Source organism: Phyllobacterium calauticae (assembly GCF_019991125.1).
GTDB lineage: Bacteria > Pseudomonadota > Alphaproteobacteria > Rhizobiales > Rhizobiaceae > Phyllobacterium > Phyllobacterium calauticae.
In genome coordinates this window covers 560334-617616 of the sequence record NZ_JAGENB010000003.1, presented here as the reverse complement: position 1 = coordinate 617616, position 57283 = coordinate 560334, and the positions used below count along the sequence as shown (strand labels likewise).

Below are 57283 nucleotides of genomic sequence, written 5' to 3'. Positions count from 1 at the left end.
CGTACTTCTTCATCAGGTCGACATAGGTCGCAATGGCTTCTTTCCACGGCGCCGAGTTGATCTGCGGTTTCCAGTCCATGTCGAACCAGCGCCCGCCATAGGTGTTGATCATGGTTCCGAGGAACGCCATGTTCTCGCCCCACCCGGCCTTGCCGCGCAGGCAGATGCCATACTGCTCTTTCGACGTGTCGGTCAGCTTGGCGGCAAACTGCTTGATCTGGTCATAGGTGGGCTGATCCGGCATGGTCAGGCCCGCCGCATCGAAGAGATCCTTGCGGTAGAGCGTGAACGAGCTTTCCGTATAGAACGGGACCGCATAGAGCTTGCCGTCGACCGTCAGGCCCTTTTTGATCGGATCGAGCAGATCGGCGTAATCATAATCGTCGCCGAGGTCATCCACCGATGCCAGCCATCCGGACTTGCCCCAGATCGGCTCCTCGTAGCCGCCGATGGTCAGGATATCGAACTGGCCGCTTTTGGTGGCAATATCGGTGGTCACACGCTGACGCAGCACGTTTTCTTCCAGGACCACCCAGTTGAGCTTGTTGCCGGTCGCCTTCTCCCATTCGGGCGACAATTTCTGCATCACGATCATATCGGCATTGTTGACGGTCACGATGGTCAATTCTTCTGCAGACGCAGTGCTGGCAAGAGCGCCGGTGGCGGCGGTCATGAGCAGCAGGTGCGTTGCCCTCCTCAAGGTAACGCTCATTCTCTCCTCCTCCAAGGTTAAGTCCACGAACTTTACGCACGTAAACTTAAAATAAGTCATACCAAAATATTTGCAGGTCTGTATACAAGAATCTGCAGGGCGGATTTCTGCCGAAGCAGTGACCTTCCCCATGGCCGGCGTGCTTCCACGATCGCCGGCAGGGAACATTGCCGGGTACCGGACGTTACAGGAGCGAAAGTTTGACATGATCCAGAATTGTTGTGGCTCAATCAAAAACTTGACGCATGTGATCGGCTCTGTAAATTTTTGATTGGCCTCGCGGATTGCGGGTGCCAGGCATGCAAACGGAAAGACCGATGAAATTGTCTCAGGACATTTTCTTCACAAGCACGGCGATGTCTCCTAAAACAGGCGAATCGGTCGTGAAAAGGGAATGCACGCGGTGAAAAAGACGATCAGAACAATGGAAGACTTTTCCGCGTTTGTCGGCCTGTCGCGGCCCACCGTGTCGAAATACTTCAACGACCCCAACTCCGTGCGCAAGAAGACCCGCGACATCATCGAGGCCGCCGTCAAGCAATCCGGCTTCCGCCCGAATATTTTCGCGGTCAATCTCAATCGCCGCCGCACCAATATTCTCGGCATCATCATCCCGAATTCAACCGATCCGTTCTACACGGCCCTGACCCGCCGGATCGAAGGCATCGCCGAACAGGCGGGTTATCTCGCCTTCGTTCTCAGCTCCGACGGCAAACCCGAACTGGAAGAGCGCGCCATCGAAACCTTCAAGTCGATGAATGTCGCTGGGTCGATCATCGCGCCGCTCGGCGTGCAGTCGCACCAGGAAAAACTGCTGAAACTGGGCGAGTCCATTCCCATGATCTATGTGGACTCACCCCTGGATACGGTTTCGCCCTTCGTCGGCACCAACAACCGGCAGAGCTTCCAGCTTATTGTCGATTATCTCACCCGTTCCGGCGATGCGCCGTGCTATTTCGGCATGCCGCCGGTCAACAGCAACGCATTTGAACGGCGCGAGGCCTATTGCGAGGCGATGGACAGCCTGAAGCTTGAGCCGCGCGTCATCGAAGTGGAGCAGGCCGCCGACTGGGATTTCGAGAAATCCGCGTTCGACGCCACGACGCAGATCCTGCGCGATGGCGGCTTTCCCACCAGAACCGTGCTCTGCGCCAATGACCGTGTGGCTTTCGGCGTGATTGCCGCCGCCTTCCAGGCCGGCGTGAAGGTGGGGCGCGGGGAGGACTGCGATCTGCGTGTTGCCGGCCATGACGATCAGCCCCTGTCGCGCTACATGTGCCCACCCCTAACGACGGTCGCCCAGAACTACAACGAGATCGGCAGGCTGGCGGCGGCCCTGCTGTTCCACAAGCTCGGCGAGCATCAGGACTCGAAATTCGAACTGCCTGCCAATGAACGGATATTGCTGAACGCCGAGATCATGCTGCGCATGTCAGCCTGATGCAAAACTTGTCGCGCGTAAAGATTTATTTGTTGACATGGAAATAATAGGGCTTATCTGTTTGTGCCGAGCGCAATGACGATTCAAGCGCGAGACAACAGGCAGACAGCGACATGACGGTTGACGTGACCCCTTCCTCCCTGGCCCCGGAGAGCCTTGGCCCGACCATTACCGTTGGCGAAATCCTCGTCGAGATCATGGCCACGACGATCGGCAAGGGATTCCTCGACGCTCAGCCGCTGATCGGACCTTTTCCAAGTGGTGCGCCGGCTATCTTTATCGACCAGGTGGCCAAACTCGGCGGACAGGCCGGTATCGTTGCCACGGTCGGCAATGACGATTTCGGGCGCCTGAACGTTGAACGGCTGCGCCGGGACGGTGCCGATGTCTCGGCCATCGCCGTCAGCCCCGATTATCCCACGGGCAGCGCCTTTGTCCGTTATGCCGATGATGGCACGCGCGATTTCGTCTACAACATCGCCCGCAGTGCCGCAGGCAATATCGCCTTGAACGACAGCGCCAGGGCCCTGATTGCGCGGGCCGGTCATTTGCATGTCATGGGATCCGCCCTGTCGATTCCGGCGGTTTGGCCGGTCATCGACTATGCCCTCCGGGAGATCAAGCAGCGCGGCGGCACGCTCTCGCTCGATCCCAATATGCGCAAGGAACTGGCCGCCGGTGACGAGACCGGACGCCAGTTCAAGACCCTCGTGGCGGCGAGCGACCTGCTCCTGCCATCGGGCGACGAGCTTTTCGTGGCCTGCCCGGCGGCCACCGAAGACGAAGCGATCAAAGAGCTCCTCGCCTCCGGCATTGCGGAAATCGTGGTGAAGCGCGGCCAGCATGGCTCGGCGCTGTACACCGAGGCGGGCAGTGTCAGCCGCCCGGCATTCCTCGTTGATGAAATCGACCCGACCGGCGCCGGCGACTGCTTCGGCGCCACCTATCTCACCTGCCGCCGTCTCGGTCATGCAGCGGCGCAGGCGCTCGATTATGCCAATGCGGCAGGCGCCCGCAATGTGACCCATCGGGGTCCGATGGAAGGCACCTCGACCTTCCCGGAACTCGACCAGTTCATCGCCGCGACACCAAGGAAGTAAGATGTTCAAGTCCCTCGCCCAATTGGCCACGGCGCACCGCAATGGTGACAATGCCGGTATCACATCCGTCTGCTCTGCCCATCCCCTTGTCATCAGGGCGGCCCTGCGGCGCGGCAAAAAGCACGGACAGATCGTCCTCATCGAGGCGACATGCAATCAGGTCAACCAATATGGCGGCTATACCGGCATGACGCCCGTTGATTTCGTCGTCTTCGTCGAAGCGATTGCCCGCGAAGAAGGCTTTGACCGCAACAATCTCATCTTCGGCGGCGATCATCTCGGCCCCAATCCATGGCGCAAGCTGCCGGCGGAAGAGGCCATGGCCAAGGCGGAAGCCATGGTCATCGACTATATCCAGGCCGGCTTCACCAAGATCCATCTGGACGCCAGCATGGGCTGCGCCGGGGAGCCGCCGGCGCTCGATGACGAGGTTACGGCCCAGCGCGCCGCGCGGCTCGCCAAGGCCGCTGAGCAGGCGGCAGCGGCAAGCGGCTTTGCTCTGCCCAATTACATCATCGGCACGGAAGTACCGGTTCCGGGCGGCGCGGACCATGAACTCACCGAGGTCACGCCCACCAGCCCGGATGCGGCACGCCACACCATTGCAGTTCACCGCGCACGCTTTGCCAGCGAAGGACTTCAGGCTGCCTTTGACCGCGTCATCGGTATTGTCGTGCAGCCCGGCGTCGAGTTCGGCAATGAGAATGTCGTCGAATACAGGCCGGATCAGGCTGTGGCACTGACGAAACTGCTGGCGCATGAACCGCAATTCGTGTTCGAAGCCCATTCCACCGACTACCAGACCGTGCAGTCGCTTTCCGCGCTCGTGCGCGACGGATTCCCGATTCTCAAAGTCGGCCCCGGCCTGACCTTTGCACTGCGCGAAGCGCTCTACGGGCTCGACCTCATCGCGTCGGAACTGGACACATCCTATGGCGAACGCTCTCTCGCCCGCGCCATGGAACGCTTGATGCTGGAAAAGCCGGGGCATTGGGCGTCGCACTACCACGGAGCGGACGATGCCCTGCATGTTCAGCGCCACTACAGCTACAGCGACCGCATCCGCTATTACTGGACCGAGCCGGAAGCCATGCAGGCCGTCAGCACGCTCATGGCTGCTCTGGCCGGGCGTGACATTCCCGAAACGCTGCTGCGGCAGTTTTTGCCCGATCTTGCCGTTCATCCCGCGGATCGCAGCAATCCGGAAGCCATCCTGATTGCCGCCGTCGACCGCGTGCTTGCGGATTATTCCGCTGCCTGCGGCTGGTAACGGCGCCCGGCACTATCCCGTCCGGCCAAGCGCGGCAACGCGCCGCGAGACCTGCTGTCGATCCACCCTTTGCCTTCGCGGCAAAAGGCTTTAAACAGCAGGGGAATATTGGACGATTTCCATAGGAGTGCCAGATGACAATCACGAAGCCAAAACTTGTCACGATTTTCGGGGGTTCGGGTTTTGTCGGTCGTCACGTCGTGCGGGCCCTGACCAAGCGCGGCTATCGTGTTCGCGTCGCCGTGCGCCGGCCCGACCTTGCTTTCCATCTGCAACCCCTCGGCGGCGTTGGCCAGATCCAGGCCGTTCAGGCCAATCTGCGTTACCGCTGGTCGATCGACCGCGCCGTTGCCGGGTCCGATCACGTCATCAATCTCGTCGGGATTGCCTATGAAAGCGGCGCCCAGCGCTTCAGCACCGTGCATGAATTCGGCGCCCGTGCCGTGGCCGAGGCTGCGCGCGCTGCCGGCGTTCCGCTGACCCACATGTCCGCGCTCGGTGCGGATAAGCACTCGTCCTCGCTTTATGCCAGCACCAAGGGCCGCGCCGAAGCGGCCGTGCACGAGACATTGCCCGATGCGGTGATCATCCGCCCGTCGATCGTGTTCGGACCGGAAGATGATTTCTTCAACCGCTTTGCCGGCATGGCGCGCATCTCGCCCTTCCTGCCGCTGATCGGCGGCGGCAAGACCCGGTTCCAGCCGGTTTATGTCGGCGATCTCGCGGAGGTGTTTGCCCGCTCCGTCGATGGCTCGCTCAATGCCGGACAGGTCTATGAACTCGGCGGTGCCGAAGTGCTGACGTTCCGCCAGTGCCTGCAGGAAACCCTGCGCATCATCGGACGCAAGCGCATCCTGGTCTCCATTCCATGGTGGGTTGCCAAGCTTCAGGGCTCTGTTCTCGGCCTTCTGCCGAAACCGCTTCTAACCAAGGATCAGGTGGTGCTGCTGCAGAAGGACTCCGTTGTGTCCGAAGCGGCAAAGAGAGAAAATCGCACGTTGGAAGGCCTCGGCATCCAGCCGCAGACAATCGAGACGATCCTGCCGTCCTATCTCTGGCGCTTCCGTGCGCAGGGGCAGTATTCGAGCCAGAAACCCGCCTGATTCCGGCGGTACAGTTCCAAACAAAACCCCGGCTTCGACCGGGGTTTTTTGTCTTCCTACTTCGCCAGGATGAGCGCGATCAGGCCGACCGTACCGACGATCACCCGCCAGTAGGCAAACAATGCAAAGCCGTGCCGCGAGACATAGTCCAGAAGATACCGCACGACGAAGACGCCCGATATGAAGGCTGCGACAAAGCCGATGGCGATCAGCGATGCATCGTTGAGCGTCAGCACATCGCGGTTCTTGAAGAGGTCGTAGGCAAAGGCGCCCGCCATGGTCGGCATCGCCAGGAAGAACGAGAACTCGGCCGCCGAGCGCTTGTCCGCGCCGAGCAGGAGCGCACCGACGATGGTCGAGCCGGACCGCGAGGTTCCGGGGATCATGGCGAGGCACTGGATGAATCCGATCTTCAGGCACAGCGACAACGGATAGTCCATCACATTGGTGTAGCGCGGCTTCAGGTCCAGCCGGTCCACCCAGAGCAGAATGATTCCGCCGACAATCAGCATGATGCAGATCAGCATCGGCGATTCAAACAGCACCGCCTTAATGAACCCATGCGCCAGCACGCCGATGACGACGGCCGGCAGGAACGCGACGAGAATGCCGGCGACGAAACGCCGGGTGCCCGCATCGCCGGGAAGGTCCCGGGCAATTTTCAGCAGGCGGCCGAAATAGACGGTGAGAATGGCCAGGATCGCGCCAAGCTGGATCAAAACCTCGAATGTCTTGCCGTTTGATTCAAAGCCGAGGAAGCGTCCGGCCAGCAGCAGATGCCCTGTGGAGGAGACCGGTATAAACTCTGTTAACCCTTCCAGCAATCCGAGAAAAAGGGCTTCGACAATTGTCTGCGATTCCATGATTATGACTTCCGATGGTGATCCCGGTCAGGATGATCACATGCTGTTTGCTTGTCTCACGCCGCAGTTGCGCCTATAGGTTCGCATAGACTCAAGGGCGGCCGAGCAATACGCTGCCCCCCGATAAAATGCCAGTTCGAAAGATTTATGAAACACCTGCCATGTTGACGCTTTTCCATCATCCGATGTCCACCGGTTCGCGCTATGCCCGGCTTATCCTCAACGAATATGATATTGAAGTTGAGCTGATCGAGGAAAACAGCTGGTCGAGACGCAAGGAGTTTCTGGCGCTCAACCCTGCCGGGACGCTGCCTGTGCTGCTGGCGGAAGGCGATGTTCCGGTTGCCGGCGCCACGGTGATTTCCGAATATATCGATGAGACGCGCGGCGCCCTGAAGCGCAGCCGCCGCCTGTTTCCCGAGGATTCGCTCAACCGCGCCGAAGTGCGCCGTCTCGTCGACTGGTTTCTGATCAAGTTCGAAAACGAAGTGACGCGGCACATGGCGCGCGAGCGCATTTTCAAACTGCACATGACCGCCGAACAGGGCGGCGGCGCACCGGATTCCACCGCCATCCGGGCTGCCCGTGCCAATATCACCCAGCACATGAAATATATCGACTGGCTGACCGCGACGCGCAACTGGCTGGCCGGCCCGACGCCAAGCTATGCCGACATGGCCGCGGCCGCATCGATTTCCATTCTCGACTATCTCGGCGAGATCAAGTGGTCGGAATACAAGGCCGCCCGGGACTGGTACACGCGCATGAAATCGCGCCCGTCCTTCCGCCCGTTGCTGTCGGACCGCGTGCGCGGCCTGCCGCCATCATCGCATTACGGCGATCTGGATTTCTGATGCTGCCCGCGGATGCAAAAGCCGCGACACGTTCAGGGCCAAAGGCGCAGCCGCAGCGGCTGAAACAATTCATCATTGAGGAGGCGCGGGCCGCAGGCTTCGACCTTGTCGCGATTACACGGCCGGATGCCATTCCGCTCGCCGAGGAGCGCTTGCGCCACTATCTGGAAAAAGGCCGCCACGCCAGCATGGCGTGGATGGCGGAAACCGCCGAGCGCCGCGCCGACCCCCGGACGCTGTGGCCCGATGTGCGCTCGATCATCGTGCTGGCGATGAACTACGGCCCGGACAGCAATCCCCTGGACATCCTCGCCCGGAAGGACAAGGCAGCCATCTCCGTCTATGCGCAGAACCGTGACTATCACGATATCATCAAGGGCAAGCTGAAGGGCGTCGCCAGCCGGTTTGCTTCGCGGGCCGCCGGCGAAAACGTCAAGGTGTTCGTCGACACGGCACCGGTTATGGAAAAGCCGCTTGCCGAGGCGGCCGGTCTGGGCTGGCAGGGCAAACACACCAATCTCGTCAGCCGCAGCCATGGTTCCTGGCTGTTCCTGGGCACGATCTTCACCACGGCGGAACTCGAGCCGGATGGACGCGAAACGGATCATTGCGGCACCTGCCATGCCTGTCTCGACATCTGCCCGACCAATGCCTTCCCGGCGCCCTATCAGTTGGATGCCCGGCGCTGCATTTCGTATCTGACTATCGAACACAAGGAGCCCATTGCACCGGAATTCCGCAAGGCCATGGGCAACCGCATCTACGGGTGCGACGATTGCCTCGCGGTCTGCCCCTGGAACAAATTTGCCGGGATGGCGCGGGAAGCCAGGCTGCAGGCGCGCGACGATCTGAAAGCCCCGGACCTGGCAACCTTCCTCGCGCTTGATGACGCCGCCTTCCGCACGCTCTTCTCCGGCTCGCCGGTCAAGCGCATCGGCCGGGATCGCTTCCTGCGCAACGTGCTCATCGCCAGCGGCAACTCCGGACAACCCGATCTGGTTGCGCTGGTCGAGCGGCATCTCGACGATCCCGCGCCCATCGTGCGCGGTGCCGCCGTCTGGGCGCTCGGGGAGCTTGTCGATGCGGCGCATTTTGCTACGCTGCAAATACGCTATGCTGCGCAGGAAGGCGATGCCAGCGTACTGACCGAATGGCGCAATGCAGGAAAGAAACAATGATGCGGATTTTTCTCTTCGGGGCCGGTTATTCCGCCCGGGCTTTTGCCCGGATCATGGCCGACACAACGGATTTCATCGGCGGGACGACACGCGACAACGACAAATTCGCGGCACTCAAACAGGACGGCATCACGCCGTTCCTGTTTCAAGGCACCCATGCATCGCAGGAAATCGTCGGCGCCCTGGAACAGGTGACCCACATCGTCATTTCGACGTCGCCGGGGCAGACCGGCGATCCCGTTCATGCGCAGTTCGGCGAGACGATCCGCTCCGGCATGCCGAAACTCCAATGGATCGGCTATCTCTCCACCGTCGGCGTCTATGGTGATTATGGCGGTGCCTGGGTCGATGAAACCACGCCGTGCCATCCGGTGTCGGCGCGCTCCGTCGAACGGGTCGATGCGGAAAATGACTGGCAGAAACTGGCCGATGAACACAAGGTGCCGCTGGCGATCCTGCGGCTCGGCGGCATTTACGGGCCGGGACGCAATGCGTTCGTCAATCTTGCCAATGGCACGGCGCGCCGCCTCAACAAGACGGGACAGGTGTTCAACCGCATTCATGTGGACGATATCGCCAGAGCTTTGCGCTTTCTTGCCGAGCGCAACGAGGGCGGCCTGTTCAACATCACCGACGACGAACCCGCACCGCCACAGGAGGTGGTCGCCTATGCCGCCGAGCTGATGGGCATCGAACCGCCGGCCGAAACCCATTTCGAGACCGCGGAACTGACCCCCATGGCGCGCTCCTTCTACGGCGAGAACAAGCGCGTCTCCAATGCGCGCATCAAGAAACTGGGTTTTGCCTTCCGCTATCCCGACTATGGAACGGCTTTTTCGATGATGTGGCGCGACGGAAGCTGGCGCTAGCCACGCTCTAAAACTTTGTGACCACGCTGATGCCGGTTCCCTCGAACCGGTCCATCGCCATCAGGGCCGCCGGCGCTTCATCGAGGGCGATCCGCTTGCCGATCAGCTTTTGCGGGGCAAGTTTTCCCTGCTCCAGCATGTCCATCAGCGCCTTGTAGCGAAAGGCCTGCATGCCATGGCTGCCAAGGATTTCCAGCTCATAGGCGATGACCTTGTCCATCGGGATCGGCGCGCGGGCGTGATCGCCCAGCATCAGGCCGACCTGTACGTGGCGGCCGCGACGGCGCAGATTGGCGATGGAATTGAAACAGGTCGAGGGATGGCCAAGCGCATCGATGGAGACGTGAGCCCCGCCCTTGGTGATCTCCTTGACGGCCCCGACGATATCCCGCTGCTGCGACCCGTTCACCGTGGCGACGGCGCCCAGTTCCCGGGCGAAGGCAAGCTTTTCCTCGGTCAGGTCGACCGCGATCACATTGGCGCCCATGGCCGTCGCGATCATGATCGCCGACAGGCCGACACCGCCGCAACCGTGGACAGCCACCCATTCGCCGGGCTTCACCCTGGCCTGATCGACCACCGCCCGGAATGAGGTCACGAACCGGCAGCCGAGGCTCGCCGCCGTGGCGAAATCCAGCGTATCGGGCAGGCTGACCAGATTGGTATCGGCAAAATCCACCGCGACATATTCGGCAAAGGAACCCCAGGCGGTGAAACCGGGCTGGAACTGATGTTCGCACACCTGATGATTGCCGGAGTTGCACTCGAAACAATGGCCGCATCCGCCGACAAACGGTACGGTGACCCGGTCGCCGATCTTCCACTGGGTGACATGGCTGCCGAGAGCCTGAACCGTTCCGGCAAGTTCATGGCCGGGCACGTGCGGCAACTGGATATCGGGATCATGACCCATCCAGCCATGCCAGTCGCTGCGGCACAGTCCCGTTGCTTCGACCTTGATGACAACGCCCGTCGAGGCCGGGACCGGATCGGCCACCGTGCGGATCGACGGGGCTTGGCCGAATTGCTCGAAGACGACTGCTTTCATGACATGGCTTCCATTCGAATCGGGATGAGGCGGATGCCTCGGTAGCATATTGCGACTTTCGCGCGAATCTGGCCATCATAAAGCCCGGATTCCCGCCGCAAATTTGCGGGAATTGCCTCTCGTTTGGTGGACAGTGGTCATGAAATCAAGAACCCTGATGCGTCTTGCACTAACGGCGCTCCTGTCTTTTTCCGCAGCGACGACCGTTTTTGCCGAGGACGGTCCGGCCAAACAGCTCTTCGGCGCGGTCAAGCTGCCGACGCTCGGTACGGCGCAGTCGACGGGATTTTATGCCAAGGGCTGCCTTGCCGGCGGCGTGGCGCTGCCGGTCAACGGCCCGACCTGGCAGGTCATGCGCCTGTCGCGCAACCGCAATTGGGGGCATCCCCGCATGATCGCCCTGCTGGAGCGGCTGTCGCATGACGCCGCCGCCAAGGACGGCTGGCCGGGTCTGCTGGTCGGCGACATCTCGCAGCCGCGCGGCGGCCCGATGCTGACAGGCCACGCCTCGCATCAGGTCGGTCTCGATGCGGATATCTGGCTCACACCCATGCCCAATTACCGCTTCACCAACGACCAGCGCGAAAAGGTGGAAGCCAGGTCCATGCTGAAGGGCGACACGCTCTATGTCGACCCGGACAGATGGACGCCCGCCCATGCGGCGCTTTTGAAACGGGCCGCGAGCTATGACGAGGTCGAGCGCATCTTCGTTCATCCGGGGATCAAGAAAAAACTCTGCGAGACCGTGCAGGGCGATCGCAGCTGGATGGCCAAGATCCGCCCCTATTGGGGACACTTCTATCACTTCCATGTCCGCATCAAATGTCAGCCCGGCTCACCCAACTGCAAGCCGCAGGAGCCCATCGGCACATCCGACGGTTGTGACAAATCGCTGGCCTGGTGGTTCACCGACGAACCGTGGCGCAAGGCGCCCGAACCGGAGAAGCCGGTCAAGCCCAAGATCATGATGCTGTCGGACCTGCCGAAGGCCTGCGCGCAGATCCTGGATGCGCCGGGACCGCAATCGGTGGATCAGGTCACCTATGGGCTCGGGGCAAAGGCCGCAGCGGGCAGCGATGTCCCGGCAGTCGTGCCGGACCAGCCATCGGCCGCACCCCTGCCCAAGCAGCGGACAAAGACGAAATAGGCGTCCGGACCGCCACCAGCCGGCATGCAAGGCCGGCGGCGATAGTGGCAAGGCGGCACCGGTTCAGGTCTTTTTTGTCTGCGGTCTTTTCAGGCGGGCACGAATTGAGTATAGGGTTTCAATCGATTTAGGTTCAGGACCAGAGCACTCTTTGATGCAGCAGCCTTTTCGCCTCGCGCTGATCGCCCATGACCAGAAAAAGGATGACATGGTGGCTTTCGCGCGCGCCTATGAGAGCCTGCTCGCGCCCTGCACCATCGTCGCCACCGGAACCACCGGCGGACTGATCATGGAGGCCTGCCCGTCATTGCAGATCACGCGGGTCAAAAGCGGCCCGCTCGGCGGTGACCAGCAGATCGGTGCGCTCATTGCCGAAGGCCTGATCGATGGTCTGATTTTCTTTGTCGACCCGTTGTCGCCCATGCCGCACGACGTGGACGTGAAGGCGCTGATGCGGCTCGGCATCGTCTATGACATTCCTATGGCCTTGAACCGGGCAACCGCCGAGGTTCTCGTGCAAAAGAAGGGTTTGCTGCGCGCCGATTGACGGTTAAGCATGGCGCAGCACGATTGAGATTGGGGACGGAATTTATGGTTACTTCTGCAGACACCGATTGCATCATGAAATTTCCAATCCTGGTTGGAGATATCGGTGGCACCAATGCGCGTTTCGCCATTCTTGTCGATGCCTATGCGGAACCGAAAGAGTTCCCCATCATCCAGACGGCTGATTTCGAGACCATCGACGAGGCCATCCAGAACGCCATCCTCGACCATACATCGATCCAGCCGCGCTCGGCGGTCCTGGCCATTGCCGGGCCGGTGGAAGGCGACGAGATTGACCTGACCAACTGCGCCTGGGTGGTCAAGCCGCGCCAGATGATGGAAACGCTCGGTCTTTCCGACATCACCGTGCTCAACGATTTCGAGGCGCAGGCGCTGGCCGTCGTCTCGCTGGAACCCAAGCATCTGGAAAAACTGGGCGGCGGCGCCGGAGACCCGCATGGCAGCCGCGCGGTCCTCGGACCCGGCACCGGCCTTGGCGTTGCCGGCATGGTGCGCTCGCGCAACAGCTGGGTTCCCGTACCGGGTGAAGGCGGCCATGTGGACATCGGCCCGCGCACGGCGCGCGATCTCGAGCTCTTCCCGCACATCGAACACATCGAGGGACGCATTTCCGGCGAACAGCTGCTCTGCGGCCGCGGCCTGCAGAACATTTACCGCGCGATCTGCAAGGTTGCGGGGACGCCGGCCACGCTGCAGAGCCCTGCCGACATCACCGCGGCCGGCCTTTCCGGCGAATCCGCCGAGGCAAAGGAAACCCTGTCGCTGTTCGTCACCTATCTCGGCCGTCTTGCCGGTGACTTTGCGCTGACCTTCATGGCGCGCGGCGGTGTCTATCTCGCCGGCGGCATCGTCCAGAAAATCGTGGAGCCGCTGAAACACCCGTCTTTCCGTGAAGCCTTCGAAGACAAGGCACCGCATCGCCAGATCCTGACCGAGACGCCGGTCTATATCATCACGCATCCGCTTGCGGCACTCAGCGGGCTGTCTGCCTTCTCGCGCACGCCGACCCGCTTCGGCGTGGCAACCGAGGGCCGCCGCTGGCGCAAGGATTAGACTTTTCGCGGAGACAGAAGGGCAACACCCGCCCTGTCCGTTCACGACGATGGCCAAAACCGATAGGCAAGGCGGATCAATAAGGTTATAGGGTCAGCTTGAAGAAGGGCGCGACCACTCGAAACCGTTGCCTGAACGCTTGATACGAACGAGTTGCCGTCCGTCATGAATGATCAGACCAAGAAGAAGAAAATCGATCCGAACGAAGCGCGCCGAGTCATCGGGCGTGTTTTGAGCGAAAATCTTCGGGACCACAGATCATCCTATGCCATCGCCCTTGCCGCGATGCTGGCCGTTGCACTCACCACGGCGTTCGTGGCCTATATCTTCAAGGACGTGATCAACAAGATCTACTACGAGCGGCGCGAGGATCTGATCCTCCCGATCAGCTTCGGCATTCTGGCCGCCTTCGTCATCCGCGGTATTGCGACCTACACCCAGTCGGTCGTCATGGCGAAGATCGGCAACAATATCATCGCGCGCTACCAGCATCGCATTTTCGATCACCTGATGAAGCTCGGCCTCGATTTCTATCACGATACGCGGTCGGCCCAGCTTGCCGCGCGGATCAACCAGAACGTCGCCGGGGTTCGCGAGCTCATGGACATCACCGTGACGACGGTCGGCAAGGACATTCCAACGCTGATCGCCCTGGTGAGCACCATGGTCATCCTCGATCCGCTCCTATCGCTGTTTGCGCTGCTGATCGGACCGCCGGTGATTTTGACCGTGCGCTATCTGGCCAAGCGCCTGCGCAGCATCCATCGTGAATCCGTGCAGGTGAATTCGCATCTCCTTGGCGCCATGCAGGAGGCGACACAGGGCATCGCCATCGTGAAGGCATTCACGATGGAAGACCAGTTGCGCAACAAGATCAGCCACCTGATCACCCGTGCCGAAGAGCGGGCCAACAAGATTGCGCGGGTTTCCGAGCGCACGACGCCGATCACCGAGCTGATTGCCGGCATCGCCATCGGATCGATGATCATCTACACCGGCTACCGCGCCGTCATCAACATGGAGCCGCCCGGTGCCATGTTCGGTTTCATGACCGCCGTGCTATTGGCCTATGACCCGGTTCGGCGCCTGGCGCGGGTCCAGGTAGGCCTTGAGCGATCCCTGGTCAATGCGCGCATGTTCTTCGAGATTCTCGATGTGGAACCGCGTCAGGCGGACAGCATCGGCGCGGTGCCCATTACCGTCCCGACGGGCGAAGTCCAGTTCGACAATGTGCGCTTCAGCTACGGCAACGACGTGCCCGTGCTGCACGGCATCAGCTTTACCGCCGAAGCCGGCAAGACCACGGCCATCATCGGCGCTTCCGGGGCGGGCAAATCGACCCTGATCGGCCTCATCCAGCGCTTCTACGATATCGACAGCGGCCGCATTCTCATCGACGGGCAGGACATTGCCTATGTCAGCAAGAAATCCCTGCGCCAGTCGATCGCCTATGTCTCGCAGCAGCCCTACCTGTTCGAGGGCACCATTGCCGACAACATCCGCTATGGCCGTCCCGATGCCACGGATGAAGAGGTGATCGAGGCGGCAAAGCTGGCCAATGCCGACGAATTCATCCGCCTGCAGCCGCAGAGCTACGGCACCGAGGTCGGCGAAAACGGCGCGACCCTTTCCGGCGGCCAGCGCCAGCGCCTGTCCATTGCCCGCGCCCTTGTCCGTAATGCGTCCATTCTCCTGCTCGACGAGGCCACCTCGGCCCTCGACAATGAATCGGAAAAGCGCGTGCAGCAGGCGCTGGAACACGTGATGCAGGGCCGCACGACCATCGTCATCGCCCATCGCCTGTCGACCATCGTCAATGCCGACCATATCGTCGTCATGGAAGCGGGGCGCATCGTCGAGGAAGGCGTGCACGAAACCCTGCTCGGGGTGCCGAACGGCATCTATGCGCGTTTCTATCAGTTGCAGGGCAAGGAAGAGTCGACCATCATCGACGGCAATGACATGCAGCCAGCACCAGTGACAGGAACAGCCGAATGAGCGGGACATCGGAAATGAAGCTTGCAGTTGTCGGCGCCGGCGGCCGCATGGGCCAGACGCTGATCCGCGCGATCCAGGCCATCGACGGGGCCGTGCTTGCCGGTGCGATCGAGCGCCCCGGTTCACCGCATATCGGTCTCGATGCGGGCGAACTCGCCGGGGTCGGCCATCTCGGCATCCCCGTCACCGACGACGCCCTGTCGGTCTTTGTCGGGGTTGAAGGCGTGCTTGATTTCACCGCTCCGGCCGCGACGGTCGCCTTTGCCGAACTCGCCGCCCAGGCGCGCATCGTCCACGTGATCGGCACAACAGGCTGTTCGCCGGAGGACGATGCCAAGATCCGTGCGGCGGCGCGGCATGCGGCCGTGATCAAATCGGGCAATATGAGCCTCGGCGTCAATCTCCTCGGCGTGCTGGTCAAGCAGGCCGCCAGGGCGCTGGGCGCGGATGATTTCGACATCGAAATTCTGGAAATGCACCACAAGCACAAGGTCGATGCCCCGTCCGGCACGGCATTGCTTTTGGGCGAGGCGGCCGTCGCAGGCCGCAATGTTTCGCTCGCCGATCACAGCGTGCGCGTGCGGGACGGGCATACCGGACCGCGCGAAGACGGCACGATCGGCTTTGCCTCGCTGCGCGGCGGTTCCGTCGTCGGCGATCATTCGGTCATCCTGGCCGGACCGGGCGAGCGCATCACCCTGTCCCACCACGCGGAAGACCGCACGATTTTTGCCCGCGGCGCCGTCAAGGCGGCGCTCTGGGGCAAGGGCCGCAAGCCGGGCCTCTATTCCATGCTCGACGTGCTTGGCCTCAACACCTGACTTTTCCCGTTCAACAGGAGTATTGCAATGTCCGGAACCCTCGTCCTTGTCCGTCATGGCCAGAGCGAATGGAATTTGAAGAATCTGTTTACCGGCTGGCGCGATCCGGGCCTGACCGAGCTTGGCCACAGCGAAGCCAAGGCCGCAGGCCAGCGGCTGAAGGCGAAGGGCCTGCATTTCGACATCGCGTACACATCGGTGCTGTCGCGCGCCCAGGTGACCCTGCAGCACATCCTTGACGAGGTTGGCCAGCCGGCGCTCGAGACGATCCGCGATCAGGCGCTGAACGAACGCGACTATGGCGACCTTTCCGGCCTCAACAAGGACGATGCGCGCGCCAAGTGGGGCGAGGATCAGGTGCATATCTGGCGCCGCTCCTACGACGTGCCGCCGCCCGGCGGCGAGAGCCTGCGCGATACGGGCGCCCGTGTCTGGCCCTACTACCTGCATGACGTGCAGCCGCATGTGCTGCGCGGCGAGACGGTTCTGGTGGCAGCGCACGGCAATTCGCTGCGCGCCCTCATCATGGCGCTGGAAGGCCTGACCAGCGAAGAGATCATCGCGCAGGAGTTGGCGACGGGCGTTCCGATCATCTACAAGCTCAACGCTGATTCGACGGTCGCATCCAAGGAAATCCTGACCGCCTGATCGGCCGCTGTTTCCCTGTGATTCGCATGAACCCGCGCCGGAACACCGGTGCGGGTTTGTTGTTTGTGCTGGTCTTTTCACCCTTATTTGCCGGTCTTTGCCGCAACAAGCGCAACGGAATGAGAATAGGTCGATAAATACCCGACAAATGGATTGACAGAGTTCCGCCCGCCCCTTACATGAGACCCCGCTGCCCAGATGGCGGAATTGGTAGACGCGCACGGTTCAGGTCCGTGTGCCGCAAGGCGTGGAGGTTCGAGTCCTCTTCTGGGCACCATTTCCCATTCGTCCGACGTATACCAACGTCCTTGGATGATCAGAAAAGCCCCGGTTTTCCGGGGTTTTTTCTTGTCTATCGTTCACCCGCGTTCATGATGCTTCGGCAACCGCCCTCATCCGCACCACCAAAAGGCCACACATGGCTCCGATAGACGCGGTCTGACAGTGTGAATGGAACCGAAGGGGATAAACATGGCAGTCCGTCGCAACCTATTGAAGGCGGCCGTCGCTATCGGATTCACCGGAATGATCGGCAGGGGCGCAACCATGGCATTTGCCGCCGACAGCACCTGGCACATGCCCGACGAGGGCGATCCGCATAGGGCGACGTGGATGGCGTTTGGGCCCAGTGAAGACGTATGGGGCAAGAAACTCCAGCGCGGCGCGCAGAACAACCTTGCGGCGATCGCCAAGGCCATCTCCGCGCACGAACCGGTGAACATGCTTGTGCGGGCGGAAGACCGGGAGACGGCCGAGCGCCTGTGCGGCGACGCGGTGACATTGTTCGTGCACGAAATCGACGATCTGTGGATGCGCGACACCGGACCGGTGTTCGTCAAGAACAGCGCCGGCCAGCTGGCCGGGGTTGACTTCAACTTCAACGGCTGGGGCAACAAGCAGGAACACGGCGGGGACGCGGAAGTTGCGGAATTTGTCACCGGCAAGACGAAGGTGGAGACACTGCGCACCAGGCTGATACTGGAAGGCGGCGGCATCGAGGTCGATGGCAAGGGCACGGCAATCATCACCGAAAGCTGCGTTTTGAACAAGAACCGCAATCCCGGCGTGAGCAGGGAACAGTGTGAAGAGGAGCTGGGACGCCTTCTCGGACTGAAGAAGATCATCTGGCTGCCGGGTATCAAGGGCAAGGACATCACCGATGGCCATACGGATTTTTACGCCCGCTTCGTCAGTCCGGGCGTTGTCGTTGCCGGCCTCGACACTGATCCGACGTCCTATGATCACGCGGTGACCAAGCGGCACCTTGAACTGCTCAAGGAAGCGACTGACAGCTCCGGGCAGAAATTGCAGGTGGTCGTCATTCCCGGCCCCGGCAGCGTGCGGCCGCAGTTCGAGAACAAGGAATTCGCAGCGGGCTATATCAACTTCTACCTGTGCAACGGCGCTGTCATCGCTCCTGAATTCGGCGATGCGAAGGCTGACCGTTTCTGCCGTGACGCGTTGCGGGATGTCCTGCCGGGGCGCCAGATCGTGCAGCTCAACATCGATGCGATCGCCGCCGGCGGCGGCGGCATCCACTGCACGACCCAGCAGCAGCCTGCGTGACGGCATTCCGGCGTCCGCAGGCGCACGCTGCATTCCCTGCAAATCTGTTTTCGCAAGATCGCCGGCATGCGGTACACTGGCCTCAAAGGTTTCAGCGGAGTATCAACGCATGATCCGGCTTGTCATCATTCTCGCACTGCTCATTCTCGTCCTGTTCCTGATCTACAGCATCGTCAACAGCATCCGCACGAAGCACATCGACTGGACCGGCATCGGCGTCACGCTCGCCTTGATCATGCTTGTCCTCTATCTGCGCGGCGTGACGGGTATCGGCGGCGTCGGTTTCTGAAAATCGCGTGCTTTGTGGTCACCTTGACACATTGCAACCTCTCGTCCGGCGAATTAATATATCAGTCCACTCAGGAGACTTTTATGGACACGCTTACATCTCCACGCCATCTGCGCCTGCACACCTCCGACAATGTGGTGGTGGCGGTGGATGCCTTTCAGGCCGGACAGCACGTGGAGGACGTGACCGTCAAAGACCGCGTGCCACGCGGCCACAAGCTGGCGTCAAAACCCATCGCGCTTGGGGAGCCGGTGCGCAAATTCGGCCAGATCATCGGCTCGGCATCGAAACCCATTGCCCCGGGCGAATGGGTGCACGAACACAATCTCGATTTCAGCAGCTTTGCCCGCCAGCCGGACAGCAGCCACGAAACCCATGCGGGCGGCATTCTGCCGGTTGAACAGCAGGCGACATTCCAGGGATTCCGCCGGGCCAATGGACGCGCGGGCACCCGCAACTACATCGGCGTGCTGACCTCGGTCAATTGCTCGGCATCGGTCGCCCGTTTCATTGCCGAAGCGGTGCAGCGCTCCGGGCTGCTTGACGACTATCCGATGATCGACGGCATCATTCCGCTGGTGCATGGCGGCGGCTGCGCGCTCGACGTCAAGGGTGAAGGCTACGAGGTGCTCAAGCGCACCCAGTGGGGCTATGCCACCAACCCGAACATCGCCGCCGTGCTGATGGTCGGCCTTGGCTGCGAAGGATTCCAGATCGGCCGCTGGAAGGAAGCCTACAACATCGTCGAAAGCGATACGTTCCGCAGCCTGACCATTCAGGAAGTGGGCGGCACGCGCAAGACCATGGAAGCGGGCATTGCCGCCGTGCGCGACATGCTGCCGACCGCGGCCAATGTGAAGCGCGAGACCATCCCGGCATCGGAACTGATGCTGGCGCTGCAGTGCGGCGGGTCGGACGGCTATTCCGGCATCACCGCCAATCCGGCGCTGGGCGCGGCGGTCGACCTTCTGGTCAAGCAGGGCGGCACCGCCATCCTGTCGGAAACGCCGGAGATTTACGGGGCCGAGCATCTTTTGATCGAACGCGCCTCCAACCCGGAAGCGGTGACGCGGCTGCAATCCATCATTGCCTGGTGGGAGGATTACACCGCCCGCAACAGGATGGAGATGAACAACAATCCCTCCCCCGGCAACAAGGCGGGCGGATTGACCACCATTCTGGAAAAATCGCTGGGCGCCGTCGCCAAGTCGGGCACCACCCCGCTGGAAGCGGTCTATGGCTATGCCGAACCGGTGACGGCGCGCGGCCTCGTGTTCATGGATACGCCCGGCTACGATCCCGTCTCCGCCACGGGACAGGTGGCGGGCGGCGCCAACATCCTCTGCTTCACCACCGGGCGCGGTTCGGCCTATGGCTGCAAGCCGACGCCGTCGATCAAGCTTGCCACCAACACCCCCATGTACACCCAGATGATCGAGGACATGGACATCAATTGCGGCGATGTGCTCGACGGCGTGTCGATCGAGGACAAGGGCCGCGAAATCTTCGAGCAGGTGCTGCGGGTGGCCTCGGGCGAGCGCAGCAAGTCCGAACTGCTTGGCTATGGCGATGCGGAATTCGTGCCTTGGCAGATCGGCGCGACGATGTAATCCGAAACGGGAGCCAATGGCTCCCGTTTTCATATTCAGACCATGATCAGGCCGCCGATTGCTGCTGCTTGGCCCGGGCAACGATCTGCGTCGGATTGACGAAGCGCAGCGCGATGAGCAGCCAGACCAGCGTCGTCACCATATAGACCACCGCCATGGCATCGATCGACTGCACGGCGCGCACGCCGGATGCGAAGACCGAATAGTACAGCGCAACCACCAGCGTCTGGCTTGTCGGGCCCGCCGTGAGGAAGGTCAGCTCGAACATCGCCACCGTGCGCACCAGAACCAGCAGCAGCGCGGCGAGAATACCCGGCAGCAGCATCGGCATGAGCACGTGCAGGAACAGACGGAACGTGCCGGCACCGAAGACACGGGCCGCCGCCTCCACCTTGGGATCGATCTGCTCGATGAACGGAATCATCACCAGGATGACGAAGGGAACCGTCGGCACGAGATTGGCGAGAACCACGCCCCAGAACGTACCGCCGACCCCCGCCTGATAGAGAACCGTGGCCAGCGGAATGCCGAAGGTGATCGGCGGCACCAGCAGCGGCAGGAGGAACAGCAGCATGATGAGCTTCTTGCCCGGAAATTCGCGCCGCGCCAGCGCATAGGCCGCCGTGACCCCGAGCAGGCCGGAGAGGGCGACGACCGTGAAGACGATCTGGAACGTCACGATCAGGACGTCGCTGAGCTGGAATTCGGCCCAGGCGGTAAAATACCATTTCGTCGTCCAGCCGGCCGGCAGCCAGGTGCCGAGCCAGCGGGTTCCGAAGGAGGAGATGATCACGGTTGCGATCATCGCCAGCAGGTTGACGATGAAGAAGCCGACCACCACCCAGACAGCGGTGATCCAAAGCTTGGCGCCAATGGTTGTATCGCGGATCATGGTCAGCCCTTTCCGCCGGCGGTCGAGCCGCGATAGAAGAGATTGCGAATGGCAAGGATCGCCACGACGATGGTGAGCTGTACGGTTGCCATGATCATGGCGATGGCCGAAGCCATGGAATAATCATACTGCTCGAAGGCCGCCTGATAGGCGGCGATGGAGATGACGCGAGTCGGGCCAGCCGGAGCGCCGAGCAGAACCGCAGACGGGAACACGGCAAAGGCCTGCACGAAGGACAGGCAGAAGGCGATGGCCAATCCCGGTATGAGCAGCGGCAGCAGGACAAAACGGAAGCGCTGCCAGCTCTTTGCGCCGTGCGTCGCGGCCGCCTGTTCCAGCGCCGGATCGATGCCGGTGACGTAGGACAGGGTCAGGAGAAAGGTGAAGGGAAAGCCGGTGATGATCAGCGAGGAAAACACACCCCAGTAATTGTTGGTGAGCTTCAAGGGCCGGTCGATCATCCCCAGCAGCATCAGCGTCCGGCTGAACCAGCCCTGCGGCCCCAGATAGTTGAGAAGCCCCTCGGCAACGAGCACCGTGCCAAGCGTCACGGGAAGAACCAGAATGGTCGTCAGCAGCCGCTGGCGGGTCATCAGGCGCACGCGGAAGGCTATGGGCAGCGCCAGGGCGATACTGATGACCGTCACGGGAACGGCGAGCCAGAGCGTGGTCAGGATGGTGTCGTAGAGGAAGGGATCGGAGAAGAACTTCTGGTAGTTGGCAAAGATCCCGCCTTCCTTCGGCGTGAAGGACAGGACCAGCCCGTAAATGAAGGGATAGACAAACACGGCCAGCAGGAACAGCACGGCCGGGAGAACGAGGATCGTCACGCCGTCAATGCCGCGCAGGGCGAGGCGCTGGCGCAGCGACAACCGGTTATAGACGGGGGGAGCGGAGACAGCCATGCCGGGCCTCACGCGGCGAAGGCCAGCGCGCGCGCCGGATCGATTGCGAGCCAGATGGAACTGCCGAGCGCTGCCGTTTGCGGCGCATGGAACACCAGTTCCAGCCCTTCGGCGGTGCGGGCCGTGCCGACGAATTCGCGGCCGCGATATTCGATGGTCTCGACCACAGCTTCCACCGTGTGTTCCGAGCGCTGGCCTGCTTCCACATCGTCGGCGCGGGCAGCGACCACAGCCGCGTCGCCGATTTTCAGACTGTCGCGCGCAGTGCCGCTGAGCGTGGCTTTGCCCACGGAAACGCTGACGCGCGCGCCGTCGACAGAGACAACCTTTCCGGTCAGCCGGTTGCGGTAGCCCATGAACTCGGCGACATCGAGATGATCCGGCCGTTCATAGAGATCGCTCGGCGCCCCCACCTGCCGGATTTCGCCATCGCGCAGGACAACGATACGGTCGGCCAGCGACAGGGCCTCGTCCTGATCGTGGGTGACGTAGATCGTCGTTGCCCCGAGCTGGTTGTGGATGCGGCGGATTTCGGCACGCATCTCCAGCCGCAGTTTGGCATCCAGATTGGACAGGGGCTCATCCATCAGCACCAGCGGCGGCTCGATGACGATGGCGCGGGCGATGGCCACGCGCTGTTGCTGGCCGCCGGAGAGCTGGCCCGGCAGTTTATGCCCCTGACCCTGCAGGCGCACCAGATTGAGCGCTTCCTCGACCCGCTTGTCGGCTTCAGCCTTGGCGACATTGCGCATCTTCAGGCCGAAGCCGATGTTCTGGCGCACCGTCATGTGCGGAAACAGCGCATAGTTCTGGAACACCATGCCGAAACCGCGATCCTCGGGCTTCAGCGTGTCGATGCGCTTGTCATCGATGAATATGCCGCCGCCCGTCGTGGCGAGCAGACCGGCGATGCAATTGAGCGCGGTGGATTTGCCACAGCCGGAAGGGCCGAGCAAAGCGATGAACTCGCCCTTGCGGATGGAAAGCGACACGTCCTTCAACGCATTGTGCGAACCGAAGGCGCGGCTCATGCGGTCAAGACGGATTTCCTGGAATGGCGATGACGCCAGCAGCATTGGATACCTCATAATTGCGCGCCATCCGGGTTCCCCCGGATGGCGCTATTGTATGGATCGATCAGGACTTCTTGCCGGCGACTTCTTCGTCCCAGCGGCGGAAGGCGACAACCATGGCGGCGGGATCGAGCGGAACCTCGATCGGGTTGTTGGCAATCCAGTCGGCATATTCCTTGCGGCCGAATTCGGCCAAGGCATCCTGGCTTTCCTTCGGCGCCATGGAAAGCGGCACATCCTTGACTGCGGGACCCGGGTAGAAATAACCCTGATCGTAGGTATAGGCCTGCTGTTCCGGCGTGAGCAGGAAGCTCATGAGGTCGAGCAGCACGGCAAGCTTTTCCTCGGCAATGCCCTTCGGCACGCACATGTAATGCGCATCGGCAACCCAATGGAAACCCTTCAGCGGTGCGACGGCAGCTTCCTTCGGCACCACGCCGAGCACGCGTGGATTGATGTCCCAGCCGGTGGTGGAGACCGTCATGTCGCGCGTGCCTTCGCCGAGTTCCTTCATCAGCGCGCCGGTGCCGGTCGGGTAATACTCGATATATTTGTGCAGCTCCTTCAGATAGGCCCAGGTCTTGTCCCAGCCCTTGACCGGATCATGCGGATTGCTGTCACCGAGCAGATAGGGCAGCCCCATCAGGAAAGTTCGTCCCGGACCGGAATTGGCCGGACGGGCATAGAGGAACTTGTTCGGATTTTCCTTGGCCCAGGCCAGAAGCTCCTCGACGGTCGTTGGGACCTTCTTCACCCGGTCCGGCATGTATTCAAGCAGCGGCCCGGAGGGATAATAGGTCACGACGACGCCGTGATCCTTGCCCAGCGCCAGCATGCGGTGTGCGGGCTCCTGATAGATAGCCTTCAGATCGGGCAGCGATGCGGAATGATCCGGCAGCAGCTTGACCCACAGATCCTGCTCCAGTCCGGCGGACAGGGCGTCGGTTCCGGTCAGCACAAGATCGATATCGAGCCGGTTGGCCGCCTGCTGCGCCTTCAGCTTCCCCGGAAGTTCCGGCGCAGGCGCCTTGGTGAAGGTGATCTTGGAAACGAGGTTGGGCTTGGCAGCCGCATAGTTCTCGATGGCCTTCTGCGTCAGGGCGAGATTGCCCGCGACGTCGGCAACATTGAGCGTCACCGGGGATGTCGGCAATGCCAGTTTCCCCTGTGCAAAGAGACGTGTTGCCGGTAGCGTTGCCAGAACGGCCAAACCGCCAATGGCTTGCCTGCGCGTGATGCGGATCATTGTCTTCCTCCCAATTGTTCCCGGTTTAGCGATCGGTGGCCATCCTCCAGCCACTCATTTTGTCACTTGATATATTAATCTATCAGTTTCAGATAGCAAGCGCTTTCGCCCCGCCGCAAAACCCGGCCACCGTCCGGGCCGCGCCCTCATCCATCAATTCCGTCAAAGCCCTGCCGACGGCTTGGCAAAACGCCGTGCTTTCGGGCAGATCGCTGCCGAAAATCTGCTCCATGCCGAGATAGGCCTGCAAAAGAGCCGGTGCCGATGTCTTGCCGGCAGTGCGGGCCTTGAATTCGCCGGCCAGCGGGTCGCGCACATCGATCGGATTGCCCCGCTCATCGGTTCCGGTCGCATAGCGCATCCAGCCGGCAACACCCAGCGCCAGCCGGTCAAAGGGGGCATTCTCCCGCAGCCGCACGCGAATGGTGTTGAGCAGCCGCTGCGGCAGCTTTTGCGACCCGTCCATGGCGATCTGCCATGTCCGGTGCCGCAGCGCCGGATTGCGGAAGCGCTCGCGCAGCTGCTTCTTGTAGGCGTCAAGGTCGAAGCCGGGCAGCCCCGGCAGCGTCGGGGTGATCTCCTCATCCATCATTTGTTCGATCAGCGCGGCAAAACCTTCCCCCGCCATGGCGTCGGATACGGTTTCATGGCCGGCGAGATAGCCGAGATAGGCCAGCGTCGAATGGCTGCCATTGAGCAGGCGCAGTTTCATCAGTTCGAACGCGTCGACATCGGTAACGAAGGTGACACCCGCCTTTTCCCAGGCCGGGCGCCCGGATGGAAAATGATCCTCCACCACCCATTGGCTGAACGGTTCCGTCATGATCGGCCAGCGGTCGGCAAGCCCGGTGTCCCGGGCGACAGCATCGCGGTCCGCATCGGTCGTGGCGGGCACGATCCGGTCGACCATCGTCGAGGGAAAGGCCACGCTATCCCCAATGAAGGCGCCGAGCTCCGCATCCCGCAATGCAGCTAAGCGCGTGACCACCCGCTTCAGCGTCTGCCCGTTGGCCGGAAGGTTGTCGCAGGACAGAAGCGTGAAGGGTGCGGTGCCGCTGGCGCGGCGCCGGGCCAGGGCCTCGACGATAAAGCCGATGGCCGAGCGCGGCGTCGCGGGATGGGCAAGGTCATGGACGATATCTGGATGATTCTCATCGAGCGAGGCGGAGGCGGGGGAGTAGCAATAGCCCTTTTCCGTGATCGTCAGCGAGACGATCCGCACCGCCGGACTGCTCATGGCTTCCAGCAGGGCTTGCGGATTTTCCGGCGCGACCAGCACATCCCCGATGCTGCCGATCACACGATAGCTGCTGCCGCCGCCATCGCGCACGGCCACCGTATAGAGCCCGCCCTGGGGCTGCAGTGCGTCGCGCGTATCGGCGCTGCGCAGCGACGCTCCCAGAATGCCCCACCGGGTATCCCCCGATGCAAGCACACTGTCCGTATAGACGGCCTGATGGGCGCGGTGAAAGGCACCGATGCCCAGATGCACAATGCCGGTTTCAACCGCGCTGCGATCATAGGCCGGAGTTGCAACGCCGCTGGCAAGCTGCGGCAGGCTGGCGGGGGAAAGATAGGTCTGGTCGGCGTGAGCCATTGGGCGATCTCGTCTGTTCTGTTTCAAAGACGGTAGGCTTGTTTGGCCAGCCGGTAGCTCAGGTCGTGGGCAATCGTGTGCGCCTCATCCTCGTCCAGTCGGTGATCGGCGACAAGCCGTGCAAGATAAGCGCAATCCACCCGGCGGGCCATGTCGTGCCGGGCGGGAATGGAGAGATAGGCCCGCGTGTCATCGTTGAACCCGACGGTGTTGTAGAACCCGGCCGTCTCGGTGGTCAGTTCGCGGAAGCGGCGCATGCCTTCCGGGCTGTCATGGAACCACCATGCCGGTCCGAGCCGCAGGGCGGGATAGTGCCCGGCAAGCGGCGCCAGTTCACGGCTGTAGCTGGTCTCATCCAGTGTGAAGAGAATAAGGGTCAGTTGCGGATTGTTGCCGAACGCGTCGAGCAGCGGTTTCAGCTCTTCGACATAGCCGGTCGAGCGCGGAATATCCGCCCCCTTGTCAGGACCGAAACCGGCGAAAACCCTGGCATTGTGGTTGCGGAAGGAGCCCGGATGCAGCTGCATGACCAGCCCGTCATCAATGCTCATGCGCGCCATTTCGGTCAGCATCTGGGCGCGGAACAGATCGGCATCCGCATCGGAAACATCGGGGCGCAGGACCCGCTCGAACAGCGCCGCGGCGTCAGTGACGGGCAGATCGACAGTGCGCGCGCTGGGATGGCCGTGATCGCTTGAGGTGGCGCCGCGCGCCTTGAAATAGGCACGCCGGTTGCGGTGCGCTTCGAGATACCCCTTGTAGTTCAGCGACGTGCCGGCAAGCGCTATGAGCCTTTCCACATTCGTGCGGAAATCCGCCCGCGACGCATCGATCACCGCATCGGGCCGGTAGGCGGGAATGACACGCCCGTCCCAGCCCGACTTTCGGATGATATCGTGGGCCGCGAGGTCATCCGTCGCCGCATCGGTCGTCGAGATGACCTCGATGCCGAACTGCTTGTAGAGTGCGCGCGGGCGCATCGCGGGGTCGCCGAGCTTGTCGGCAATACGGTCATAGAGCAGGTCGGCATTGCCTTCGTTCAACCGCTCCGTGATGCCGAAAACCGTTTCCATGGCATGCTCGAACCACAGGCGCGACGGCGTGCCGCGAAACAGGTACCAGTGTTTGGCAAACAGCCGCCAGATCGTGCGGCCGTCAGTTTCGACAGGCCCGCCATCGTGACGCGGCACACCCAGATCCTCGAGCTTGACACCTTGAGAATACAGCATGCGGAAAATATAATGGTCGGGCTTGACGAAGAGACTGGCCGGGTCGGGAAAGGCCTCGTCATGGGCGTACCACAGCGGGTCCGTGTGGCCGTGCGGCGAAATGATCGGCAGGCGCTCGACGTTCGAAAAAAGCCGCCGCGCGATGGAACGGGCATCGGCTTCGATGGGGAAAAGTCGATCTGGGTGGAGAGGCATCGTCGGTCCTTGCTGTCATCTTCCGCACCGGCCGATACACCACACGCTGCGTGTACCGGAGCCGAAGCCGTGAAATTGCCCCTGTCGAGGCGCTTTTCGCACCGCGCGAGCCGCCTTGAGTGTCTTGTGAACATTCGGCTTTTGCGATCTTGGCGAAGAGTAAATAATAATATATTAGTATGTCAACTGGATCGATGTGCCCTGAAATCGTTTCATTCGCGGCTTTGGCACTATGATTTCGCGCGGAATTCTACCATTCATGACGGTGGATTCATCCGCGACACAGGAAATGGAGCGCTGGAATGGCAGCACAGAACCGGGGAGAAAAAAGTTTGGCCGTGGCGACACCGGCTGAACCCATCGCCTCAGCACGAGACAATGCGGCGCGTTTCGCCAAATCCGGCACACGCGGCGCCCCAGCCGGACGCATGACGACAGCCACGGCGATTTACCGCGAACTGCATGCCGCCATCGTTTCCATGCAGATGACCCCCGGCACCGCCCTCAACGAAAAAGTTTTGACGGAACGCTTTGGCGTCAGCCGCACCCCGGTTCGCGAAGCGCTGATCCGGCTGGTGGAAGACGGGCTGGTCGATGTCTTTCCGCAGTCAGGCACCTTTGTTGCCCGCATCCCGGTTGCGCTGATCCCGGAGGCCGTGGTCATCCGGCAGGCGCTGGAAGGCGCGACCGTCGAGCGGGCTGCGGCGGTTGCCACCGCCAAGGATGTGGAATGGCTGGACGAGATTCTGGCCCGCCAGCAGTTTTTTGCCGACCGGCAGAACATGAGTGCCTTCCACGAAGCCGACGAGGCCTTTCACGAGGCGATTGCCGGTATCGCCGGCCATCCCGGCATCTGGCACTATCTGAAGCCGGTGAAAGTGCAGATCGACCGTGCCCGCCGCATGACGCTGCCAGCCCTCGGCCGCATGGAGCACGTGCTTGCCGAGCACAGGATCATCCGCAATGCCATCGAAATGCATGACGTACCGGCCGCCTGCGCGGCAATGAAGCAGCATTTGAATGCCGTCATTCCTGATATTGATGAACTGAGAAAAAGCCACCCGGGCTCATTCGTCTGAACCCGGCGATTACACGAAATGACGGAGGACTGAATGCGTCAGGCATGGAGATGGTTTGGGCCAAAAGCCGGCGTTACGCTGGACAATGTGCGCCAGGCCGGGGCGACCGATATCGTATCGGCGCTGCACGAGGTACCGATCGGTCAGGCCTGGACCGAAAAACAGGTGCATGAACGCAAGTCGCTCATCGAAACCACCCCCGCCGGGCGTATTCCCCTGACCTGGTCGGTGGTCGAGAGCATTCCGATTCCCGACGCGGTCAAACGCCTCGGCGGTGCGGCGAAACACGAAATCGCCGCCTGGATTGCCAGCATGGAAGCGCTCGCAGCCAATGACATCCGTGTCATCTGCTACAATTTCATGCCCGTTGTCGACTGGTGCCGCACCGACCTCGATTATGTCACGCCGACCGGTTCGACCGCGATGCGCTTCGACCACAACACCTTTGCCGTGTTCGACCTGCACATCCTGCAGCGCACGAATGCGGAAGCGGCCTATTCGCAGGAGGACCGCGCTATCGCGGCGGCGCTCTACGCCGGGATGAGCGGACAGGAAATCGCCGACCTCACCCGCAATATCGCCAGCGCGCTGCCCGGCTCGACAACCGAGCCGCTGACCATCCCCGCCTTCCGCGACAAGCTCGAAGCCTATTCCGGCATCGACGCCGGCAAACTGCGCCAGCATCTGATCGAATTCCTCGAAGCTGTCACGCCCGTGGCTGACGATCTCGGCGTCAAGCTGACACTGCATCCGGATGATCCGCCCCGTCCGCTTTTCGGCCTGCCGCGCATTGCCTCGACGGAGGCCGATTATGCCGCCCTGTTCGACGCCGTTCCTTCCCCAGCCAACGGCATGTGCTTCTGCACGGGAAGCCTTGGCGTTCGGACCGACAATGATCTGCCTGCAATCGCCCGCCGCTTTGCCTCGCGCATCCACTTCTCCCACCTGCGCGCCACCACCCGGGAAGGCGACGGCCGCAGCTTCCATGAGGCAGCGCATCTGGAAGGCGATGTGGACATGGTCGCCGTGCTGAAGGAATTGCTGGCCGAAGACCGCAAACGCGACCGGTCCGGCAGCATCATCTTCCGCTCAGATCACGGTCACCGCATGCTGGACGACCTGACGAAGGAGGTCACGCCGGGTTATCCCGCCATCGGCCGCCTGCGCGGCCTGGCCGAACTGCGCGGCATCATCCACGCGCTGGATGCCGGGGCCCTCGCCTGAATTCCGATCAAGCGCCGATATCCAGGCAAACCCCGGCATGCACGTGCCGGGGTTTTTCATTTTCAATCGTTAATTCCGCTTAACACATTTGGCCCGAAACCGGGGATTTCAGAGTCTTCGTTTAGGCTTTCGTTCAGTATTGATCACATTACCGCCATATTTCAAAGGGAACGGCGGCAATAGTTCCACGGATGCAAGCATCCTTGATCACGTTTTGAGTCATAATAAGACAAATTTTTTGAATGACTTGGCTGATCTTGCGGGATTTGCTCACCGATATTTCCCTTTCGGGCCACCTCGAGGACACATTTACCCAAAATAGAATGGATCACTCACTCACGTGATGATCTACTTGCCCATGATCATTCTTATGCGTGCGTCTTCAGTCTGGCAGTACCTGCCGCGGGCCGTTTTAAAGTGCGAATTTCAATATGGTCTCCATTGCAAGTATCCGTAAGGTACTTACTGCAACCATGCTTCTTCTGATGTTTGGTATCGTTTCGGCGAACGCCGGTTCTGCCTGTGGCGGTGCCTCCTGGTACGCGCTTCATTCCAAGACGGCTTCCGGCGAGCGCATGAACCCCTCCGCTCTCACCGCCGCGCACCGCACCCTGCCTTTCGGTTCCAAGGTGAAGGTTACCAATCAGCGCAACGGCAAGTCGATCGTCGTGCGCATCAACGATCGCGGCCCCTTCATCAAGGGCCGTGTGCTCGATCTTTCCAAGGGCGCTGCAAACCGTCTGGGTTTCGTTGGCGCGGGCCATACCAATATCTGCATGGCCAAGCTCTGATACCTTCCCGCGCATCCCCGCCGGAAGGCAGGGATGCGTCCTCTTCGCGACATTCTGCCCTCTACAATATCTTGATCGCGGTGCAGGATTGACCTTGACCATTGAACGTGACATCGCCATGTCAGCACTCCTAATCCTGTCGGGGGACGTTCCATGGCATTGAAAGTCGCGGTCCAGATGGACCATATCAATTCGATCCGCATCGCAGGCGATACGAGCTTTGCCCTGTGCCTCGAGGCGCAAGCCCGCGGCCACGCGCTCTATCACTACACGCCGGACCGGCTCAGCATGCGCGACGGCATCGTTCGCGCGCGGGTGGAAGAACTGCAGGTCCGCGATGTGGAAGGCGACCACTTCACCCTGGGTGAACCGGTTTCCCGCGACCTGTCCGAGATGGATGTAGTGCTGCTCCGGCAGGACCCGCCCTTTGACATGAACTACATCACGACAACGCATCTGCTCGAGCGCATCCATCCAAAAACGCTTGTCGTCAACGATCCGGCGTGGGTGCGCAACAGCCCGGAAAAAATCTTCGTCACCGAATTCCCCGACCTCATGCCCGATACGCTGATCACCAAGGATCCGCAGGAGATCGTGGCGTTCCGCAAGGAGTTCGGCGACATCATCCTCAAGCCACTCTACGGCAATGGCGGCGCCGGCGTGTTCCATCTCGCCGATGGCGACCGCAACCTGACATCGCTGCTGGAAATGTTCGGCCAGATGTTCCGCGAGCCGATCATTGCACAGCGCTATCTCAAGGATGTGCGGGCCGGTGACAAGCGCATCATCCTGATCGACGGCGAGCCGGTCGGTGCGATCAACCGCGTGCCGTCGGAAAGCGATGCGCGCTCCAACATGCATGTGGGCGGGCGGGCCGAGAAGACCGAACTGACGGAACGCGAGCGCGAAATCTGCGCGCACATCGGCCCTTCCCTGCGGGAGCGCGGCTTCATTCTCGTCGGCATCGATGTCATCGGCGACTACATGACCGAGATCAACGTGACCTCGCCGACGGGCATACGCGAAGTCAAGCGCTTCGGCGGCGCCGATATCGCCGCGCTGTTCTGGGACGCTGTCGAGGCCAAGCGGCGCTAACTGCGCCGTTCCCGTTCCATCGCCTCAAGGATATCGACAAAGGCGCGCACGCGCGCCGGCCTGTATTTGGCCGGCGGATAGACCGCATGAATGCCGCCCGCCGGCAATGACCAGCCGGGCAGCAGGCGCACGAGCCGGCCGGCCGCAATATCCTGCACCACCTGGTAGTCCGGCATGACGGCGAGCCCGATCCCGGCGAGGACGCAGACATAGCTTGCCTCCGTGCCATTGGCGCTGACAACGGACTTGCCCGTCACAACCGCCTTTTCATCGCCTTTTGCAAACAGCCAGCGCAATGGTTCCTTCAGCGCCCCGTTGGCGATCCATTTCGCCGCTTCGAGCGCGCCGGGATGCGCAACGCGACCGATCTGCCCGGCATAGGCGGGCGAACAGACGAGATGCTGCTCGAACGTGCCGATCCGCCGGGCCTGCGCGCTGGAATCCTCCAGCCAGCCGACACGGATCGAGAGATCAAGCTCATTGTCGACCAGATCGAATTTGACATCGGTGAAGGTGAGATCGGCCTGCATCTGCGGATGGCGCTGAAGATAAAGCGCCAGAGCCGGCGCCACAACCTTTGCGCCATAATCCAGCGGCGCTGTCAGCATCAGGGTCCCGACAGGTGTTCCGGTCTCGGACGACACCTCCTCGATCGCGTTTTCGGCCTCGCGCAGGACGATGATGCAACGTTCGTAGAAGCGCCGCCCCGCCTCCGTCGTCCGCAGCCGCCGTGTCGTGCGGATCAAGAGCGCCGTGCCCAGCTCTTCCTCCAGCTTCGACACCTGGTGGCTGACGACGGCCTTGGCGACGCCCAACCGGTCGGCGGCGGCGGTGAACGATCCCATATCCACCACGGTGACGAAATAGATAAACCTGTTGAAACTGACCGTGGGCATGACACGCCTTATTATACGAAATAATCATACAGTCTGTCATTTTGATCGGGATTTTTCAAGAAACCCGTCCATGTCACTATATGCCCCACAGTGAGAAACCGAGCGAGGACCGAGACGTGCGAACCCTTCTGACACGACGCGATACGATGAAATCCCTTCTGGCAGCCGGTGCGGTGGCGGCCCTGCAGCCGCTCAGCGCCATTGCGGCCAGGGCCGCTTCCACGCTGGCATGGACCTATTTCCAGGCGGATGAGAACGGCTTTCGCCGCACCCCCGTGCTCCTGACCGGCGAGAAGGAAGCGATCCTGCTCGATGGCGGGTTTACACTCTCCGATGGACGCGCGGTTGCCGATGCGATCAAGGCGACCGGCAAGACCCTGACAACGATTTACATCAGCTGCAGCGACCCCGATTACTATTTTGGCCTGCGTCCCATCGTCGATGCCTTCCCCAAGGCAAAAGTCCTTGCGGCGCACGCCACCGTGGACGCCATCAAGGGCAACGTACAGGGCAAGCTCGACGTCTGGGGGCCGCAGCTCAAGGACAATGGACCGAAGGTGCTGGCGGATGTCGTCATTCCGGAAGCCTCAGACCTGTCTTCGCTCGACCTGGAGGGAAACAGGATCGAGATCGTCACCATCAAGGATATGAAGGATCGCCGCTATCTCTGGGTGCCCGGGCTTGAAGCGGTTTTCGGCGGTGTACTGGTTTCATCAGGCGTCCATGTCTGGGTTGCGGACGAGCCGGCCGTGGAAGACCGGAACAAGTGGATTGCCGCGCTTGACGAAATGGCGGCGCGCAATCCCCGGATCGTCGTGCCGTCGCATCAGGTTGCCGGTGCCCCGCAGGGACCGGCGGCGGTAAAATTCACCCGGAACTATCTCGAGACGTTCAACACGGAAGCCGGGAAAGCCAAGACCAGCGGCGAGCTGATCTCCGCCATGAAGGCGCACTACCCCGACCTGCTCGATGTCTCATCGCTTGAACTGGGCGCCAAGGTCGCCAAAGGCGAGATGAAATGGGGCTGATGGTCCCCGGCTGAACCGCGTTGCGCCGAATTCCATCCCCGGTGCGATGCGGCCGTTCTCCTAACGTTCTTGTCATGCCGCACAAATTATGATGAGGTGCCGTTATTGGCACTGTTCATTTTTTAGATGCGGTATTTTAGGAACGATTGATGGTCACCCGCGTGCGCACCGTCGCATTTCAGGGCATTGAGGCCCAGCCTGTCGATGTGCAGGTGATGATCGCCCCCGGCAAAATGGGAATCCATATTGTGGGCCTGCCCGACAAGGCAGTGGCCGAAAGCCGCGAACGCGTGCAGGCAGCGCTGCATGCCTCCGGCCTGTCCCTGCCGCCCAAGAAGGTCACCGTCAACCTCGCACCGGCGGACCTGCCCAAGGAAGGCAGCCATTATGACCTGCCGATCGCCTTGGGCCTGATGGCGGGGCTTGGCGCCATTCCGGCTGATGCATTGGAAGCCTACATCGTTCTCGGGGAACTGTCGCTCGACGGCACGATCACCCATGTGGCCGGGGTTCTTCCCGCCGCGATCTCCGCCAACCGGCAGGAGCGCGGCCTGATCTGCCCCGCCCCCTGCGGGCCCGAGGCTGCCTGGGCGGGCGCGCAGATCGATATTCTGGCGCCGCGCAGCCTGATCAGCCTCGCCAATCATTTTCGCGGCCATCAGGTGCTGTCGCGCCCTGAACCGTGCCTGCAGACCAATGCAACGGATCTACCGGATCTGAGCGATATCAGGGGACAGGAAAGCGCCAGGCGCGCACTCGAAGTCGCGGCGGCAGGGGGTCATAACCTTCTCATGATTGGACCTCCCGGTTCGGGAAAGTCCATGCTCGCGCAGCGGCTTCCGTCCATCCTGCCGCCGCTGCTGCCGCACGAACTGCTCGAGGTGTCGATGATTGCTTCGGTTGCTGGCGAATTGCCGGGCGGCAGGCTCACCGACCGGCGGCCGTTCCGGGCGCCACACCATTCCGCCTCCATGGCGGCGATGGTCGGCGGCGGCATGCGCGCCCGCCCCGGTGAAGTCTCCCTCGCCCATCGCGGCGTGCTGTTTCTGGATGAATTTCCCGAATTCACGCCCCATGTGCTCGACTCCCTGCGCCAGCCGCTGGAAAGCGGAGAATGCGTGATCGCCCGCGCCAATCACCGTATTTCCTATCCGGCGCAAATCCAGCTCGTGGCCGCCATGAACCCCTGCCGCTGCGGCATGGCCGGAGAACCGGGACACCGCTGCGCCCGGGGGGTACGCTGCCGCCAGGATTACCAGGCCCGCATTTCGGGCCCGCTGCTTGACCGCATCGACCTTCGCATCGACGTTCCCGCCGTCAGCGCCGCCGATCTCATCCGCCGCCCCGTTGCCGAAAGCAGCGCATCGGTCGCACTGCGCGTTGCCCGCGCCCGGGACCTGCAGAGACGCCGCTACGAACAAATGGGATCGCCCGCCGTGACGGTGAACGCCCATTGCCCCGCGGCGTTGATCAAGGAGGTTTCGCGGCCAGACAAGCCCGGCCAGGCACTGCTGCAGCAGGCTGCCGAACAGATGCGCTTTTCCGCGCGCGGCTATCACCGGATTCTCAAGGTGGCGCGGACATTGGCCGACCTTGACGGGGCCGAAGCCGTCGGGCGCATTCACGTGGCTGAGGCTATTTCCTACCGGATGGCACAGGACGCAGCCAACGAGGCGGCGTGAAATGTACAAAAGCAAATGCCGGACCTTGGTGGTCCGGCATGTCTTGATTGCCTTGGTGGTGGTTTAGTGAACCGACCCGACCAGAATATTGCTTGGGGCTTCGATGCTGACCCAGCGGCCGGTGTTGTTGGTGGCCTGGCGCTTCAGGTAGGTGTACCCGGTTTCGGACCAGTTCTTGACGCTGTCGGCAAGGTTGTCGAGGATGAAATCGCCGGTGTCGGTGCGCACCGTCAGAACCGCATGGCCTTCGCCATCGGGCTTGCGCACAACCGTGATCAGCAGATCAGCCGGGGAAACGCCCGCCTGCATCAGTTCACGGCGCTTTTCCAGGACATAGTCTTCGCAATCGCCGACATTGCCGACCTTGTCGGGATAGCCCCAATATTCCTCGACGCCGTAAATTTCCATGTCCGTCAATGGCTTGACCGTCTGGTTCACGTGGCTGTTGACGTTGACGATCAGCTCCCAGAAATCACGAGTCATCTTGGCCGGCGCAACATTGCGGCTGCGGATCGAGCACTCATCCGGCAGGCGCTTGCAGAATTCGTAATGGCCGATCGGCTGGGATGTCAGACCGCCGGTCTGCATGAAAGCTTCAGCTGCGGAGGCGGAATTTGCGATGAGTGCGCCAGCGAAAAGTGCCGCAGCGACCCCCATCGACCTCAAAATCTTTACCGCTCCGAACATGCTTTACTCCGAACCCAACCAGCCTTCGTTAACAAAACGTTAATGGCCGGGAGGGATATGAGTCAATCACAATGGCGCCACGATCCCGCCATTGTTAATATATGGTTAAAATTTGAACTTCCTAGATTTTGACGAAAATTTGAAGGTTGTACGCGGCGGCAGCTCACAACCACAGGGCGATAATGCCCTTGCTGACCGCCTGCGGAAGGTACGCGGCCATGTCAGTAGCGATTTGAATTCATTGCGTTTTATTGAAGCGCGAAAGAAAACTGCCGGAAGATTCAGTCTTCCGGCATGGCTGTCTGATAATTGGACGGCGTGTTCAGCTGCGTGCGCGTTTACCGATCGGGGTGACATTGCTCTTGCGGTTGGCCTGCGCATGGTCGTTAACGAATTGGACGATACGTGGTGCAATTTCAGCACGGAAACGCGATCCGTTGAACACGCCGTAATGGCCGACCTTGGCCTGCAGATGATGCATGCGCATGGCGTCAGGGATGTTCACACACAGCGTTTGGGCGGCCTTGGTCTGCCCGACACCGGAAATGTCATCGTTCTCGCCCTCGACCGTCAGCAGCGCGACGATGCGGATCGACGCGGGATCGACCAGCTTGCCCCGGTGGGTCATCTCACCCTTGGGCAGGGCGTGGCGGACAAAAACCGTATCGACCGTCTGCAGATAGAATTCCGCAGTCAGATCCATCACCGCCAGATATTCATCGTAGAACTCACGGTGCTTGTCGGCGGAATCGCCATCTTCCTTGACCAGGTGCATGAAGAATTCCTTGTGCGCCGTGATGTGGCGGTCAAGATTCATGCTCATGAAACCGGAAAGCTGCAGGAAGCCGGGATAGACGTCGCGCATGAAGCCGGCATGCGGCCATGGCACCGACATGATGACATTGTCGCGGAACCAGTCGATGCCCTTCTCCTCGGCCAGGATATTGACCGCGGTCGGGTTCTTGCGTGTATCGATAGGTCCGCCCATCAGCGTCATGCTGGACGGCGCAAACCGGTCGCCATTGGCTTCCATGACCGACACGGCGGCGAGAACCGGGACTGATGGCTGGCAGACCGCCACCACATGGGTGTCTTCGCCCAGAGCGTGGAACATGTCGATGACATAATCGATGTAGTCATCCAGATCGAAACGGCCTGCGGTCAGCGGCACGGTGCGCGCATCGACCCAATCGGTGATGTAGACGTCCGCATGGGGCAGCAGGGCTTCGACGGTGCCGCGCAGCAGCGTGGCATAGTGGCCGGACATGGGCGCAACCACCAGAATCTTCGGGTCCGCAGCACGCTTTGACGACAGCGCGCGCTTGAAGTGGATCACGTTGCAGAACGGCTTTGACCAGACGATCTTTTCGCGGATTTCCACTTCCTCGCCGTCCACGACGGTCGTTGGAAGATTGAAAACGGGCTTGCCGTAGGTGCGCGTGGTTCGTTCGAACAGCTCGCAGCCCGCCGTAATGGATCGGCCGATAATCGTCTGCGAAAAGGGATTGAGCGGATTGTCGTAGAACAGCTTGGTTGCATCCGCCAGGGCCCGGTAGGGCTGGAGAGCGGCATGATTGAGTTCATAAAGCTGGTAAAACATTCCACTGTCCGATCATATCAACACAACGGCGATCTCACAAACATGATCATCAAAGATGAAAATGTTCTTGATGGGAGAATGACCCTAGCCGGTTTGATCGATATTGCAATGCAACAAACGGATTAGTGAAAAGAAAGATGTTCACAATTTCCTGTGCAGGCGCAACATGAATTGCGCGCTGCACAGGTAAAGATCAGGCGCCTTCGACAATGACCATTTCGCCGTCGGCATATTGCTGCCGGATGAGCTTGGCCGCCTGGTATTCCGCTGAGTTGTAGCAATCGAGGGCATGCTGCACCGATGGAAACTCGATCACCACATTGCGGCCGCGCGCCGTGCCTTCCAGTTCATGAAACGTGCCGCCACGCGCCAGGAAATGTGCGCCGAACCGTTCGAAGGCCGGCTTTGCCGTCGTTATGTAACCCTTATAGCCCTCCGCATCGCGAACATCGATGCGCGCTATCCAATATCCCTTGGCCATACATCCTCCACATCATGCATTGTCCGGTGACTCACCCGGACCGCGGCGAATTTGATCAGACGCCCGCCATTTCGGCAAGGATCGCTTGTGCCGCAGCCCTGGGATCGCCGGCGGCAACGATGGGCCGGGCAACCACGAGATGGCTCGCGCCGGCGCGCAGCGCATCGGCAGGCGTCATCACCCGCTTCTGGTCACCCACGTCGGCCCCCTTCGGCCGGATACCCGGCGTGACGACGGCAAGATCCGGCCCGACGATCTTGCGCACGGCGGAGGCTTCGGCCGCCGAACAGACGATACCGCCCATCCCCGCATGCAGGGCCTGTTCGGCACGGATCAGTACCAGCGTGTGCGGATCGTGCTCGTAACCGGCATCGATCATGTCCTGCTGGTCCATGGAGGTGAGGACCGTGACGCCGAGCAGGCACAGGTCCGAACCGCGCGCAGCCGCCGCGGCCGCCTTCATGGCCTTGGGGTAGGCATGCAGCGTCAGCATGGAAACGCCCATCTTGACGATATTCTCGACGCCCTTGGCGACGGTATTGTCGATATCGAGGAGCTTCATGTCCAGGAAGACTTTTTTGCCGGACTGGACGAGTTCCGAGGCAAATCCAAGGCCACCGGCAAAGGCCAGCTGATAGCCGATTTTGTAGAAGGATACCGTATCCCCGAGCGCACCGACGATATCGCCCGCCGCCTTCAGGTCAGGCACATCAAGGCCTACGATGAGGCGATCGCGCAAAGCCGCTTCCATCATGACAAACCACCTTTTCCGTTGATCGCCATCCCATGGCACACCAGCGCCCGATAGGAAAGATCACAACGGCAAAAGGACGGGTAAAAACCGTCTGTCAGCGCGATTTTGCCAGCCGTGCATGGTCGATCAGCGATTGGCAGACCCGTTCCATGGTCCGTGCAGTCCGTTCATCGTGAAACGAGCCATCGCTGGCGAAGGCCTCGTGGGCATGGGCCACGGAACATTGTTCGCTGATGATCAGCGTTCCAACATTCATCAGCACGGAGCGCAGGTGGTAGAGCCCCCGGATACCGGCAAAATTGCCGTCGGAGGACGAACAAAGCGCAACGACCTTGCCGGCATAGGGCCGCAAAGGCTTCTCGCCATCGCGCGAAATCCGGCTGACCCAGTCGATGGTGTTCTTCAAGAGCGGCGGGATCGACGAATTGTATTCCGGCGACGCAATGAGAATGCCGTCATGGGCGGCAAACAGCCGCCCGAGCTTCATGGCATTCTCCGGTATGCCTTTTTCCTTCTCCAGATCCTGATCCATGATCGGCAGCGGGTAGTCGATGAGGGCTATGCGTGTCACCTCGGCGCCCAGCGCTGCCAATGTCCGGGTGGCGACATCGGCGACCTGGCCGCTGAAAGCACCGGTACGGTTCGAACCTGCGAAAACGAGGATCTTCGGCAGCATGGGGTTCCCTCTGTGGGTCAGACAATGAAAGGCAAATCAGGCGCGGCGGTAAATCCACAGGCGGGCGGGCGGGACATTGCGGATGATGAAATCGAGGTGTTCGATCTTGTAATTGCCGCGGCCGGCGGGAACCGGCGACATCGGACCGTAGGTGATCTGGACGATCGGGCGGCCATGCGGCACGCGGCGCAGCAGGTCCTCGATGATCTTCACCCGGTCGCCGACCGGAAAATTCAGCAGCGGCACCGCCGAAACGACCGAATCAAACATCTGGTCCTTGTGGCCGCCGAGCGTCTTGTCGAGGTTGAACGCGTCGCCCTCGATAATGTTCACGCCGGGGAAATCCGCGCGCAGATGCGCGGCGAAATCCGAGGAATATTCGACGCAGAACAGATTGTCAGGCGCAACGCCGCGATTGAGAATCGCCCGCGTGATCACGCCGGTGCCGGGCCCAAGTTCGAGTACCGGCAATCCTGAATGCGGATTGACGACGCTGGCCATCCGGCGCGCGGTGATGGAACTGGTCGGCAGAATCGAGCCCACGGCCTTCGGTCCATGCATCCAGCCTTTGAAAAACCGGATCTCCTCGCCGAATTTTTCAGCGAGTTTTTTTCCCAGTGGTCGTGTCATTCCCATCCTCCCGTCGCAGGTAGACAAATTTATGACGCAACTCGTGGCGGAAGCAAGGCCAGTTGTCTTAAATCCGTAACAAATTTACTCGCTGAGTCCCTCGAAGAATTCCTTCATGCGGGCAAAAAAGCCTGACGATTGCGGGCTGTTGTCCTGGGACGACACGCGCTCGAACTCTTCCAGCAACTCGCGCTGGCGCTTGTTGAGATTCTGCGGCGTCTCGATGGCAATCTGGATATAGAGATCGCCCATGGCGGGCTGGCGCAAAACCGGCATGCCCTTGCCCTTGAGGCGGAATTGCTTGGCGTTCTGCGTGCCTTCGGGGATCTTGACCCGTGTCTGCGTGCCGTCAAGCGTGGCCACCTCGAACTGGCCGCCCAGTGCCGCTGTGGTCATGGAAATCGGCACCTTGCAGTAAAGGTCCGATCCATCGCGCTGGAAGAATTCATGCGGTTTCAGCGACAGGAAAATATAGAGATCGCCGGATGGCCCGCCGCGCACGCCTGCTTCGCCTTCCCCGGTCAGCCGGATGCGGGTGCCGTCTTCGATGCCAGCGGGAATGTTGACCGAGAGCGAACGCTCCTCGGTGATTCGGCCCTGGCCGGAGCACTTCGTGCAGGGATCCTTGATGGTCTGACCGCGGCCATGGCACGTCGGGCAGGTCCGCTCGATGGAAAAGAACCCTTGCGCCGCCCGGACACGGCCGGAACCGCCGCAGGTGTTGCAGGTGACGGGGGATGTGCCCGGCTTGGCGCCGCTGCCGGAACATTCATCGCAGGTGATGGATGTCGGCACGCGAATCTGCGCCGTCTTGCCCGCATAGGCCTCTTCCAGCGTGATTTCCATGTTGTAGCGAAGATCGGCACCGCGCTCGCGTCCGCCGGAGCGGCGCTGGCGCCCGCCACCCATCATCTCGCCAAAAATATCCTCGAAAATATCGGCAAAGCCACCGGCGCCGCCAAAACCGCCGCCGCCTCCGCCCATGCCGCCATTTTCAAACGCCGCGTGACCGAACCGGTCATAGGCCGCGCGCTTGTTGGGGTCTTTCAAGGTTTCATAGGCTTCGCCGATTTCCTTGAATTTGTGCTCGGCGTTCTCATCGCCCGGATTCTTGTCGGGGTGATATTGCATCGCCAGTTTACGGAAAGCGCTTTTCAGCTCTTTCTCATCAGCGCCTCTCGCTACGCCGAGGGTTTCGTAATAGTCAGCCTTCATCCAAACACTCGTTCCATGAAATCAGAGAGCCTCACGCAGAGGCTCGTTTTAGACCGGTATTTAGGTGTTCAGCGCCCCGAATGCCATAGTCTACTTGGATTGATTCGTTCCACTTGGCGCATATTTGCGCATTATTGCGTTTGTGTGGCAATCCTTCCACGCTTTTATGCACGTTAGAAAACTAAAATGACCCGATCCGCCGCCGCCTGAAGGGCTGGCGCACCGCGATTATCCGCCTGTGTTGACCTGTGTCATTGCTCATAACCGGCCTTCCCCGTTGCCACGCCCGCCATTGCGTCTGGCTGTTGAAGGAGGGAAAGACGGGCGGTCCCTGGAACGCGGGTCTTGGGGTATGCGGTATGCTATGCTTGCGATCCAAGGACCACCCGCTCCGGCGATTTTGAGGTTTTGCCTCGTTCTGCCCGTTCCCTTGTGAGGACTTTGAGCAGGGGGCGAAACCTCCCCGGCTCGACAGGTTTTCCTCCCCGCGAGGCCGAAGCGCCGATCCTTTCCCGACTTTCGAAAGTTTCCGGAAGCATTCCCGCCGGAAAGGACACGTTGAGAATAACGTGGGTTGGGACGTGTTGGATAAGTTGGTGTGATTTTTTCCGATGAAGGCCTGGCAGAGCTGTGGTGCGTGGTTCGACAGGCTCACCATGCGACTTTGCCTTGCAGGCAAGACATTGCCGCTAGCACAAACAAAAAAGCCCGGCATTTCTGCCGGGCTTTTCATCACATTGTGTGCTGCGGATTATGCAGACTTCTTCTTGCCGTTTTCGTCGATTTCCTCGAAATCGGCGTCGACAACATCCTCGTGGCCCTTGGCCGCGGCTTCGGTCTTTTCACCTTCGCCTTCGGCAGCCTGAGCTGCTTCATACATGGCCTGGCCGAGCTTCATCGAGACTTCGGCGAGGGTCTGTGTCTTGGCCTTGATGGCTTCGGCGTCATCGCCTTCGGCCGCAGTCTTCAATTCGGCCAGAGCCGTTTCGATTGCCTGCTTGTCCTCGGCCGAAACCTTGTCGCCGTAATCCTTCAGCGACTTTTCCGTCGAATGGATCAGGGCTTCCGCCTGGTTCTTTGACTCGACCGCCTCGCGGCGCTTCTTGTCCGCCTCGGCATTGGCTTCGGCGTCCTTGACCATCTTTTCGATATCGGCATCGGAAAGACCGCCGGATGCCTGGATGCGGATCTGGTGTTCCTTGCCCGTACCCTTGTCCTTGGCCGAAACGTTGACGATACCGTTGGCATCGATGTCGAAACCGACTTCGATCTGCGGAACGCCGCGCGGTGCCGGCGGAATGCCCACGAGGTCGAACTGGCCAAGCGCCTTGTTGTCGGCAGCCATTTCACGCTCGCCCTGGAAGACGCGGATCGTCACTGCGGACTGGTTGTCCTCGGCCGTGGAGAAGGTCTGCGACTTCTTCGTCGGGATCGTCGTGTTGCGGTCGATCAGACGGGTGAACACGCCGCCGAGCGTTTCGATGCCGAGAGACAACGGCGTCACGTCGAGCAGGAGAACGTCCTTGACGTCGCCCTGCAGAACGCCGGCCTGAATGGCTGCGCCCATGGCAACAACTTCATCAGGGTTCACGCCCTTGTGGGGTTCCTTGCCGAAGAAGGCCTTCACGACTTCCTGGATCTTCGGCATGCGGGTCATGCCGCCGACCAGAACCACTTCGTCGATTTCACCGGCCTTGAGGCCCGCATCCTTGAGCGCTGCCTTGCAGGGCTCGACGGTGCGCTGGACCAGATCGTCAACCAGGCTCTCGAACTTGGCGCGCGACAGCTTCATGGTCAGGTGCTTCGGACCAGAGGCATCGGCCGTGATGAATGGCAGGTTGATTTCGGTCTGCTGGGCCGACGACAGTTCGATCTTGGCCTTTTCCGCAGCTTCCTTGAGGCGCTGCAGGGCAAGCTTGTCGTTCTTCAGGTCGATGCCCTGTTCCTTCTTGAACTCGGCCGCAAAATATTCGACCAGGCGCATGTCGAAGTCTTCACCGCCAAGGAACGTATCGCCATTGGTCGACTTCACTTCGAAAACGCCGTCGCCGATTTCCAGAACGGAAACGTCGAACGTGCCGCCGCCCAGATCGTAGACGGCAATGGTCTTGCCTTCCTTCTTGTCGAGGCCATAGGCCAGGGCCGCTGCGGTCGGCTCGTTGATGATGCGCAGGACTTCCAGACCGGCGATCTTGCCGGCATCCTTGGTGGCCTGACGCTGGGCATCGTTGAAGTAGGCAGGAACGGTGATGACGGCCTTCTCGACCTTTTCACCGAGATAGGCTTCCGCCGTTTCCTTCATCTTCTGCAGAATCATCGCGGAAATCTGCGAAGGCGAATATTTCTGGTTGTGAACTTCCACCCATGCGTCGCCATTGTCGCCTTTGACAATGTGGTAGGGCACAAGCTTCTTGTCCTTTTCAACGGTCGGATCGTCAAAACGGCGTCCGATCAGACGCTTGACCGCAAAGACAGTTCCTTCCGGATTGGTGACAGCCTGGCGCTTGGCCGGCTGGCCAGCAAGGCGCTCATCGCTATCCGTGAAAGCGATGATCGAAGGCGTCGTGCGCGCACCTTCCGCATTTTCAATGACCTTCGCGTTCTTTCCGTCCATGACGGAGACGCAGGAATTGGTCGTACCCAAATCGATACCGATAACTTTAGCCATTATACTTCTCTCCATTCAGCAGGCTGCCGGGACCTCTGCCGAGCATTCCATTCAGCAGCCCCTAGGGGGGTTAAACAATACAAGACGACCACAGCGAGCCGAACTTGCGTGTTGTGGGCTATATAAGAAGGCTGAAATTACCATGCAAGTCAGAAGCTGCGGCATTTACACGCCTAATTGCCTTAAAAGACTCGGCAAACCGGCTTTTTAGCGCCATATATCGCCTATGACCGATGATGCACTCCACTTCAACCTTCCCGAACACCGGCGCAGCCAGCTGATCAATACGCTGCATACATGGCTGCTTCTTGCCGGAAGCCTGGCATTGCTCGTCGTCTGCGCTTTTACGCTGGCGGGGCCCGTCGGCATTATCTACGCCTTTGTTTTCGGCGCAATAAGCCTTGTCGCCATACGGCGCATCAGTCCTCAGATGGTACTCAAAATGTATAAAGCAAGGGCTGTAACGCGCGCTGAGTTCCCGCAAGGGCTTGCCATCGTCGAGGAACTATCCCGCCGGGCCGGCCTGCCGCGCCCACCCGAACTCCACGTCATCCCTTCCCGGATGATGAATGCCTTTGCGGTCGGCCGGAAAGACAATTCCGTGGTCGCGGTGACGGACCAGCTGATTCGGGTGCTGACGGCGCGCGAACTCACCGGCGTGCTGGCGCATGAAATCAGCCATATCCGCAATGAAGACCTGAAGGTCATGGCACTGGCCGACACGGTGTCGCGCTTCACCTCGCTGATGTCGACGATCGGCATGGTATCGCTGCTCTTCAACATCACATTCCTGGCCAGCGGCGCGCATGCGCAGGTGCCGTGGCTGGGTGTCCTCGTGCTTTTGGTTGCACCGACCATCGGCGGTCTGCTGCAGATGGCGTTGTCGCGCACCCGGGAGTTCGATGCCGATCTCGGTGCATCCCTGCTGACGGGCGACCCGGACGGGCTGGCCCAGGCCCTGACGAAACTGGAAAAGGCCCAGGGCAGGCTGTGGGAAAATCTCATCCTGCCGGGCGGACGCATTCCCGATCCGTCGATCCTGCGCACTCATCCGTTGACGGAGACCCGCGTGGCGCGACTGAAGGCCCTGAAGGATGCATCGGGTGTGGTTGCCCGCGGCGAAGCACTGCCGGACGACATCCTCGCGACGCTCATGGTCAAGCCGCAGGACCGGATCCGCACGCGCCCTTCACCGGTTCCGCAGATCGGCCGCCAGCACGGGCGCTGGAATTCCAGCAATCTGGAAATCCTGTCGCTGCTCAACACCCAGTCCGGCAGGCCGGTGGTATCCGGCCCGGAAGCCGAGTGCGAAGCCTGCCCGCGAAGCCTCAACACCCCGGATGGCGACCCGCACGTGCATGTGGCACGCGGCGGCGTGTATTGGTGAACTAGGAAACTGCTTCCCAATTGCCGGTTTCCCCGGCGCGATAGATCGCATCGATCAGCTTCTGGTTGAGCACCGAGCTTTCCAGCGAAAACACGGCCGTGTCTTCGCCCTTCGCGGCGCGGGCAAAGGCCTCGATCTGCAGACGATAATGGTTCACGTCGCCGAAACTCCATTCGGTGGCACCCGTGTGGGTCTTGTCATGCAGCGTGACGCGGGCATGGTCATACTTGCCGGTGTTGAACGGTCCATGCACCTCGATAAACCCTTCATCGCCGTGGAAGACCATGGACTGGCGCGCGGCCAGCTGTGTGGCAACATAGAAGGACAGCTCGAAACCATCGAAATCGGCGCGCACGCTGGCGTAGCAGTCCGTGCCGAAATCCGCATCGCGCTCGACATTGGCCGAAACCCTGACGGGCTCCTTGCCGGTGACGAAACGGGTGACAACCGTTGGATAGACACCGATATCCGGCAGCGCGCCGCCGCCGAGCGACAGCTGGTTGCGCATATTGCCCGCATCCCTGTTGAAATAGCTGAAGGCACCCTGCACCTGGCGCAGCCGGCCGATGGCACCGCCGGCGATCAGATCACGCACTTTCAGCCATTGCGGATGATAGGTCACCATGAACGCCTCGGCGATCAGCACGCCATGGGTGTCGCGGGCACGCTGCAAGGCGGCTATGTCGCCGGCATGCAGCGAAATCGGCTTTTCGCACAGCACATGCTTGCCCGCTTCGGCGGCTTTCAACGACCACTCCACATGCTGCGAGGTGGGAAGCGGTATGTAGACGCCGTCAATATCGGCTGATGCCAGCATGGCCTCATAGGAGCCGAAAGCATGCGGCGCGCCGAATCGCCCGGCGACGGCCCGCGCTTTCAAGAGGTCGCGGCTGGCGATACCCGACAGGACGGAGTTCTCCGCATCGCATATGGCGGGGATGACCGCCGTGACCCCGATTTTCGCTGTCGACAGAACACCCCAACGGAACATGATGACTTCTCCTCTTTGTCGTGGTGCAACCTAGACAAGCCCAATCGGAATGGAAAGCAGCGCCAGGCTCAGACTTTGAAAAAATCGATGAAGGCACGCAGGGCCGGGCGCATCTGGCGGCGACTCGGATAATAGAGATAGACCCCGGGGAACGGGGCACACCAGTCATCGAGCACACGGAGCAAACGCCCATCGGCAATGGCTTCCGGCGCCATATGTTCCAGCAGGAAGGCCACGCCGGCGCCGTCCAGCGCGGCCTGGATGACCAGCCGGTCGTCGCCGAGAATCAGCGGGCCGTTCACGTCGATGACGATTTCCTCGCCATCCTTCTCGAACTCCCAGCGATAGACCTGCCCGCTGGCAAAACGGCGGCGGATACAGAGATGACCGGCAAGATCATGCGGGTGCAGCGGTATCGGGTGCCTGTCAAAGTAGTCCGGCGCTGCAACGATGTTCGCCCGGATCGGATCGCTCATGCGCACCGCAATCATGTCCGGTTCCAGACTCTCACCCAGCCGCATGCCCGCATCAACGCCAGCCGCAACGATATCATTGAACGGCTCTTCGACGCGCAGCTCAAGCGTGACACCGGGATAGGCCGCGGCGAATGCAGCGATGCGCGGGGCCAGCAGCCTGTGGGCGGCAAAGGGCGGAACACTCAGCCGCAGGGTTCCCGCGATGCGGTTGTTGGCTTCCTTGGCCGCATCGAGCGCCAGGTCGATTTCCGCCAGGGCCGGACGCAGCCGCTTGAGCAGCAGCGCACCTTCTTCCGTCACCGCAACGCTGCGCGTGGTGCGGGCGAGAAGACGGACGCCAAGGTTCTGTTCCAGGGTTGAAATGGCGTGGCTGACGGCTGATGGCGCTATGCCCAGTTCCCTGGCGGCATCCCGGAAGCCTCCACAGGCTGCAACAGTGGCAAATACGGACAGTTGAGGCAGGTATGATCGATCCATTGATCTATTATATAGAACAACCTGTGAAATAATAAGGGAATTATCGAACACTGATCCGCAATCTAGGTTTCCGTCATCACAGCAAAAGGAGATCGGTGATGGAAAAGCGCAAACTCGGGGAACTCGATGTATCGGCCGTTGGCCTTGGTTGCATGGGCATGAGCTTTGCCTATGGCGGACAGGATGAGGCCGATGCCATCCGCACCCTGCATCGCGCTGTGGATGTCGGAGTGACCTTTTTCGACACAGCCGAAGTCTATGGCCCGTTCGACAATGAAATCCTTGTCGGCAAGGCATTTAAAGACCGCCGCGACAAGGTCGTGATTGCCACGAAATTCGGCTTCAAAATTTCCGATGAAGGGGTAGGCCTATCGCGCATGATCGGCGTCAACAGCCATCCGGAACATGTGAAAGCCGTTGCGGAAGCGTCTCTCGGACGGCTCGGCATCGAGCAGATCGACCTGTTCTACCAGCACCGGGTTGACCCGAATGTTCCCATCGAGGACACGGTTGGCGCCATGGCCGAGCTGGTCCAGCAGGGCAAGGTAAAGGCGCTCGGCCTGTCCGAGGCCAGTGCCGCCACAATCCGCCGCGCCCACAAGGTGCACCCGATTGCCGCCGTGCAGAGTGAGTACTCGCTGTGGAGCCGCGAGCCGGAAGACGAGGTCTTTGCCGTCTGCCGCGAGCTTGGCATCGGCTTTGTCCCCTACAGCCCGCTCGGCCGTGGTCTCCTGACCGGCACGATCAGCAAGCCGGATGAATTGGGTGCCGATGACTGGCGCAAGACCCTGCCACGGTTCCAGGCTGACAATATGGACGCCAATGCAGCTCTGATCGCCACGTTGAAGGGCCTGGCCGCGGACAAAGGCATCACACCGGCACAGCTGGCGCTCGCCTGGGTGCTGCACCAGGGTGATTTCATCGTGCCGATTCCGGGTGCCCGCAAGATCAAGCACCTGGAGGAAAATGCGGCGGCGGCCGACGTCTCACTCTCGCCGGCGGACCTGAAAAAGATCGGCGATGCGCTCTCACCCACGCGGGTTGCGGGCAACCGCTATTCGGATGCAGCGCTGGCTCTCGTCAACGGCTGATACCGGCAACGGGGCGCTGCGCAATCAGCGCCCCGCACTTTCGGCAATGGCCCGCGTTGCGTCATCCGCCGGAAAATACTGCTCGATGAATATGCCCTCGGTCAGCACCTCCTGCGCCGAGCCGAATGCCGTCAGCGTGGTGATCCAGCTGGTAACGGCATCGCCAAGATGCAGCTGCACGGTTATAACCGGCGGCGGGTTGCGCTCGCTCTGATCATTGCGCAACAGCGCTGATATTTCCGGATCGGTTTCATATTGTGCGATGCGCCGCGCCAGCGCGCTGCGTGGACCGTAAAGCCTGGCTTCGTTGCGGGCTCGCTTCAGGAACAGCAGGGCGACATCCGGCCAATTGGCGATGGACCGGCGCACGGGACCCGGCTCGAGCACCAGCGCCAGAATATTGACACCCGGCGCAATCGGAATGCCCAGCGCTTCGGCCAAGCCCATGAAGCCAACATTCGCAACGAGAATGTCGTGATCCGCATTGAAGGCCACCGCCGGCCACGGCGCATGCCGCTCGAGGATCATGTGGAGCGTGTCGCGGATCAGTGGCGGCAGGCCGGCCATGCCTTCGCGTTCCGCCGAGAGGTAGCGCGGCGCAAAACCGGCCGCACCGAACAGCTCATTCTGAATCTTGAACGGCAGCTCGAGCGCTTCGCAGATGCGGATGATCATGCCCTCCGACGGCCTTGCCCGTCCGGTTTCGAGAAACGACAGATGTCGCGACGAGATGCCGGCTTCCAGCGCCAGATCCATCTGGCTCATGTGCCGGTGCGAACGCCATTGTTTCAGATGATCGCCGAATTCCATCACCGCTCCTGATTCCCGCCAGACTGGCGCGGATGCTTCGCAATATCCATTACTCCAGAGGTAATTGTTTCGATTACCTTATGCCGGCATTCTCCGTTCATCAACACAACGAAGGAGAATGACATGACCAAAATCACCTTGAAAGACGGGTTGACGATCAACGCAGTCCTCACCGGCATCACCGGGCTCGGCCTTGCACTGTTTGCCGAACTGGCGGCAGAATATCTCATCCCCGGCGCGCCGGTCTGGCTGATCGCAGCACTGGGTATCGCGCTCGTGCTGTTTGCCTCCGATGTCGCCCTGATCGCCCGATGGAAAGCCCAATCGAAACCATTGGTCGGTTTCGTTTTCATCGCCGACCTCGCGTGGGTCATCGGCGTTCCGGCGATTCTTGTGGGGATGCCATCCGCCTTTACCGCCCTCGGCATCGCCGCCAGTCTGGCCGTCACGGCCGTGGTTGCCTGCTTTGCCCTGATCGAATGGCGGGGGCTCAAAACGATGGGAGCGGCAAAAGCGATCTAGCGCCCGGCTTTTGTTGACACCAGAATTCAGATTATAGAGCCTCGCGCTTGACAGACGGTACGGTGTGAGGCCTATTTCACGCCGTTGCCGGGGCCGAAGACCGCCGGGGCAACGCTGCAATGTGCATGCAATTTATTTGTTCTAACACGCCAAACCACCCCTGTTCGCTCATCGATGGTCAGGCCTTCTGAAGCTGGAATACAATGGAAAAAGCAACAAAAAAGTCGATCAGACGCTGGGCTGTCGGTTTGGTTCTCCTGGCAATTCTTGCCTATTTCGTTCCCTATCTCGTGATCTTCTACCTGATCTGCGGCATCTATGACCTGTCGCGCAACAAGAATATCGACCTGCAGATGGTCGAACAGTATTTCTGGGGCAACGGCCTGTTCACCTGGATCCTGTCACCGCTGAACATCGTTCTCGACATCCTGTCGCTGCCCTATATCAACAAGGGCGTCTACAAGCTGGAAGACCTGCCATCCGACTATCAGGCGGAGGTCAAGCGCCTGATCACCGCGACGCAGAAGGAAGACCTGGTCGGCAAGCTGCAGTCCCGCGCGGAACAGCAGGCCCGCAGCATGTTCTTCTTCAAATGGTATGGCAAAGACCAGCCCAGCTTCGTAAGCGTGCCGTCCTTCTACGAAAAATATAATTTCGTGAAGACCATCGGCGTGTCGGTGTTCAACAAGAAGAACTCGACGTCAAAACATTTTGGCCCGATCCGCGCCACCATCCGTGTCCTCTACAACATCAACGACATGAACGACCGCACGGCCTATATCTGGTGCGGCGACACGACGAGCTACTGGAAGGACGACAAGCTGTTCATTTTCGATGACACGCTGATGCACCAGTCCGTCAACCAGACCGACCAGACGCGTTATTGCCTGTTCGTCGACATTCTCCGCCCGTCCCATCTGCCCGGCCTCTATGCCGCCATCGTCTCGTTCATGGGCCTGATCCTCAAGGGCAGCAATTCGATCTTCTACAAGAACTGGAAAGTCATCCAGAAATAGGATTGCGATTTATATCAAATAAAAAGGGGCGCTGAGCGCCCCTTTTTTGTTGGTGGGTTTTTGGTTGCATGACCATTGTGCGTGGTTCGGTCTTTACCCGCGCAACACAGCGCCGGTCTGCTTGCCAACACTCTCAACAATCCGCCTGGTTAGCGCATCGAGATCCTCGTCATTGAGCGTGCGCTCCTGCGGCTGGATCGCAACTTCGATGGCAACGGATTTCTTGTCGGCGCCCAGCGAAGGGCCTTCGAACAGATCGAACACCTGAACGCCCGTGATCAGCTTCTTGTCGCCGGCCAGCGCCGCACGAACGATCGAAGCCGCATCCACCGCCTTGTCGACGACGAATGCAAAATCACGCCGTACGGTCTGGAAATCCGACAGTGTCAGCGGCGGCTTGGTGCGTGTCGCCTTCTGCTTCGGCTCGGGGATCGCATCGATGTAGATTTCGAACCCGCACAGCGCCCCCGATACATCGAGCGTTTCCAGCGTCTTCGGGTGGAACTCGCCGAATGTGCCCAGAATGACCTTCGGGCCGAGCTTGATCGTGCCGGAACGACCGGGATGATACCAGGCCGGACCGCCACTCTCGATCTGCAGCTTGTCGACGGGCGCACCGCAGGCTTCAAGCACGGCAAGGGCATCAGCCTTGGCATCGAACACGCCGACCGGCGCGGCATTTCCGGCCCAGTGGCGGCCGGAACCGTCCAGCTTGGCCGTACCGCGGCGCACGCCGGCAGCAACGCGGCGCTGGGTTTCCGGCGTATTGCCTTCATAGGTGCCAGACACCTCGAACAGGGCAAGATCATTGAAGCCACGATCCGCATTGCGCTGCGCCGCAGCCAGCAGGCTTGGCAAGAGCGAAGGCCGCATATCCGACATATCGGCGGCAATCGGATTGGCGAGCTTGAGCGACGGCTGGCCGCCGCCGAACAGTTTTGCCTGTTCTTCCGAAATGAACGACCAGGTGACGGCTTCCATCATCCCGCGCGAGGCCAGCGCCCGCTTGGCGTTGCGGGTGCGGATCTGCAGGGTGGTCAGGATCTTGCCGTTGACCGCAGCATGGCTTTGCAGCGGCTGCGGATCGATACGGTTGACGCCATGGATACGCATGACTTCTTCCACCAAATCGGCCTTGCCGTCGACATCCGGACGCCAGGACGGAACCAGCACATCCACCACGTCGCCCGTGCCTTGCGGCTGGAAGCCGAGACGGCTGAGAATATCGAGGCTTGTCTTGACCGGCACATCGATACCGGTGAGGCGTTTGACCTCCGCTGCCGGGAATGTCACCGACTTCGGCGTGTGGCCCTTATAGCCGACGACCTGGGTTTCGGAAGGCGCACCCCCGCACAGGTCAAGGATCATATGGGTGGCAAGCTCGAGGCCCGGCACCATGAATTCCGGATCGACACCGCGCTCGAACCGGTAACGCGCATCGGTGATAATACCGAGATTGCGGCCGGTGCGCGCAATGGTCATGGCATCCCAAAGGGCGGACTCAACAACGACATTCGTCGTGTTCTCATCGCAGCCGGAATGTTCGCCACCAAGGACTCCGGCAAGCGACTCGACACCGTCCGCATCGGCAATCACGCCGATTTCAGGGTTCAGCGTGTATTCCTTGCCATTGAGACCAAGGATCGTCTCGCCTTCCCGCGCCCAGCGCACGGTGAGGTTGCCCTTGACCTTGTCGGCGTCGAACACATGCAGCGGACGGCCGCGATCGAACGTCATGTAGTTGGTGATATCGACCAGCGCATTGATCGGACGCAGGCCGATGGCCATCAGGCGCTGCTGCAGCCATTTCGGGCTCGGTCCGTTCTTCACGCCCTTGACCGCGCGCAGGGCGAAACCTTCACACATCGGCGCGCGGTCGCCGAAATCCAGCGACACGCTGACGGACGGGCTACCCGCGCCTTTCACCGGCTCGACGGCATTGCTTTTCAGCGCGCCGAGCCCGGCGGCGGCCAGATCCCGGGCAACGCCGTAAATGCTGGTGCAGTCGGGACGGTTCGGTGTCAAGTTGATCTCGATGACCGGGTCATCAAGCCCGGCATAGGCCGCAAAACTGGTGCCGACAGGGGCGTCAGCCGGCAGATCGATAATGCCGTTGTGCTCGTCCGACATCTGCAGCTCGCGCTCGGAGCACATCATGCCGTGGCTTTCGACACCGCGAATCTTGCCGACCGAAAGGGTAACATCAATACCGGGGACATAGGCACCCGGCGCTGCGAACGCGCCGATCAGGCCGGCGCGGGCATTGGGGGCGCCGCAGACGACCTGCAACGGCTTGCCGTCGCCGGTATCGACGGTGAGCACCTGCAGCTTGTCCGCATCCGGATGGCGCGAAGCAGTCAGCACCCTGGCGATGACAAAGGGCTTCAGTGCCGCCTTGTCATCCAGCGATTCCACTTCAAGACCGATCATGGTCAAGGTATCGACGATCTCGCCAAGCGAAGCCTCGGTCTCGAGATGATCTTTGAGCCAGGAGAGGGTGAATTTCATGATTTCACTCGTTTCTCGATTTCAGCGTTTGAGGGTTTCGACAAGGCGAAACCGCTCGCATAAAAGTTCCATGTCAGGCGAAAAGCCGTACCCGATCATGCGCTCAGGCCGCCGAACAGGGTCGGCATGTCGAGCGGGCGGAAGCCGTAATGCTGCAACCAGCGCACATCGGCATCGAAGAAGTCGCGCAGGTCCGGCATGCCATATTTGAGCATGGCGATGCGATCGATGCCCATGCCCCAGGCAAAGCCCTGATACTCGTCCGGATCAAGCCCGCCATGGCGCAGGACATTCGGATGAACCATGCCGCAGCCGAGGATTTCCATCCAGTCCGTGCCCTGGCCGAACTTGACCTCGTTGCCCGACCGGTCGCACTGGATATCGACTTCCAGCGACGGTTCGGTGAACGGGAAGAAGGACGGACGGAAGCGCATCTGCAGGGACGGAACCTCGAAGAATGCCTTGCAGAACTCTTCCAGCACCCACTTCATGTTGGCGACATTGGCCGTCTTGTCGATGACCAGCCCCTCGACCTGATGGAACATCGGCGAGTGCGTGGCATCGGAATCCATGCGGTAGGTCTTGCCGGGAATGACGATACGGATCGGCGGCTTCCGCTTTTCCATGGTGCGGATCTGCACCGGGCTCGTATGGGTGCGCAGGAGCTTGCGCTCGCCATTCTCATCCGGATTGAAGAAAAACGTGTCGTGCATCTCCCGCGCCGGGTGGCCTTCGGGAAAATTCAGCGCCGTGAAATTGTAATAATCGGTCTCGACATCCGGGCCTTCGGCAATTGAAAAACCCATATCGGCGAAAATCGCCGTGATTTCGTCCACGACCTGGCTGATCGGATGGATGCGCCCGCGCTCGGCCGGCGCGGTGCGCACGGGCAAAGTGACATCCAGCTTTTCCTTTTCGAGGCGCTCGGCAATCGCCGCATCCTTCAGCGTGCTTTTGCGGCTGGCCAGCGCATCGGTGACGCGGTTCTTCAGACCGTTGATGGCCGGTCCCTGCGTCTGGCGCTCTTCCGGCGACATGGACCCCAGCGATTTCAGCTTTTCCGAAATCGAGCCCTTTTTGCCAAGCGCAGCAACACGGACAGCCTCGATGGCCGCTTCGTCATTCGCTGCCTCAATCTGCGCGACCAGCGCGCTTTCCAGTTGTACCAGATCGTCCATGCTTCTCACCTGTTTCGCGTCTTGAGCGATTGTGCGATCAATTCAATGCAGAAAATTGAAAAACCCGCGCCAGCCGAGCCAGCGCGGGTTTCCCAAGTCTATAATTCCGAATGTGCTTTGGGAGCGGCGGCTGGCTTAGTGGACAGCGCCTTCAAAAGCATTCGGTGTGGTGTTCTTCAGGTATTCCAGTGCCTTCTTGGCGGAAGCCACGAGTGCACCGAATGCTGCTGGCTCGTGGATCGCGAGATCCGACAGAACCTTGCGGTCAACCTCGATACCGGACTTGCTCAGACCGTCGATGAAACGGCTGTATGTCAGGCCATGCTCACGCACGGCAGCATTGATACGCTGGGTCCAGAGCGCGCGGAACGTGCGCTTCTTGTTCTTGCGGTCGCGGTAGGCGTACTGCTTCGAACGATCGACGGCAGCCTTTGCAGTCTTGATGGTATTCTTGCGGCGGCCGCGGAAACCCTCAGCCTGCTTCAGAACTTTTTTATGCTTGGCGTGGGACGTAACGCCCCGTTTGACACGTGCCATGATATGATCTCCTTAAAACGTCGCTGTCGGCTTAAAGGCCGTTGGGCAAGAACTTCTTCACGATTTTCGCATCGGCATCGGCGAGAACCATTGTGCCACGTGCGTCACGAATGAATTTGTTCGAACGTTTGATCATGCCATGGCGTTTGCCAGCGGCGGCGGCTTTAATCTTGCCAGTCCCAGTGATTTTGAACCGTTTCTTGGCGGCCGATTTGGTCTTCATTTTGGGCATTTTGCTACTCCTATTTCTAGGGTTCCCGTCACTCCGATGGAGCCTGAACCCTTCTGATTTCACTTCAGACCGACCAAAGTCTGAAAGCATGCAAAACCGCCACGGCATGCCCTGCCGGGCGGTTTGAACGCGGCCTTATACCCAGAAGCCGGAAAAAGCGCAACTGTTGAATCGTCTTCGATTCCGCAAAAAATCAGTAAAACCGAAAGAAGACGGGCAGAATATTGACCGATTGCAGATATTCGGCAAACTCAAGCAGGGGGTAGGAAATGAAAAAGACCAGCCCGTCCGCCAGCGTCTTGTACAGCATCGAAGACTTGACGCTCAGAACATCCGATTCCCGGTACAGCCTGAGATTGGGGAAGAACCGCGGTACTTCGCGTTTATAGGCAAGGTATGTCTCGCCGAAAACGGTCTCCAGATAACCTTCCTCGGCGATAATGACAAAATGGAAGGCGATATAGCAAAGCACCGCCAGTATCAGGGCGACGGTCAGGCTGCCCGTCATCATGCCAATACCGAAAGCCCCCACGGTGCTGAACACGTAAAGCGGGTTGCGGCTCATCGAATAAGGCCCCAGATGGACGATTTCGGAACTCTTGCGCCCGCCGATGTAGAGCGTGCACCACATGCGGCCAAGGATTGCCAGAACAATCACACCGATGCCGAAATCCTCGATATATTCGTGGGTCCAGTTATCGGCCCAGGCGGAGCGAACAGTCAACAAAGCGCCGAGAATCAGAAAAATGACGACTGCCAGCACAATTCGGCGGCGCCGCTGAAACCGGGCCATGTCCTTTGGAGATGTGAGCGCCATGTCAGCCCTTAAATCCGGATCGTTCAAGACAAAAGCCGCCCGAAGGCGGCCTTGGTCTCAAACTGTCGTTCAGCTTTAGCGTGGCGCCAGCACCATCATCATCTGGCGGCCTTCCAATCTTGGCTCGGCCTCAACTTTGGAAATATCGACCGTATCTTCCTTGACCCGGTCAAGCAGCCGCATTCCGAGTTCCTGGTGCGCCATTTCGCGACCACGGAAACGCAATGTCACCTTGACCTTGTCACCTTCGTCGAAGAATCGCTTGATAGCCTTCATCTTCACATCATAATCATGCGTGTCGATGTTCGGTCGCATCTTGATTTCTTTGATTTCGACTGTTTTCTGCTTCTTGCGCGCCTCGGCAGCCTTCTTCTGTCCCTGGTACTTCAGTTTCCCGAGGTCAACAATCTTGCACACCGGCGGCTCGGCATTCGGCACGATCTCGACGAGATCGAGTCCGGCCTCATCGGCCATGGCCAGCGCGGCCTGAATCGTGACGATACCGTGGTTTTCACCTTCGGCATCGATGAGCTGTACCTGGGGTACCCGGATATCGCGGTTGGAACGCGGTCCATCTTTCTGGACCACCTGTGCTCTAAAGGGTCGGCGAATGGCAGTAGTCTCCTTGAATTATTTCGGTCCCGCAAATAGCACCGTCAGGGCCCGCCTGCAATGCTTTGTCTGCAGCGGTTAGCTCAATAACATCTTTTCACGGATAAATCATCTGGTTCAGATATAGGAATATTCGCATTCTATACAATGTGGTTTCCAGTTGAATGGGTTTCATCATCGAATTTTGCATGGCAAAAGCAAGCGGCACATCCTGGAGACTGACACATGACGGCTCACCCGCCGGTATTCCTCACCCTCAACGACATCGAGATCGCCGTGCGCTACCGCGAGGGCGCTGAGCCCGGCATCGTCTGGCTCGGCGGTTACCGTTCGGACATGCTCGGCAGCAAGGCGGAATGGCTGGATCGATGGGCTGAAGCCAACGGCCATGCATTCCTGCGCCACGATTACTCCGCCCACGGCGAGTCGGGCGGTGCGTTTCGCGACGGTACTATTTCCCTCTGGCTCGAACAGAGCCTTGCGGTCTTCAAAAAGTTTTCGTCGGGGCCGCAAATCCTCGTCGGTTCATCCATGGGCGGGTGGATCGCCCTGCGCATGATCGAAGAACTGCAAAAGGCCGGTGAACACAGCCGCGTTGCCGGGCTGGTCCTGATTGCGCCCGCACCGGACTTCACGTCCGAGCTGGTCGAACCCCAATTGACGCCGGACCAGCGCCGCCAGCTTGCCGAGCGGGGTTATATGGAAGAACCATCTGAATACGCTCCCGAACCCTATATCTACACCAAGGCCCTGCTGGACGATGGCAGAGCCAATCAGGTGCTCAAGGGGGTGATCCGGACCGGCTGCCCCGTGCACATCCTGCAGGGGATGGAGGACAGGGATGTTCCC

At 60.6% G+C, this 57283-nt stretch carries 54 protein-coding genes and 1 tRNA gene (2 of these 55 only partly in view); 28 read left to right on the top strand and 27 right to left on the bottom strand.

All coding sequences use genetic code 11. The annotated features are described in order from the left end of the window. Positions 1-673: the 5' portion of an ABC transporter substrate-binding protein gene (locus J1W56_RS14900; RefSeq protein ID WP_223614151.1), read on the bottom strand. Its footprint begins 611 nt before the window's first position; 673 of the gene's 1284 nt are visible here — the first part of the coding sequence; the start codon lies at positions 671-673; its stop codon lies off the left edge, out of view. 463 nt (positions 674-1136) lie between these two features. Here J1W56_RS14900 and J1W56_RS14895 point away from each other — a divergent pair, with 463 nt between their 5' ends. From J1W56_RS14895 to J1W56_RS14880, 4 genes are all read left to right on the top strand, one after another. Further along, positions 1137-2153: a LacI family DNA-binding transcriptional regulator gene (locus J1W56_RS14895; protein WP_223614150.1), complete on the top strand. Its 1017-nt coding sequence runs from the start codon at positions 1137-1139 to the stop codon at positions 2151-2153. Positions 2154-2266: 113 nt separating this feature from the next. After that, positions 2267-3253 carry a tagatose kinase gene (locus J1W56_RS14890; protein WP_223614026.1) on the top strand — a complete coding sequence of 329 codons (987 nt, stop codon included), beginning with the start codon at positions 2267-2269 and terminating at the stop codon, positions 3251-3253. A 1-nt stretch (position 3254) separates the two neighbouring features. Further along, the gene (locus J1W56_RS14885) at positions 3255-4523 is read left to right on the top strand and encodes a D-tagatose-bisphosphate aldolase, class II, non-catalytic subunit (protein WP_223614025.1); all 1269 of its coding nucleotides are present in this window, start codon (positions 3255-3257) and stop codon (positions 4521-4523) included. 134 nt (positions 4524-4657) lie between these two features. Beyond that, the gene (locus J1W56_RS14880) at positions 4658-5626 is read left to right on the top strand and encodes a complex I NDUFA9 subunit family protein (protein WP_223614024.1); all 969 of its coding nucleotides are present in this window, start codon (positions 4658-4660) and stop codon (positions 5624-5626) included. Positions 5627-5682: 56 nt separating this feature from the next. Here J1W56_RS14880 and J1W56_RS14875 read toward each other — a convergent pair whose 3' ends face one another. Continuing rightward, positions 5683-6489, bottom strand: coding sequence for an undecaprenyl-diphosphate phosphatase (locus tag J1W56_RS14875; RefSeq protein ID WP_223614023.1), 807 nt, complete (start codon positions 6487-6489; stop codon positions 5683-5685). 161 nt (positions 6490-6650) lie between these two features. Here J1W56_RS14875 and J1W56_RS14870 point away from each other — a divergent pair, with 161 nt between their 5' ends. Genes J1W56_RS14870 through J1W56_RS14860 form a run of 3 tightly spaced genes read left to right on the top strand, consistent with a single transcriptional unit; the run spans position 6651 to position 9390 of the window. Continuing rightward, positions 6651-7343 (top strand): glutathione S-transferase family protein, encoded by a 693-nt coding sequence (locus J1W56_RS14870; RefSeq protein WP_223614022.1) that lies wholly within the window; start codon positions 6651-6653, stop codon positions 7341-7343. Next, a complete protein-coding gene (queG, locus tag J1W56_RS14865) occupies positions 7343-8521 on the top strand; it encodes a tRNA epoxyqueuosine(34) reductase QueG (RefSeq protein ID WP_223614021.1) in 1179 nt (392 codons plus the stop codon). The genes J1W56_RS14870 and queG overlap by 1 nt, the downstream gene beginning before the upstream one ends. Then, the gene (locus J1W56_RS14860) at positions 8521-9390 is read left to right on the top strand and encodes an SDR family oxidoreductase (protein ID WP_223614149.1); all 870 of its coding nucleotides are present in this window, start codon (positions 8521-8523) and stop codon (positions 9388-9390) included. Before queG ends, J1W56_RS14860 begins: the two co-directional genes overlap by 1 nt. Positions 9391-9397: 7 nt before the next feature. On the opposite strand, the gene J1W56_RS14855 is transcribed toward J1W56_RS14860, so the two are convergent. Further along, a complete protein-coding gene (locus tag J1W56_RS14855; protein ID WP_223614020.1) occupies positions 9398-10438 on the bottom strand; it encodes a zinc-dependent alcohol dehydrogenase family protein in 1041 nt (346 codons plus the stop codon). 157 nt (positions 10439-10595) lie between these two features. On the opposite strand from J1W56_RS14855, the gene mepA reads away from it, so the two are divergent. From mepA to J1W56_RS14805, 10 genes are all read left to right on the top strand, one after another. After that, complete coding sequence (gene mepA, locus J1W56_RS14850; protein WP_223614148.1) at positions 10596-11585, top strand: penicillin-insensitive murein endopeptidase; 990 nt, start codon at positions 10596-10598, stop codon at positions 11583-11585. Between the two features lie 154 nt (positions 11586-11739). Further along, a complete protein-coding gene (locus J1W56_RS14845) occupies positions 11740-12132 on the top strand; it encodes a methylglyoxal synthase (RefSeq protein WP_223614019.1) in 393 nt (130 codons plus the stop codon). 44 nt (positions 12133-12176) lie between these two features. After that, a complete protein-coding gene (locus J1W56_RS14840; RefSeq protein ID WP_105734066.1) occupies positions 12177-13205 on the top strand; it encodes a glucokinase in 1029 nt (342 codons plus the stop codon). A 165-nt stretch (positions 13206-13370) separates the two neighbouring features. Further along, positions 13371-15203, top strand: coding sequence for an ABC transporter ATP-binding protein (locus tag J1W56_RS14835; protein WP_223614018.1), 1833 nt, complete (start codon positions 13371-13373; stop codon positions 15201-15203). Next, positions 15200-16024 carry a 4-hydroxy-tetrahydrodipicolinate reductase gene (gene dapB / locus J1W56_RS14830; RefSeq protein WP_223614017.1) on the top strand — a complete coding sequence of 275 codons (825 nt, stop codon included), beginning with the start codon at positions 15200-15202 and terminating at the stop codon, positions 16022-16024. The genes J1W56_RS14835 and dapB overlap by 4 nt, the downstream gene beginning before the upstream one ends. Before the next feature lie 27 nt (positions 16025-16051). Then, entirely contained in the window at positions 16052-16672 is a 621-nt protein-coding gene (locus J1W56_RS14825) for a 2,3-bisphosphoglycerate-dependent phosphoglycerate mutase (protein WP_223614016.1), read from the top strand. A gap of 192 nt (positions 16673-16864) precedes the next feature. Beyond that, a tRNA-Leu gene (locus tag J1W56_RS14820) sits at positions 16865-16949 on the top strand. Positions 16950-17143: 194 nt separating this feature from the next. After that, positions 17144-18238: an agmatine deiminase family protein gene (locus J1W56_RS14815; protein WP_223614015.1), complete on the top strand. Its 1095-nt coding sequence runs from the start codon at positions 17144-17146 to the stop codon at positions 18236-18238. 109 nt (positions 18239-18347) lie between these two features. Further along, entirely contained in the window at positions 18348-18527 is a 180-nt protein-coding gene (locus J1W56_RS14810) for a hypothetical protein (RefSeq protein WP_223614014.1), read from the top strand. Positions 18528-18610: 83 nt separating this feature from the next. Then, complete coding sequence (locus J1W56_RS14805; protein WP_223614013.1) at positions 18611-20137, top strand: UxaA family hydrolase; 1527 nt, start codon at positions 18611-18613, stop codon at positions 20135-20137. A gap of 46 nt (positions 20138-20183) precedes the next feature. Here the strand turns inward: J1W56_RS14805 and J1W56_RS14800 are convergent, their stop codons facing one another. The 6 genes from J1W56_RS14800 to uxaC form a co-directional block, all read right to left on the bottom strand. After that, positions 20184-21029 (bottom strand): ABC transporter permease, encoded by an 846-nt coding sequence (locus J1W56_RS14800; protein WP_223614012.1) that lies wholly within the window; start codon positions 21027-21029, stop codon positions 20184-20186. A 2-nt stretch (positions 21030-21031) separates the two neighbouring features. After that, a complete protein-coding gene (locus J1W56_RS14795) occupies positions 21032-21934 on the bottom strand; it encodes an ABC transporter permease (RefSeq protein WP_223614011.1) in 903 nt (300 codons plus the stop codon). A gap of 8 nt (positions 21935-21942) precedes the next feature. After that, entirely contained in the window at positions 21943-23010 is a 1068-nt protein-coding gene (locus J1W56_RS14790; protein ID WP_223614010.1) for an ABC transporter ATP-binding protein, read from the bottom strand. A gap of 61 nt (positions 23011-23071) precedes the next feature. After that, complete coding sequence (locus J1W56_RS14785) at positions 23072-24250, bottom strand: ABC transporter substrate-binding protein (RefSeq protein ID WP_223614147.1); 1179 nt, start codon at positions 24248-24250, stop codon at positions 23072-23074. A gap of 91 nt (positions 24251-24341) precedes the next feature. Further along, entirely contained in the window at positions 24342-25850 is a 1509-nt protein-coding gene (locus J1W56_RS14780) for a mannitol dehydrogenase family protein (RefSeq protein ID WP_223614009.1), read from the bottom strand. A gap of 23 nt (positions 25851-25873) precedes the next feature. Further along, entirely contained in the window at positions 25874-27274 is a 1401-nt protein-coding gene (gene uxaC, locus J1W56_RS14775; RefSeq protein WP_223614008.1) for a glucuronate isomerase, read from the bottom strand. A 302-nt stretch (positions 27275-27576) separates the two neighbouring features. Here uxaC and J1W56_RS14770 point away from each other — a divergent pair, with 302 nt between their 5' ends. The 4 genes from J1W56_RS14770 (at position 27577) to gshB (ending at position 31463) form a co-directional block, all read left to right on the top strand. Continuing rightward, on the top strand, positions 27577-28353 hold the full coding sequence (locus tag J1W56_RS14770) for a GntR family transcriptional regulator (RefSeq protein WP_319025549.1): 777 nt from the start codon (positions 27577-27579) through the stop codon (positions 28351-28353). 33 nt (positions 28354-28386) lie between these two features. Continuing rightward, on the top strand, positions 28387-29577 hold the full coding sequence (uxuA, locus tag J1W56_RS14765; RefSeq protein WP_223614007.1) for a mannonate dehydratase: 1191 nt from the start codon (positions 28387-28389) through the stop codon (positions 29575-29577). 473 nt (positions 29578-30050) lie between these two features. Further along, the gene (locus J1W56_RS14760; protein ID WP_199537995.1) at positions 30051-30368 is read left to right on the top strand and encodes a septal ring lytic transglycosylase RlpA family protein; all 318 of its coding nucleotides are present in this window, start codon (positions 30051-30053) and stop codon (positions 30366-30368) included. Between the two features lie 153 nt (positions 30369-30521). Further along, positions 30522-31463, top strand: coding sequence for a glutathione synthase (gene gshB / locus J1W56_RS14755; protein WP_223614006.1), 942 nt, complete (start codon positions 30522-30524; stop codon positions 31461-31463). On the opposite strand, the gene J1W56_RS14750 is transcribed toward gshB, so the two are convergent. After that, on the bottom strand, positions 31460-32359 hold the full coding sequence (locus J1W56_RS14750) for a LysR substrate-binding domain-containing protein (protein ID WP_223614005.1): 900 nt from the start codon (positions 32357-32359) through the stop codon (positions 31460-31462). The genes gshB and J1W56_RS14750 overlap by 4 nt on opposite strands. A 146-nt stretch (positions 32360-32505) precedes the next feature. Between J1W56_RS14750 and J1W56_RS14745 the strand changes: the two genes are divergently transcribed. Further along, positions 32506-33387, top strand: a complete 882-nt coding sequence (locus tag J1W56_RS14745) for an MBL fold metallo-hydrolase (protein ID WP_223614146.1) — start codon at positions 32506-32508, stop codon at positions 33385-33387. A 149-nt stretch (positions 33388-33536) separates the two neighbouring features. Then, positions 33537-35069 (top strand): YifB family Mg chelatase-like AAA ATPase, encoded by a 1533-nt coding sequence (locus J1W56_RS14740; protein WP_223614004.1) that lies wholly within the window; start codon positions 33537-33539, stop codon positions 35067-35069. 63 nt (positions 35070-35132) lie between these two features. Here J1W56_RS14740 and J1W56_RS14735 read toward each other — a convergent pair whose 3' ends face one another. The 8 genes from J1W56_RS14735 to dnaK form a co-directional block, all read right to left on the bottom strand. Further along, complete coding sequence (locus tag J1W56_RS14735) at positions 35133-35756, bottom strand: transglutaminase-like cysteine peptidase (RefSeq protein WP_223614003.1); 624 nt, start codon at positions 35754-35756, stop codon at positions 35133-35135. A gap of 322 nt (positions 35757-36078) precedes the next feature. Next, a complete protein-coding gene (locus J1W56_RS14730; protein WP_223614002.1) occupies positions 36079-37356 on the bottom strand; it encodes a polyhydroxyalkanoate depolymerase in 1278 nt (425 codons plus the stop codon). A 193-nt stretch (positions 37357-37549) separates the two neighbouring features. Beyond that, positions 37550-37837 (bottom strand): DUF1330 domain-containing protein, encoded by a 288-nt coding sequence (locus tag J1W56_RS14725; protein WP_223614001.1) that lies wholly within the window; start codon positions 37835-37837, stop codon positions 37550-37552. Between the two features lie 55 nt (positions 37838-37892). Continuing rightward, complete coding sequence (pyrF, locus tag J1W56_RS14720) at positions 37893-38588, bottom strand: orotidine-5'-phosphate decarboxylase (protein ID WP_223614145.1); 696 nt, start codon at positions 38586-38588, stop codon at positions 37893-37895. A gap of 97 nt (positions 38589-38685) precedes the next feature. Then, a complete protein-coding gene (locus J1W56_RS14715) occupies positions 38686-39267 on the bottom strand; it encodes an NADPH-dependent FMN reductase (RefSeq protein WP_223614000.1) in 582 nt (193 codons plus the stop codon). Positions 39268-39303: 36 nt separating this feature from the next. Next, positions 39304-39897 (bottom strand): phospholipid N-methyltransferase PmtA, encoded by a 594-nt coding sequence (gene pmtA, locus J1W56_RS14710; RefSeq protein WP_105734089.1) that lies wholly within the window; start codon positions 39895-39897, stop codon positions 39304-39306. Between the two features lie 84 nt (positions 39898-39981). Then, positions 39982-41112 carry a molecular chaperone DnaJ gene (gene dnaJ / locus J1W56_RS14705; RefSeq protein ID WP_223613999.1) on the bottom strand — a complete coding sequence of 377 codons (1131 nt, stop codon included), beginning with the start codon at positions 41110-41112 and terminating at the stop codon, positions 39982-39984. 751 nt (positions 41113-41863) lie between these two features. After that, complete coding sequence (dnaK, locus tag J1W56_RS14700) at positions 41864-43780, bottom strand: molecular chaperone DnaK (RefSeq protein WP_223613998.1); 1917 nt, start codon at positions 43778-43780, stop codon at positions 41864-41866. Positions 43781-44006: 226 nt separating this feature from the next. Here dnaK and J1W56_RS14695 point away from each other — a divergent pair, with 226 nt between their 5' ends. After that, a complete protein-coding gene (locus J1W56_RS14695; RefSeq protein ID WP_223613997.1) occupies positions 44007-45167 on the top strand; it encodes a zinc metalloprotease HtpX in 1161 nt (386 codons plus the stop codon). Position 45168: 1 nt separating this feature from the next. On the opposite strand, the gene J1W56_RS14690 is transcribed toward J1W56_RS14695, so the two are convergent. Continuing rightward, positions 45169-46158: a Gfo/Idh/MocA family protein gene (locus J1W56_RS14690; protein ID WP_223613996.1), complete on the bottom strand. Its 990-nt coding sequence runs from the start codon at positions 46156-46158 to the stop codon at positions 45169-45171. 68 nt (positions 46159-46226) lie between these two features. Further along, on the bottom strand, positions 46227-47111 hold the full coding sequence (locus tag J1W56_RS14685; protein WP_223613995.1) for a LysR family transcriptional regulator: 885 nt from the start codon (positions 47109-47111) through the stop codon (positions 46227-46229). Positions 47112-47209: 98 nt separating this feature from the next. Between J1W56_RS14685 and J1W56_RS14680 the strand changes: the two genes are divergently transcribed. After that, a complete protein-coding gene (locus J1W56_RS14680) occupies positions 47210-48202 on the top strand; it encodes an aldo/keto reductase (protein WP_223613994.1) in 993 nt (330 codons plus the stop codon). 24 nt (positions 48203-48226) lie between these two features. Here the strand turns inward: J1W56_RS14680 and J1W56_RS14675 are convergent, their stop codons facing one another. After that, positions 48227-49012: a helix-turn-helix domain-containing protein gene (locus J1W56_RS14675; protein WP_223613993.1), complete on the bottom strand. Its 786-nt coding sequence runs from the start codon at positions 49010-49012 to the stop codon at positions 48227-48229. Positions 49013-49135: 123 nt separating this feature from the next. On the opposite strand from J1W56_RS14675, the gene J1W56_RS14670 reads away from it, so the two are divergent. Beyond that, positions 49136-49534 carry a hypothetical protein gene (locus tag J1W56_RS14670; RefSeq protein WP_223613992.1) on the top strand — a complete coding sequence of 133 codons (399 nt, stop codon included), beginning with the start codon at positions 49136-49138 and terminating at the stop codon, positions 49532-49534. Positions 49535-49737: 203 nt separating this feature from the next. Beyond that, positions 49738-50550, top strand: coding sequence for an aspartyl/asparaginyl beta-hydroxylase domain-containing protein (locus J1W56_RS14665; RefSeq protein ID WP_223613991.1), 813 nt, complete (start codon positions 49738-49740; stop codon positions 50548-50550). Positions 50551-50643: 93 nt separating this feature from the next. Here the strand turns inward: J1W56_RS14665 and pheT are convergent, their stop codons facing one another. The 6 genes from pheT to infC form a co-directional block, all read right to left on the bottom strand. Further along, the gene (gene pheT, locus J1W56_RS14660; protein ID WP_223613990.1) at positions 50644-53058 is read right to left on the bottom strand and encodes a phenylalanine--tRNA ligase subunit beta; all 2415 of its coding nucleotides are present in this window, start codon (positions 53056-53058) and stop codon (positions 50644-50646) included. 95 nt (positions 53059-53153) lie between these two features. Beyond that, positions 53154-54236 carry a phenylalanine--tRNA ligase subunit alpha gene (pheS, locus tag J1W56_RS14655; RefSeq protein ID WP_223613989.1) on the bottom strand — a complete coding sequence of 361 codons (1083 nt, stop codon included), beginning with the start codon at positions 54234-54236 and terminating at the stop codon, positions 53154-53156. A 135-nt stretch (positions 54237-54371) separates the two neighbouring features. Further along, positions 54372-54773: a 50S ribosomal protein L20 gene (gene rplT / locus J1W56_RS14650; protein WP_091879294.1), complete on the bottom strand. Its 402-nt coding sequence runs from the start codon at positions 54771-54773 to the stop codon at positions 54372-54374. Positions 54774-54804: 31 nt separating this feature from the next. Further along, on the bottom strand, positions 54805-55005 hold the full coding sequence (gene rpmI, locus J1W56_RS14645) for a 50S ribosomal protein L35 (protein ID WP_008127399.1): 201 nt from the start codon (positions 55003-55005) through the stop codon (positions 54805-54807). Between the two features lie 193 nt (positions 55006-55198). Continuing rightward, complete coding sequence (locus J1W56_RS14640) at positions 55199-55822, bottom strand: methyltransferase family protein (RefSeq protein ID WP_223613988.1); 624 nt, start codon at positions 55820-55822, stop codon at positions 55199-55201. A 75-nt stretch (positions 55823-55897) separates the two neighbouring features. Then, positions 55898-56434, bottom strand: coding sequence for a translation initiation factor IF-3 (infC, locus tag J1W56_RS14635; RefSeq protein ID WP_105734100.1), 537 nt, complete (start codon positions 56432-56434; stop codon positions 55898-55900). Between the two features lie 225 nt (positions 56435-56659). On the opposite strand from infC, the gene J1W56_RS14630 reads away from it, so the two are divergent. After that, positions 56660-57283: the 5' portion of an alpha/beta hydrolase gene (locus J1W56_RS14630; RefSeq protein ID WP_223613987.1), read on the top strand. The gene runs 168 nt beyond the window's last position; the window shows 624 of its 792 coding nt (coding positions 1-624); it begins with the start codon at positions 56660-56662; the stop codon falls past the right edge of the window.

Coding starts and splice junctions, on each gene's coding strand:
- pmtA (WP_105734089.1), bottom strand. CDS start 39,897: ATGACACGACCACTGGGAAAAAAACTCGCTGAAAAATTCGGCGAGGAG.
- J1W56_RS14690 (WP_223613996.1), bottom strand. CDS start 46,158: ATGTTCCGTTGGGGTGTTCTGTCGACAGCGAAAATCGGGGTCACGGCG.
- J1W56_RS14815 (WP_223614015.1), top strand. CDS start 17,144: ATGGCAGTCCGTCGCAACCTATTGAAGGCGGCCGTCGCTATCGGATTC.
- J1W56_RS14890 (WP_223614026.1), top strand. CDS start 2,267: ATGACGGTTGACGTGACCCCTTCCTCCCTGGCCCCGGAGAGCCTTGGC.
- J1W56_RS14760 (WP_199537995.1), top strand. CDS start 30,051: ATGCTTCTTCTGATGTTTGGTATCGTTTCGGCGAACGCCGGTTCTGCC.
- J1W56_RS14790 (WP_223614010.1), bottom strand. CDS start 23,010: ATGCTGCTGGCGTCATCGCCATTCCAGGAAATCCGTCTTGACCGCATG.
- J1W56_RS14875 (WP_223614023.1), bottom strand. CDS start 6,489: ATGGAATCGCAGACAATTGTCGAAGCCCTTTTTCTCGGATTGCTGGAA.
- pyrF (WP_223614145.1), bottom strand. CDS start 38,588: ATGGAAGCGGCTTTGCGCGATCGCCTCATCGTAGGCCTTGATGTGCCT.
- J1W56_RS14670 (WP_223613992.1), top strand. CDS start 49,136: ATGACCAAAATCACCTTGAAAGACGGGTTGACGATCAACGCAGTCCTC.
- queG (WP_223614021.1), top strand. CDS start 7,343: ATGCTGCCCGCGGATGCAAAAGCCGCGACACGTTCAGGGCCAAAGGCG.
- J1W56_RS14880 (WP_223614024.1), top strand. CDS start 4,658: ATGACAATCACGAAGCCAAAACTTGTCACGATTTTCGGGGGTTCGGGT.
- J1W56_RS14725 (WP_223614001.1), bottom strand. CDS start 37,837: ATGGCCAAGGGATATTGGATAGCGCGCATCGATGTTCGCGATGCGGAG.
- J1W56_RS14745 (WP_223614146.1), top strand. CDS start 32,506: ATGAAATCCCTTCTGGCAGCCGGTGCGGTGGCGGCCCTGCAGCCGCTC.
- rpmI (WP_008127399.1), bottom strand. CDS start 55,005: ATGCCCAAAATGAAGACCAAATCGGCCGCCAAGAAACGGTTCAAAATC.
- J1W56_RS14740 (WP_223614004.1), top strand. CDS start 33,537: ATGGTCACCCGCGTGCGCACCGTCGCATTTCAGGGCATTGAGGCCCAG.
- J1W56_RS14835 (WP_223614018.1), top strand. CDS start 13,371: ATGAATGATCAGACCAAGAAGAAGAAAATCGATCCGAACGAAGCGCGC.
- rplT (WP_091879294.1), bottom strand. CDS start 54,773: ATGGCACGTGTCAAACGGGGCGTTACGTCCCACGCCAAGCATAAAAAA.
- pheS (WP_223613989.1), bottom strand. CDS start 54,236: ATGGACGATCTGGTACAACTGGAAAGCGCGCTGGTCGCGCAGATTGAG.
- J1W56_RS14780 (WP_223614009.1), bottom strand. CDS start 25,850: ATGGCTCACGCCGACCAGACCTATCTTTCCCCCGCCAGCCTGCCGCAG.
- J1W56_RS14795 (WP_223614011.1), bottom strand. CDS start 21,934: ATGGCTGTCTCCGCTCCCCCCGTCTATAACCGGTTGTCGCTGCGCCAG.
- J1W56_RS14860 (WP_223614149.1), top strand. CDS start 8,521: ATGCGGATTTTTCTCTTCGGGGCCGGTTATTCCGCCCGGGCTTTTGCC.
- J1W56_RS14810 (WP_223614014.1), top strand. CDS start 18,348: ATGATCCGGCTTGTCATCATTCTCGCACTGCTCATTCTCGTCCTGTTC.
- J1W56_RS14675 (WP_223613993.1), bottom strand. CDS start 49,012: ATGGAATTCGGCGATCATCTGAAACAATGGCGTTCGCACCGGCACATG.
- J1W56_RS14665 (WP_223613991.1), top strand. CDS start 49,738: ATGGAAAAAGCAACAAAAAAGTCGATCAGACGCTGGGCTGTCGGTTTG.
- uxaC (WP_223614008.1), bottom strand. CDS start 27,274: ATGCCTCTCCACCCAGATCGACTTTTCCCCATCGAAGCCGATGCCCGT.
- J1W56_RS14805 (WP_223614013.1), top strand. CDS start 18,611: ATGGACACGCTTACATCTCCACGCCATCTGCGCCTGCACACCTCCGAC.
- J1W56_RS14855 (WP_223614020.1), bottom strand. CDS start 10,438: ATGAAAGCAGTCGTCTTCGAGCAATTCGGCCAAGCCCCGTCGATCCGC.
- gshB (WP_223614006.1), top strand. CDS start 30,522: ATGGCATTGAAAGTCGCGGTCCAGATGGACCATATCAATTCGATCCGC.
- J1W56_RS14770 (WP_319025549.1), top strand. CDS start 27,577: ATGGCAGCACAGAACCGGGGAGAAAAAAGTTTGGCCGTGGCGACACCG.
- J1W56_RS14870 (WP_223614022.1), top strand. CDS start 6,651: ATGTTGACGCTTTTCCATCATCCGATGTCCACCGGTTCGCGCTATGCC.
- J1W56_RS14715 (WP_223614000.1), bottom strand. CDS start 39,267: ATGCTGCCGAAGATCCTCGTTTTCGCAGGTTCGAACCGTACCGGTGCT.
- J1W56_RS14685 (WP_223613995.1), bottom strand. CDS start 47,111: ATGGATCGATCATACCTGCCTCAACTGTCCGTATTTGCCACTGTTGCA.
- J1W56_RS14735 (WP_223614003.1), bottom strand. CDS start 35,756: ATGTTCGGAGCGGTAAAGATTTTGAGGTCGATGGGGGTCGCTGCGGCA.
- J1W56_RS14825 (WP_223614016.1), top strand. CDS start 16,052: ATGTCCGGAACCCTCGTCCTTGTCCGTCATGGCCAGAGCGAATGGAAT.
- dapB (WP_223614017.1), top strand. CDS start 15,200: ATGAGCGGGACATCGGAAATGAAGCTTGCAGTTGTCGGCGCCGGCGGC.
- dnaK (WP_223613998.1), bottom strand. CDS start 43,780: ATGGCTAAAGTTATCGGTATCGATTTGGGTACGACCAATTCCTGCGTC.
- J1W56_RS14730 (WP_223614002.1), bottom strand. CDS start 37,356: ATGTTTTACCAGCTTTATGAACTCAATCATGCCGCTCTCCAGCCCTAC.
- mepA (WP_223614148.1), top strand. CDS start 10,596: ATGCGTCTTGCACTAACGGCGCTCCTGTCTTTTTCCGCAGCGACGACC.
- J1W56_RS14895 (WP_223614150.1), top strand. CDS start 1,137: ATGGAAGACTTTTCCGCGTTTGTCGGCCTGTCGCGGCCCACCGTGTCG.
- J1W56_RS14680 (WP_223613994.1), top strand. CDS start 47,210: ATGGAAAAGCGCAAACTCGGGGAACTCGATGTATCGGCCGTTGGCCTT.
- J1W56_RS14695 (WP_223613997.1), top strand. CDS start 44,007: ATGACCGATGATGCACTCCACTTCAACCTTCCCGAACACCGGCGCAGC.
- J1W56_RS14840 (WP_105734066.1), top strand. CDS start 12,177: ATGGTTACTTCTGCAGACACCGATTGCATCATGAAATTTCCAATCCTG.
- J1W56_RS14885 (WP_223614025.1), top strand. CDS start 3,255: ATGTTCAAGTCCCTCGCCCAATTGGCCACGGCGCACCGCAATGGTGAC.
- dnaJ (WP_223613999.1), bottom strand. CDS start 41,112: ATGAAGGCTGACTATTACGAAACCCTCGGCGTAGCGAGAGGCGCTGAT.
- J1W56_RS14640 (WP_223613988.1), bottom strand. CDS start 55,822: ATGGCGCTCACATCTCCAAAGGACATGGCCCGGTTTCAGCGGCGCCGC.
- J1W56_RS14800 (WP_223614012.1), bottom strand. CDS start 21,029: ATGATCCGCGATACAACCATTGGCGCCAAGCTTTGGATCACCGCTGTC.
- J1W56_RS14845 (WP_223614019.1), top strand. CDS start 11,740: ATGCAGCAGCCTTTTCGCCTCGCGCTGATCGCCCATGACCAGAAAAAG.
- uxuA (WP_223614007.1), top strand. CDS start 28,387: ATGCGTCAGGCATGGAGATGGTTTGGGCCAAAAGCCGGCGTTACGCTG.
- pheT (WP_223613990.1), bottom strand. CDS start 53,058: ATGAAATTCACCCTCTCCTGGCTCAAAGATCATCTCGAGACCGAGGCT.
- J1W56_RS14750 (WP_223614005.1), bottom strand. CDS start 32,359: ATGCCCACGGTCAGTTTCAACAGGTTTATCTATTTCGTCACCGTGGTG.